General features: G+C 64.4%; 50 protein-coding genes and 2 pseudogenes (2 of these 52 running past the window's edge). 29 read left to right on the top strand and 23 right to left on the bottom strand.

The window, feature by feature from the left end; genetic code table 11:
* Positions 1–1,728, bottom strand: the 5' portion of a protein-coding gene (gene aceE / locus U5L98_RS11580) for a pyruvate dehydrogenase (acetyl-transferring), homodimeric type (protein WP_322558445.1). 936 nt of this gene lie to the left of the window's left edge; 1,728 of the gene's 2,664 nt are visible here — the first part of the coding sequence; it begins with the start codon at positions 1,726–1,728; its stop codon lies beyond the left edge, outside the window.
* 74 nt (positions 1,729–1,802) lie between these two features.
* Positions 1,803–2,126, bottom strand: coding sequence for a hypothetical protein (locus U5L98_RS11585; RefSeq protein WP_322558446.1), 324 nt, complete (start codon positions 2,124–2,126; stop codon positions 1,803–1,805).
* Positions 2,127–2,688: 562 nt separating this feature from the next.
* Here U5L98_RS11585 and U5L98_RS11590 point away from each other — a divergent pair.
* Entirely contained in the window at positions 2,689–3,102 is a 414-nt protein-coding gene (locus U5L98_RS11590) for a hypothetical protein (RefSeq protein WP_322558447.1), read from the top strand.
* A gap of 104 nt (positions 3,103–3,206) precedes the next feature.
* Here U5L98_RS11590 and U5L98_RS11595 read toward each other — a convergent pair whose 3' ends face one another.
* Positions 3,207–3,707, bottom strand: a complete 501-nt coding sequence (locus U5L98_RS11595; protein ID WP_322558448.1) for a YgjV family protein — start codon at positions 3,705–3,707, stop codon at positions 3,207–3,209.
* Positions 3,708–3,937: 230 nt separating this feature from the next.
* Between U5L98_RS11595 and U5L98_RS11600 the strand changes: the two genes are divergently transcribed.
* The 5 genes from U5L98_RS11600 (at position 3,938) to U5L98_RS11620 (ending at position 8,395) form a co-directional block, all read left to right on the top strand.
* Entirely contained in the window at positions 3,938–4,216 is a 279-nt protein-coding gene (locus U5L98_RS11600) for a peptidylprolyl isomerase (RefSeq protein WP_322558449.1), read from the top strand.
* Positions 4,217–4,344: 128 nt separating this feature from the next.
* Positions 4,345–4,551 carry a DUF6494 family protein gene (locus U5L98_RS11605; protein WP_151444125.1) on the top strand — a complete coding sequence of 69 codons (207 nt, stop codon included), beginning with the start codon at positions 4,345–4,347 and terminating at the stop codon, positions 4,549–4,551.
* Positions 4,552–4,558: 7 nt separating this feature from the next.
* Complete coding sequence (locus U5L98_RS11610) at positions 4,559–5,482, top strand: ABC transporter ATP-binding protein (protein WP_322558955.1); 924 nt, start codon at positions 4,559–4,561, stop codon at positions 5,480–5,482.
* Complete coding sequence (locus U5L98_RS11615; protein WP_322558450.1) at positions 5,479–6,240, top strand: ABC transporter permease; 762 nt, start codon at positions 5,479–5,481, stop codon at positions 6,238–6,240. The genes U5L98_RS11610 and U5L98_RS11615 overlap by 4 nt, the downstream gene beginning before the upstream one ends.
* Positions 6,241–6,388: 148 nt before the next feature.
* Positions 6,389–8,395, top strand: coding sequence for a vWA domain-containing protein (locus U5L98_RS11620; protein WP_322558451.1), 2,007 nt, complete (start codon positions 6,389–6,391; stop codon positions 8,393–8,395).
* Between the two features lie 104 nt (positions 8,396–8,499).
* Here the strand turns inward: U5L98_RS11620 and U5L98_RS11625 are convergent, their stop codons facing one another.
* The 5 genes from U5L98_RS11625 to U5L98_RS11645 form a co-directional block, all read right to left on the bottom strand.
* Positions 8,500–9,309 (bottom strand): alpha/beta hydrolase, encoded by an 810-nt coding sequence (locus tag U5L98_RS11625; RefSeq protein ID WP_322558452.1) that lies wholly within the window; start codon positions 9,307–9,309, stop codon positions 8,500–8,502.
* Between the two features lies 1 nt (position 9,310).
* Positions 9,311–11,083: a putative bifunctional diguanylate cyclase/phosphodiesterase gene (locus tag U5L98_RS11630; protein WP_322558453.1), complete on the bottom strand. Its 1,773-nt coding sequence runs from the start codon at positions 11,081–11,083 to the stop codon at positions 9,311–9,313.
* 245 nt (positions 11,084–11,328) lie between these two features.
* Positions 11,329–11,964 (bottom strand): hypothetical protein, encoded by a 636-nt coding sequence (locus U5L98_RS11635; protein ID WP_322558454.1) that lies wholly within the window; start codon positions 11,962–11,964, stop codon positions 11,329–11,331.
* 71 nt (positions 11,965–12,035) lie between these two features.
* Positions 12,036–13,031, bottom strand: a complete 996-nt coding sequence (locus U5L98_RS11640; protein WP_322558455.1) for a hypothetical protein — start codon at positions 13,029–13,031, stop codon at positions 12,036–12,038.
* A gap of 97 nt (positions 13,032–13,128) precedes the next feature.
* Positions 13,129–14,130 (bottom strand): hypothetical protein, encoded by a 1,002-nt coding sequence (locus U5L98_RS11645; protein WP_322558456.1) that lies wholly within the window; start codon positions 14,128–14,130, stop codon positions 13,129–13,131.
* A gap of 173 nt (positions 14,131–14,303) precedes the next feature.
* Between U5L98_RS11645 and U5L98_RS11650 the strand changes: the two genes are divergently transcribed.
* From U5L98_RS11650 to U5L98_RS11680, 7 genes are all read left to right on the top strand, one after another.
* Positions 14,304–14,819, top strand: a complete 516-nt coding sequence (locus tag U5L98_RS11650) for a molybdopterin-dependent oxidoreductase (protein WP_322558457.1) — start codon at positions 14,304–14,306, stop codon at positions 14,817–14,819.
* The gene (locus U5L98_RS11655) at positions 14,819–15,904 is read left to right on the top strand and encodes a hypothetical protein (RefSeq protein WP_322558458.1); all 1,086 of its coding nucleotides are present in this window, start codon (positions 14,819–14,821) and stop codon (positions 15,902–15,904) included. Before U5L98_RS11650 ends, U5L98_RS11655 begins: the two co-directional genes overlap by 1 nt.
* Complete coding sequence (locus U5L98_RS11660) at positions 15,879–16,280, top strand: sensor histidine kinase (RefSeq protein ID WP_322558459.1); 402 nt, start codon at positions 15,879–15,881, stop codon at positions 16,278–16,280. Before U5L98_RS11655 ends, U5L98_RS11660 begins: the two co-directional genes overlap by 26 nt.
* Complete coding sequence (locus U5L98_RS11665) at positions 16,267–16,668, top strand: response regulator (RefSeq protein ID WP_322558460.1); 402 nt, start codon at positions 16,267–16,269, stop codon at positions 16,666–16,668. The genes U5L98_RS11660 and U5L98_RS11665 overlap by 14 nt, the downstream gene beginning before the upstream one ends.
* A gap of 73 nt (positions 16,669–16,741) precedes the next feature.
* Positions 16,742–17,749, top strand: a complete 1,008-nt coding sequence (gene yejK / locus U5L98_RS11670; RefSeq protein ID WP_322558461.1) for a nucleoid-associated protein YejK — start codon at positions 16,742–16,744, stop codon at positions 17,747–17,749.
* Between the two features lie 131 nt (positions 17,750–17,880).
* Complete coding sequence (locus U5L98_RS11675) at positions 17,881–18,465, top strand: NAD(P)H-dependent oxidoreductase (RefSeq protein ID WP_322558462.1); 585 nt, start codon at positions 17,881–17,883, stop codon at positions 18,463–18,465.
* A 243-nt stretch (positions 18,466–18,708) separates the two neighbouring features.
* Positions 18,709–19,911, top strand: a complete 1,203-nt coding sequence (locus tag U5L98_RS11680) for a GGDEF domain-containing protein (RefSeq protein ID WP_322558463.1) — start codon at positions 18,709–18,711, stop codon at positions 19,909–19,911.
* Between the two features lie 732 nt (positions 19,912–20,643).
* On the opposite strand, the gene trxC is transcribed toward U5L98_RS11680, so the two are convergent.
* Complete coding sequence (gene trxC, locus U5L98_RS11685; protein WP_322558464.1) at positions 20,644–21,081, bottom strand: thioredoxin TrxC; 438 nt, start codon at positions 21,079–21,081, stop codon at positions 20,644–20,646.
* 198 nt (positions 21,082–21,279) lie between these two features.
* Between trxC and U5L98_RS11690 the strand changes: the two genes are divergently transcribed.
* The 5 genes and pseudogenes from U5L98_RS11690 to U5L98_RS11710 all read left to right on the top strand — a co-directional run bounded on the left by U5L98_RS11690 (position 21,280) and on the right by U5L98_RS11710 (position 28,142).
* Positions 21,280–22,788, top strand: coding sequence for a putative bifunctional diguanylate cyclase/phosphodiesterase (locus U5L98_RS11690; protein ID WP_322558465.1), 1,509 nt, complete (start codon positions 21,280–21,282; stop codon positions 22,786–22,788).
* Between the two features lie 12 nt (positions 22,789–22,800).
* A complete protein-coding gene (locus U5L98_RS11695; protein ID WP_322558466.1) occupies positions 22,801–24,585 on the top strand; it encodes an ABC transporter transmembrane domain-containing protein in 1,785 nt (594 codons plus the stop codon).
* A 394-nt stretch (positions 24,586–24,979) separates the two neighbouring features.
* Positions 24,980–25,479 (top strand): annotated as a pseudogene (locus tag U5L98_RS11700) (aconitase family protein).
* Between the two features lie 825 nt (positions 25,480–26,304).
* Positions 26,305–26,442: pseudogene (locus U5L98_RS11705) on the top strand (hypothetical protein); the annotation flags it as partial.
* Between the two features lie 815 nt (positions 26,443–27,257).
* Positions 27,258–28,142, top strand: coding sequence for an NAD(P)-dependent oxidoreductase (locus tag U5L98_RS11710; RefSeq protein ID WP_322558467.1), 885 nt, complete (start codon positions 27,258–27,260; stop codon positions 28,140–28,142).
* Here the strand turns inward: U5L98_RS11710 and U5L98_RS11715 are convergent.
* A complete protein-coding gene (locus tag U5L98_RS11715) occupies positions 28,133–28,450 on the bottom strand; it encodes a cupin domain-containing protein (protein ID WP_322558468.1) in 318 nt (105 codons plus the stop codon). The two genes, U5L98_RS11710 and U5L98_RS11715, sit on opposite strands and share 10 nt — an antisense overlap.
* Positions 28,451–28,604: 154 nt before the next feature.
* Here U5L98_RS11715 and U5L98_RS11720 point away from each other — a divergent pair, with 154 nt between their 5' ends.
* From U5L98_RS11720 to U5L98_RS11745, 6 genes are all read left to right on the top strand, one after another.
* Positions 28,605–29,459 (top strand): MoxR family ATPase, encoded by an 855-nt coding sequence (locus tag U5L98_RS11720; RefSeq protein WP_322558469.1) that lies wholly within the window; start codon positions 28,605–28,607, stop codon positions 29,457–29,459.
* Between the two features lie 3 nt (positions 29,460–29,462).
* Positions 29,463–30,653 (top strand): VWA domain-containing protein, encoded by a 1,191-nt coding sequence (locus U5L98_RS11725; protein ID WP_322558470.1) that lies wholly within the window; start codon positions 29,463–29,465, stop codon positions 30,651–30,653.
* A gap of 125 nt (positions 30,654–30,778) precedes the next feature.
* Positions 30,779–31,414: a hypothetical protein gene (locus U5L98_RS11730; RefSeq protein ID WP_322558471.1), complete on the top strand. Its 636-nt coding sequence runs from the start codon at positions 30,779–30,781 to the stop codon at positions 31,412–31,414.
* A 126-nt stretch (positions 31,415–31,540) separates the two neighbouring features.
* Positions 31,541–31,756: a hypothetical protein gene (locus U5L98_RS11735; RefSeq protein WP_322558472.1), complete on the top strand. Its 216-nt coding sequence runs from the start codon at positions 31,541–31,543 to the stop codon at positions 31,754–31,756.
* Positions 31,757–31,908: 152 nt separating this feature from the next.
* Positions 31,909–33,630, top strand: a complete 1,722-nt coding sequence (locus U5L98_RS11740) for a proline--tRNA ligase (protein WP_322558473.1) — start codon at positions 31,909–31,911, stop codon at positions 33,628–33,630.
* A 22-nt stretch (positions 33,631–33,652) separates the two neighbouring features.
* Positions 33,653–34,303 (top strand): transglycosylase SLT domain-containing protein, encoded by a 651-nt coding sequence (locus U5L98_RS11745; protein WP_322558474.1) that lies wholly within the window; start codon positions 33,653–33,655, stop codon positions 34,301–34,303.
* A gap of 100 nt (positions 34,304–34,403) precedes the next feature.
* Here U5L98_RS11745 and ccoM read toward each other — a convergent pair whose 3' ends face one another.
* The 3 genes from ccoM to rfaH all read right to left on the bottom strand — a co-directional run bounded on the left by ccoM (position 34,404) and on the right by rfaH (position 35,739).
* Complete coding sequence (gene ccoM, locus U5L98_RS11750) at positions 34,404–34,517, bottom strand: cytochrome c oxidase subunit CcoM (protein WP_322558475.1); 114 nt, start codon at positions 34,515–34,517, stop codon at positions 34,404–34,406.
* Between the two features lie 128 nt (positions 34,518–34,645).
* A complete protein-coding gene (locus U5L98_RS11755; protein WP_322558476.1) occupies positions 34,646–35,152 on the bottom strand; it encodes a peptidylprolyl isomerase in 507 nt (168 codons plus the stop codon).
* 44 nt (positions 35,153–35,196) lie between these two features.
* Entirely contained in the window at positions 35,197–35,739 is a 543-nt protein-coding gene (rfaH, locus tag U5L98_RS11760; RefSeq protein WP_322558477.1) for a transcription/translation regulatory transformer protein RfaH, read from the bottom strand.
* A gap of 195 nt (positions 35,740–35,934) precedes the next feature.
* On the opposite strand from rfaH, the gene U5L98_RS11765 reads away from it, so the two are divergent.
* On the top strand, positions 35,935–37,296 hold the full coding sequence (locus tag U5L98_RS11765; protein ID WP_322558478.1) for an AmpG family muropeptide MFS transporter: 1,362 nt from the start codon (positions 35,935–35,937) through the stop codon (positions 37,294–37,296).
* 21 nt (positions 37,297–37,317) lie between these two features.
* Here the strand turns inward: U5L98_RS11765 and U5L98_RS11770 are convergent, their stop codons facing one another.
* Together U5L98_RS11770 and U5L98_RS11775 are read right to left on the bottom strand one after the other, a co-directional pair.
* Positions 37,318–39,138 (bottom strand): SEC-C domain-containing protein, encoded by a 1,821-nt coding sequence (locus U5L98_RS11770; RefSeq protein ID WP_322558479.1) that lies wholly within the window; start codon positions 39,136–39,138, stop codon positions 37,318–37,320.
* 63 nt (positions 39,139–39,201) lie between these two features.
* On the bottom strand, positions 39,202–40,446 hold the full coding sequence (locus U5L98_RS11775; protein WP_322558480.1) for an AarF/ABC1/UbiB kinase family protein: 1,245 nt from the start codon (positions 40,444–40,446) through the stop codon (positions 39,202–39,204).
* 119 nt (positions 40,447–40,565) lie between these two features.
* On the opposite strand from U5L98_RS11775, the gene U5L98_RS11780 reads away from it, so the two are divergent.
* From U5L98_RS11780 to U5L98_RS11790, 3 genes are all read left to right on the top strand, one after another.
* Positions 40,566–42,485: a DNA topoisomerase III gene (locus U5L98_RS11780; RefSeq protein ID WP_322558481.1), complete on the top strand. Its 1,920-nt coding sequence runs from the start codon at positions 40,566–40,568 to the stop codon at positions 42,483–42,485.
* 16 nt (positions 42,486–42,501) lie between these two features.
* Positions 42,502–43,437 carry a 2-dehydropantoate 2-reductase gene (locus U5L98_RS11785; RefSeq protein WP_322558482.1) on the top strand — a complete coding sequence of 312 codons (936 nt, stop codon included), beginning with the start codon at positions 42,502–42,504 and terminating at the stop codon, positions 43,435–43,437.
* Positions 43,438–43,499: 62 nt separating this feature from the next.
* On the top strand, positions 43,500–44,072 hold the full coding sequence (locus U5L98_RS11790) for a hypothetical protein (protein ID WP_322558483.1): 573 nt from the start codon (positions 43,500–43,502) through the stop codon (positions 44,070–44,072).
* A 189-nt stretch (positions 44,073–44,261) separates the two neighbouring features.
* Here the strand turns inward: U5L98_RS11790 and ppc are convergent, their stop codons facing one another.
* The 5 genes from ppc to cysM are packed head-to-tail and all read right to left on the bottom strand — an operon-like array spanning position 44,262 to position 52,421.
* Positions 44,262–46,910 carry a phosphoenolpyruvate carboxylase gene (gene ppc / locus U5L98_RS11795; RefSeq protein ID WP_322558484.1) on the bottom strand — a complete coding sequence of 883 codons (2,649 nt, stop codon included), beginning with the start codon at positions 46,908–46,910 and terminating at the stop codon, positions 44,262–44,264.
* Complete coding sequence (gene mazG / locus U5L98_RS11800; RefSeq protein WP_322558485.1) at positions 46,907–47,803, bottom strand: nucleoside triphosphate pyrophosphohydrolase; 897 nt, start codon at positions 47,801–47,803, stop codon at positions 46,907–46,909. Before mazG ends, ppc begins: the two co-directional genes overlap by 4 nt.
* Positions 47,800–50,085: a GTP diphosphokinase gene (gene relA / locus U5L98_RS11805; RefSeq protein WP_322558486.1), complete on the bottom strand. Its 2,286-nt coding sequence runs from the start codon at positions 50,083–50,085 to the stop codon at positions 47,800–47,802. Before relA ends, mazG begins: the two co-directional genes overlap by 4 nt.
* Positions 50,078–51,523, bottom strand: coding sequence for a TRAM domain-containing protein (locus tag U5L98_RS11810; RefSeq protein WP_322558487.1), 1,446 nt, complete (start codon positions 51,521–51,523; stop codon positions 50,078–50,080). Before U5L98_RS11810 ends, relA begins: the two co-directional genes overlap by 8 nt.
* Before the next feature lies 1 nt (position 51,524).
* Positions 51,525–52,421: a cysteine synthase CysM gene (gene cysM, locus U5L98_RS11815; RefSeq protein WP_322558488.1), complete on the bottom strand. Its 897-nt coding sequence runs from the start codon at positions 52,419–52,421 to the stop codon at positions 51,525–51,527.
* Positions 52,422–52,539: 118 nt separating this feature from the next.
* On the opposite strand from cysM, the gene U5L98_RS11820 reads away from it, so the two are divergent.
* Positions 52,540–55,269 (top strand): ATP-binding protein, encoded by a 2,730-nt coding sequence (locus U5L98_RS11820; protein WP_322558489.1) that lies wholly within the window; start codon positions 52,540–52,542, stop codon positions 55,267–55,269.
* On the opposite strand, the gene acpS is transcribed toward U5L98_RS11820, so the two are convergent.
* The 3 genes from acpS to recO form a co-directional block, all read right to left on the bottom strand.
* Positions 55,209–55,586, bottom strand: a complete 378-nt coding sequence (gene acpS, locus U5L98_RS11825) for a holo-ACP synthase (protein WP_322558490.1) — start codon at positions 55,584–55,586, stop codon at positions 55,209–55,211. The genes U5L98_RS11820 and acpS overlap by 61 nt on opposite strands.
* Positions 55,583–56,389, bottom strand: coding sequence for a pyridoxine 5'-phosphate synthase (pdxJ, locus tag U5L98_RS11830; protein WP_322558491.1), 807 nt, complete (start codon positions 56,387–56,389; stop codon positions 55,583–55,585). The genes acpS and pdxJ overlap by 4 nt, the downstream gene beginning before the upstream one ends.
* Before the next feature lie 307 nt (positions 56,390–56,696).
* Positions 56,697–57,383, bottom strand: the 3' portion of a protein-coding gene (gene recO / locus U5L98_RS11835) for a DNA repair protein RecO (protein WP_322558492.1). The gene runs 24 nt beyond the window's last position; only the last 687 of its 711 coding nucleotides appear in the window; its start codon lies beyond the right edge, outside the window; it ends in the stop codon at positions 56,697–56,699.

The raw sequence follows: 57,383 nt of genomic DNA on the forward strand, positions 1-57,383 counted from the left end.
CATGGCACCGTCCTCGTTGATGCCTTCCTGGAGGATCTGGCCCTTCTGATCCTCCCGGTAGGGCATGATGTCCTCGGCGTCCATGGGCACGTACTTCTGCCCTTCGGGCGCATAGATACCGATCTGCCGGAACATGCCCTCCATGCCGAAGGTGCGTGACTCGTCGCAGACGATCGGGGTCAGCCGTGGCCCCAGGGTCTTGTCTCGGGCCAGGGAGACCATGCAGCGCACCAGGGCCATGGTGGTGGACATGGTGCGCTCACCGGTGTCTCCCAGCACCTGCTTGAACATGTCCAGGGGGGGTGCCTCGAGCATATCGCCGTTGCGCTGGCGCTGAGGCAGGTAGCCCCCTAATGCCTTGCGCCGTTCGTGCAGGAACTGCATCTCGGCGCTGTCCTCGGGGGGCTTGAAGAAGGCCGCCTTGGTGACCTGTTCGTCAGTGAAGGGCAGGTCGAAGCGATTGTGGAAGTACCTGAGGTGATCCTCGCCCAGCTTCTTCTTCTGGTGGGTGATGTTCTGGCCTTCACCGCCCTCACCCATGCCGTAGCCCTTGACGGTCTTCATCAGCAGCACGGAGGGCTTGTCGGTGGTGTTGACCGCCGCGTGATAGGCCGCGTAGACCTTCTGCGGGTCGTGACCACCACGCACCAGCTTGTAATAGATGTCGTCGTCCGACATGTGGGCGACCATTTCCTTGAGTTCCGGGTACTTGCCGAAGAAATGCTCGCGAATGTAGCCGCCACCCTTGACCTTGAAGTTCTGATACTCGCCGTCGACGCACTCCTCCATGCGCTTGCGCAACAGCCCCTTGGTGTCCTTGGCCAGTAACTCGTCCCAACCCGACCCCCAGAGGCACTTGATGACGTTCCACCCCGCGCCGCGGAAGTTGCCTTCCAGTTCCTGGACGATCTTGCTGTTGCCCCGCACCGGGCCATCCAGGCGCTGGAGGTTGCAGTTGATCACGAAGATTAGATTATCCAGTTTCTCGCGGGTGGCCAGGGAGATGGCACCCTGAGACTGGGGCTCGTCCATCTCGCCATCGCCCAGGAAGGCCCAGACCTTACGCCCCTCGGTGTCGGCCAGCCCCCGGTTATGGAGATATTTCATGAACCGCGCCTGGTAGATCGCCATGATCGGCCCCAGACCCATGGAGACAGTGGAGACCTGCCAGAAGTCCGGCATCAGATAGGGGTGGGGATAGGAAGAGATCCCCTTGCCATCCACTTCCAGACGGAAGTTCTCCAACTGCTCCTCGGTGAGCCGGCCCTCCAGAAACGCCCGTGCGTAGATACCCGGGGCGCAGTGGCCCTGCACATAGATGATGTCCCCGCAATGGTCTTCGCTGGGGGCATGCCAGAAATGGTTGAAACCCACCTCGTACATCACCGCCGAGGACGCGTAGCTGGCGATATGCCCGCCGGGCTCGGCGGGCTTCTTGTTGGCGCGCACCACCATGGCCATGGCGTTCCAGCGCAGGTAGGCGGTCAGCCGCTGGAGCAAGGCCTCATCGCCAGGCAGTTTGGCTTCCTTGTGGGGCGGTATGCTGTTCACGTAGGGCGTGCGTGTCGTGTCCGGCGCCTCGGCACCGGTCCGGAAGGCTTCTTCCACCGCCTTGTGCAGCAGGTAGGTCGCCCGTTCTGGACCCACCCGCTCCACTACCACGTCGACGGCTTCCTGCCACTCCCGGGTTTCCAGTGGATCGAAGTCGTTGTAGTTTTCGAATGCCATGGATCGTCTCTCTTGGTTGGGTCGGAATTGTTCTAGTTATCGATCGGTCTGCGCCTCGACCACGGCGAAGGCGCTCAAGCGGCCACACCGCTTTCCATGGCGGCCTTGGCCACCGCCCCCGTTTCCGGCACCGTGGTGGTCGCCATGTCGACGATGGCACCCAGCCCCAGCACTGCCGTGCTATTACTGATCACCGCCACCAGATTGCTGCGCGCGGTGTACTCGGCCGCATTCAGGGGATCGCGTTCGATCTCCTCGCAGGCCGCCACCAACCCAGGCGAATAGGCCAGCGACAGGTCCCGCTGGCTGGCCATGGGCTTGATCGCCTGAATCGCCAGCTTGCCGGGGCGGAGAAATCGATGGTACTGCAGGGCGCTGTCGCGCAAATCGTCTGCCATGTACTTGACCTCTTTCGCTTTCCAGTTGCCGCGACAACAGCGTAGATGGCCATTTTGCCGATCTCGGGCTCGAGCTGCTGCCACCCCCATTGGCCGAGCCGCACCTCCCTGCCCTCGGGCTCGGCTCGATCAGCCGGTAGACTTCAAGCTAGTCGAAAGGTGAACGGACCTGCCAGTACCTCGAGTGTCGACGACGCTTGCGTTGAAAACTGACCCGCAAGACTTGGCCCACCGGGTCTTAACACGGATGAACGCATATGCTGCCTTTGGCGCCATAGCCACTTTGGGTCGAGAGCAGCAACTCCCTCGCGCTGCAAGCAGCGCTCCCACGAAGAGCTGCTGTGAATAGAGCCACGCAGGGCAAGACCGGATAGATCGGGCAGCCTGATCTGCCTCTCCAGCACCCAGGCTCAGTAAAAAATCGATTCTCGCGAAAAAGATGTGAACCGAAACCCGACGAGCTACGACCCATAAGGGAAGCAAACGAGCTAAGCTCAAGTCTGCTGTATGGATCTACCCTCCAGGCTCTTTCACAACCAGAACCAAAAATGGGAGCAACAAAATGAACGTATTCAACCACAAGGCTCAGGCAACGGCGCTACTTTCTTCAACACTCATGCTGGGAGTGTCCATATCCAGCCATGCCCTTTCACCCCAGGCGGCTATCGAACAAGGACTGATGAAGGAGTTAACGGAGTATTCGCTGAGGTGCGGCGATGGCACCACACATTATTCTTACAATCCCTCGTCGCTACATCCCTCACTGTGTGATGGCCATGGCGGCGTATACGGCGGTGGTGGTGGCGGTGTTGGTGGAGGCAAGGGGGATGTGGGCACTGTCATCGGCGTTGATAACAACCCAGCCGGTCTTCGGACGAACAACAACCCCACCGGGGTCCACGCCGATAAAGCACGCCTTCGTGCAGCCCCTGCACAGGATTACAACTCAAGCCGTTCCAATAAACCCAGCGAGTAATCCCCCGGTCATCACGCCCCCTGCCCCGGCCACTGCGCCGGGGCTTTCAGGTCCGTCATCCAAGCCATCCTCACCTTCATGACCAGAAGGGCAGCATGCCAAGGCTATCGACTCGCAGCGGCCGCCTGGAGGCGGCGCTTCTTGTGGTCGCGGTACATCGCGCGCAGGTTGCCTGCACTCAACAGCGTCTCATTGGTGACGGCAATCCAGGAACCGACGATCATCCCGTTGAAGGCGAAGCTCGCATAGCCGGCGAGAAAGAAGCAGCGAACCCACATCACCTCTCGCATGAGGCCGCCCACGACGAAGAAGGTCGAACCGATCGCCACCACCCAGCCCGATAGGGACATCGCCATCAGGGCGCCGATCAGGTAAAGCAGCAGTGCCACGGCGGCCACCCGGCGCCGCGGACGAGCGGCGACCCCGAGGTTATAGGCAACCCCCACCAGCAGGATGGCGCTGGTCTCGTACGCCTCGAGCATGGCGAAGTGGATGGACCACAGTCCCAGGGCAACGGATATCGCCCGCAGCAGGCCGGCCCGGGTATGGGACTGCAGCGCCACGATATGGGTCAGGCATGCCACCACGCCGATTACCCAAACCATCTCTCTTGACCTCCTGCCTATCACTGGTGCCGTTTGCGATCATCGTGAGACATCCCCTGCCACGGCGATCTCGCTGGGATCTAACAAACCGAGCCGGGGACATGGCGTGCACCGTCTGACGGATCACTCGCAACGCAGGCTCAATCACCGCCGATAAGGTCCACCCGGTTGGGTCGGCATGCTATCCTTGCGCTTTTAAACCTGCATCAGATAACCCTTAAGGAGGCCTCATGGCCAAGGCAAGCGCACGTCATATTCTGGTGGACAGCGAAGCGAAGTGTAACGAACTCAAGGCGGAGATCGAGGGCGGTCGCGACTTCGCCGAGGTCGCGCGCGAGCACTCTTCCTGCCCTTCCGGCAAGCAGGGCGGCGAGCTCGGCACCTTCGGCCCGGGCCAGATGGTGCCGGAGTTCGACAAGGTGGTGTTCGAGGGCGACGTGGGCAAGGTACACGGCCCGGTGAAGACCCAGTTCGGCTACCACCTGCTGGAGATCACCGACCGCAACTGAGCGCCCCGCGCGTTCCAGTCGATGCCGTGCATGGTCGCCATGCACGGTTTTTCTTGTACAACCCCTGTATCACCCCGCCAGTCGGGTTAGACTAGTAACCCCAGCGATCACCACAGGAGGAGCCGCGAATGAACGACGAGGCCTTTCAACACAGCATCCGCAAGCTGCTGAAGAACGTGGGCGTCACCACCCAGCAAGAGATCGAGAAGGCTGTTCAGCAAGCGCTCGCCGACGGGCACCTCAAGGGTGACGAGCGGCTGCCGGCACGGGTGACCGTGGAGGTGGATGGCCTGAGCCTGGCGCTCGATTTCGACGGAGACATCACCCTTGAGTGATGCGCCGATGATCCGTGTCGAGGGGCTCTCTAAAACCTTCTCGGATGGCTTCAAGGCGCTGGTGGATGTCGATCTCACCATTCAGCGGGGCGAGATCTTCGCCCTGCTTGGCCCCAACGGCGCGGGCAAGACGACCCTGATCAGCGTGATCTGCGGTCTGGTCAACGCCAGCCGCGGCCGGGTGCTGGTCGATGGCCACGACAACGTCAACGACTACCGCGCCGCCCGGGAACTGATCGGCCTGGTGCCCCAGGAGCTGACCAACGAGGCCTTCACCACGGTGTGGGACACGGTGAGCTTCAGTCGCGGGCTGTTCGGCAAGCAGCAAGACCCTGCGCACATCGAGAAGGTGTTGCGCTCCCTGACTCTGTGGGAGAAGCGCAACAGCCGGCTGCTGGAGCTCTCCGGCGGCATGAAGCGCCGGGTGCTGATCGCCAAGGCGCTGTCCCATGAACCTCAGGTGCTGTTCCTGGACGAACCCACCGCGGGCGTGGACGTGGAACTGCGCCGCGAGATGTGGGAGGTGGTGCGCAGTCTGCGCGACCAGGGAGTGACCATCATCCTCACCACCCACTATATCGAGGAGGCCGAGGAGATGGCCGACCGCATCGGGGTGATCCGCCGCGGGGAGATCGTGCTGGTGGAGAACACCCACGCGCTGATGCGCAAGCTCGGCAGCAAGGAGCTGACCCTGCACCTGCAGGAGCCGCTGGAGGCAGTGCCGGAATCACTGGCGGGACACGGCCTGGAGCTCGCTAACGAGGGTCATGCGCTGGTCTACAGCTATGACGCGGCCCGCCAGGAAGGGGGGTCTTCGATCTCGGGGCTACTGGCCGACCTCGAAGCAGTAGGGCTGCGGGTCAAGGACCTGCACACCCGCCAGAGTTCCCTGGAGGATATCTTCGTCAGCCTGGTTCAGGAGCGCGCATGAACCTGCAATCCGTCAAGACCCTGTATCGCGCCGAGATGGCGCGCAGCCTGCGTACCGTGCTGCAGAGCATCGTCTCGCCGGTGATTTCCACCTCGCTCTACTTCGTGGTATTCGGGGCGGCCATCGGCACCCGGATCAGCGAAGTGGATGGCGTCAGCTACGGGGCCTTCATCGTGCCAGGCCTGATCATGCTGATGCTGCTGACCCAGAGCGTGGCCAACGCCTCCTTCGGCATCTTCTTTCCGCGCTTCTCGGGCTCGATCTACGAGATCCTCTCGGCGCCGATGTCCTATGTCGAGGTGGTGATTGGCTATGTCGGCGCGGCAGCCACCAAGTCGATGATCCTGGGGTTGATCGTGCTGGCCACGGCCCGGCTCTTCGTGCCCTATTCCATCGAGCATCCCCTGATGATGCTGGTCTTCCTGGTGCTAACGGCCACCACCTTCAGCATGCTGGGCTTCATCATCGGCATCTGGGCCGACGGCTTCGAGAAACTGCAGCTGGTGCCGCTGCTGGTGATCACCCCGCTGACCTTCCTCGGCGGCACCTTCTACTCCATCGACATGCTGCCGCCCTTCTGGCAGACGGTGACCCTGGCCAACCCGGTGGTCTACCTGATCAGCGGCTTCCGCTGGAGCTTCTACGGCATCAGTGACGTCAGCCCGGTGGTCAGCCTGCTGGTGATCCTGCTGTTCCTGGGGGCGGCGCTGGCGGTGCTGCGCTGGATCTTCAAGAGCGGCTACCGGCTCAAGCCGTAAAAGCCACCTCGACTTCGGAAATGCTGACGCGATCCTGCTCGGCACGTCCGCTAAAGCCCTCCCTCTGCCCCCATCGAAATGAAGGGGGCACGCCAACACCACCCTTGGCTATGCTGTGCGTTGATGCTTAGCAAACTGGAGGTGCTGCATGGCCCGCTTGAGCCGATCCGTTTCCCTGCTTCCCGCAATATTGCTGCTGAGCGCCACTCCTGCCATGGCCGAACGCGTGGGGGTCATGGTGCTCGATGCCTCGGGCTCCATGTGGAATCGCATGGAAGGCGACATCACGCGCATCGAGGTTGCCCGCGACGTAATCGACGAATATCTCCAGGATCGCGACCCCGAGGTTCCCCTGAGTGTCCTGGCCTATGGCCACAACCGCCGAGGCGATTGCGGGGATATCGAGGTCATCGCCGCCATGGAGCTGCAGGATGCCGATACCCTGGCGGACCAGATACGCGCCCTGAATCCCCAGGGCATGACACCGATCGCCGACAGCCTGCGTCTCGCCGCCGAGCAGATTCCCCGCACCGCCGAGGCCGCCGACATCATCCTGGTAACCGACGGGCTGGAGACCTGCGACGGCGACCCCTGCGCCGAAGCGGCACGGCTGGCGGAGCAAGGGCTGGCGATTCGCGCCCATGTGGTGGGCTTCGGCCTCACCGATAGCGAGATTCAGCAGCTTTCCTGTGTGACAGAGCAAACCGGCGGGGAGCTCTTTCAGACCAACTCCGGTGCCGAGTTGGCAAGCGCCCTGAGCCAGGTGGAACAGGCCGCGGCCGAACCCGTCCCTGAACCAGAGCCAGAACCCGAACCAGAGCCGGCACCGCCGCCCGCCGCCGAACTGACCGCACCCGATGAAGCCCCGGCGGGCTCGGTGATCGAGGTATCCTGGACGGGGCCGGACGACGACAAGGACTACGTCACCATCGTCGAGGCCGGCGCTCCAGAGGGCAGCTACACCGACTATACCCGTACCAGCCGTGGCTCACCGCTGACGATTACCGCCCAGGATGCCCTTGGCAATTTCGAGATCCGCTACGTGCATCAGCAAAGTGGCGAAACCCTGGCCAGCCACCCCATCACCCTGACACCGGTGGAAGCCAGCCTTTCCGCCCCCGAGGAAACCGTGACGGGCTCGGTGGTCGAGGTGGAGTGGGAGGGCCCCGACAATCCCAAGGACTACATCACCATCGTCGAGGCCGGGGCGCCCGAGGGCAGCTACCTCGACTACACCCGCACCAGCCGGGGGTCTCCGCTGACGATTACCGCGCCGGATGCCCTGGGCAACCACGAAATCCGCTACGTGCTCCAGCAGTCCGGACGCACCCTGGCCAGTCACCCCATCAGCCTGATCCCGGCATCCGCCAGTGTCACGGCTCCCGAGGAGGCCGTAGGGGGCTCGGTAGTCGAAGTGGAATGGGAAGGTCCCGACAATCCCAAGGATTACATCACCATCGTCGAGGCCGGGGCTCCTGAGGGCAGCTACCTCGACTACACCCGCACCAGCCGGGGGTCGCCGCTGACGATCACCGCTCCGGATGCTCTGGGCAACTTCGAGATCCGCTACGTGCTCCAGCAGTCCGGGCGTACCCTAGCCAATCAGCCGATCAGCCTGATCCCCGCCACGGCGCAATTAATGGTCAACGAACCCATCGTGCCGAGCGGCGAATTCCAGGTGGAGTGGACCGGCCCCGACAACCCCAAGGACTACATCACCATCGTCGAGGCCGGCGCCCCCGAGGGCAGCTATACCGACTATGTGCGTACCAGCAGAGGCTCGCCGGTCACTCTGGATGCCCCGGAAGTGCCGGGTGACTACGAGGTCCGCTACGTGATCCAGCAATCGGGAAGGACCCTGGCCAGCGAGCCGGTCAGCGTGGGGGCCGGTGAGATCAGCCTGGCCATCGAGGGCACCCCCGAGGCCGGCGGCGTGGTCACGGTGAACTGGCAGGGGCCGGGACGCTACGAGGACTTCATCCAGATCGTCGAGGCGGGCAGTGCCCCGGATGCTTCCGCCATCCGCGAGGCCCGTGCCAGCCAGGGCAGCCCCTTGCAACTCTTCGCACCCAGCGCAGCGGGCGACTACGAGGTCCGCTACAAGGCCTCGGACAGCGGCGAGGTGCTGGAAAGCTTGCCTTTCACCCTCGAATAAGGCTCAACACTCACAGCAGTGCTACTTGACGAATAAGGCCAGGGAAGGCCTGCATGGCAAGCTTAAGAATTGAAGACCCTCTACGTGATGCGTATTGCTTGGCATCAAGGGTTCATCCAAGCCCTGATCTCCCCCAGGACCAACGCCGGGTGCGTCATGTGAATGCAATGTCCTTCCGTCGGCAGTACCCGCAAGGTGCTCTGCGGCATACGGGCGTGCATGTACTTCCCAACGCCCTCGTTGGCCAATGAATCCGTCTTGCTCTGCAGCAGCAGCGAGGGATGTCTAGCCTGAGGAAGCAGGTGCCGGTAGTCGGAAAAGAAGGTGGCCTGGGCGAATGTCTTGCCCACCAGCGGATCGGTGGAGCAGAGACTTGCCGTCATCTCCCCGATCAGCACCTCGGAGCTATTGGTGCCCATCACCAGGGGCGCGAGATAAGTGGCCCAGCCGATGTAGTTCCTGTCCATCAGGCTGATCAATTCTTCCAGATCTACACGCTCAAAACCGCCGTGATAGTCCGGCGGATCATTCAGAAAACAGGGCGAAGGGCACACCATGATATGGCTGGCGAAACGCCCGGGTTCGGCGATGGATGCCATCAGGCCGAGAGTGCAACTGATCGAATGGCCGACGAAGTGAACATCGGCAAGTTCGAGCGCGTCGCAGATTTCGTTGATGTCTTGGGTATAGCCTTCCAGCGAGCCATAGCGTGAGCGGCTGAACGCGGACAACTGAGACTGGCCGGAGCCCACGTAATCAAACATCACCAGAGTGTAGTGAGACCTCAGCTCCGGGGTGAGGTAATGCCACATCGTCTGGTCGCAGCCAAAACCGTGAGCGAGCATCAGCGTCTGTGGCCCGGAACCGATGACATTGACGTTGTTGCGAGCAATGATTTTCTCTTTCGTCAACACGTTACGTATCCTCCTTCCACTTGGCATCGTCCTGGTCACCAGCGGCAAGGAACTTGTGGTGAAACCCATCCTGGCGCCAGTCATGGACCCAGGACTCGAGAGCCTGGGCAGGCATCGGCCTGGCAATGTAATACCCCTGGCCCCACTCGCAACCGAGATCGATAAGACGCTGGCCATGCTGCCGGGTCTCGACACCCTCGGCGATGACATCGCACTGGAAAGCGCGGGCGAAGCCAATGACGCCCTTGATGATGGCCAGATCGCCAGCGTTTATCAGCATATTCTGGACGAAACTGCGATCGATCTTGAGAGTATCCATCGACAGATCCCGCAAATGCCCAAGGGTCGAATAGCCTGTGCCAAAGTCATCGAGCGAGACCCCTATGCCGAGCGACTTGCAGTCGTTGAGCACCGAGGATATGTGATCAATGTCTTCAATCGTGCTGGTTTCAAGCACTTCAAATTCCAGTTTGTGCTTTGGCAACCCCGGAGCGTCAGCGAGCATCTGCCCGAGATCGTAGAGGAAGTCCGGGTATTGCAGGTGGTATCCGGCGATGTTGACACTGACATGCAGATCCAGACCCTGCCTTTGCCAGTTCTGAAGCTGCACCATTGCTTTTGCGATGACCCATCGCCCAAGCACCAGCCCTACCGGAGTATCACTGACGGTGGGCAGGAAGGTCGCAGGCCCCATCAGGCCATGAACAGGATGATTCCAACGCAGCAGTGCTTCGACACCCAGCACCTGCCCGGTCCGCATGTTGACCTTGGGCTGGTAATAGAGTTCGAACTGGCCGGCGTCCATGGCGACACGGATGGCTGAGAGTTCCTCGTTCCTGTCCCTCAGGAATCTTTCCTGATCTACATTGAACAGGCAAAGCTGATTTCCTCCCGCGATCTTTGCCTGGTACATGGCCTGGTCGGCCTGACGCATGAGCTGGTCGGGGTCGATCTCTTTCGTTTGTGGATACAGGGTCACACCTACACTTGCCGAGATCTGCAGGGACAGGGAATCCACCTCGAAGGGCTCAGCGAGTTGCTGAATCAGCCGGTTGAGGGACTCTTCCGCCGTATTGGTGTTGAAATTACCGTGCATCAAGACGACAAATTCATCGCCGCCGAAACGGGCAATCGAGTCGTCATTCCTGAGGTTTTTGGCCATCCGTTTGGCCACCAGACGCAGCAGCTTGTCACCCGTGTGGTGACCGTTGCGGTCGTTGATCTCCTTGAAACCGTCCAGATCGACAAAAGCCAGGGCAAACGCCAGCTCACCGGCTTTCGCGCTCCCGATCTGCTGGTTCAGATGGCGTGTCATCGCGGTTCGGTTGGGCAAACCCGTCAGTTGGTCGGTATCCGATAGGGTATGGAGCTGGGAAACCTTCTGCTGGAGAAGATCCCTGGCTTCGGCAATCTCCCCGAACATCTTCTCTCCCTGGCTGGCACTGGTCAGGCTCCAGAAGATACGTTCACTGCCGGCCTCGTCGCGCCGTACATTGACCACCACGGGCAAGGCATCCCCAGAACGGGTCACCAGGTTGAGCCGGATTTCGTCGCAATGGCCTTCGCGCATCAGCAGGGGTATGAGGTAACTGTCGTAGATGATCTGGGAAGCCCGACTGAACAAGGTGAACAGGTCTGCTCCGGCCAGGTACTCGGCGGGATAGCCAAAATGCGTCTCGACGAACGCATTGCTATATAGAATCTGACGCTTCAGGTCAGACACCAGGCAGCCGACGGGAAAGTCGTCGAGCGAGAACACGTTCTGCGTATTCATGAACAGTTCCCGAATGATAGCAGCATGGGTGCGGAGCTCCGGGATGAATGGGGCATAATAAAACACTGTGGCCGAAATCGGCTTGCAGGTCGATTATCGAATTTTAATTAATTTTTTTAACCCAAAGCGAAGACATGGGCATCGATCAATCAAAAAGGCTGCGGCGAGGCATTAGCCTCGCCGCCTTTCGCTTGTAACACGTCCGTAAAAAACCGCCAAGGTCGGGAAAACGTTGCGAGCAGACCTCAGCGCGCAGCCTGCTCCCGGACGGCCTCCATATCCCATGCCTTTAGCAGTTCCACGGCGGGTTCCTGCGAGTCCAGCTCCTGGCCGTTGACCTGCATCAGGATACGGCCATCCATCAGGAAGGAGACTTCGGCGCTGCCCCGCTCGGGTTGCCACTTGAGCAGCGCGGACTCACGCCCGATGCGGATACGCTCCATGTTGGGCTGGGCGGCGATCATCGCCGGATTGCTGAACATGGCCGACATCGCCTGAATCATGGGGTTGTCGATCATCAATTTCGCGGTCATCCGACCGCTACCCGATTCCTGACGATATTCGCGCTCCAGCATGCTGCCACCCCCGCCGAACATGGCTGCCGCCCCACCGCCACCGGCGGACTCCACCGTACCGGCACTCCACCCCTCGGGCGCCTCGGGGAAGGTCTCGGCGATGCGCTCCGACACCAGCTTGCGAATATCGTTGATGGCGAACTCGAGCTCGGTGATGGCCGCGCCATACTCCTGTTCCTGATAAAGCTCCAGACCCAGCTCAATCTGCTCGACGACTTCATCGGTTTGCGCCTGTGCCTGCGCAGAGACCAGGCCCAGTGAGGCGACCAGCGCTCCCGACGTCAACAACCCTATGCCCCGCTTCATGTCGTACTCCTTTCTTCGTATTGGGGTTATCACTGCACGAAACCCCGCCATGGGTGGCGGGATGGAATCCCTCAGGTTCGAGAATCGGCCGCTGAGGCACCGGCTTCGCCGGACGAGGGGCGCTCAGTGGATTCGGCCGCCTTCTGCTTGAGCTTGCGAAACTTCTTCGACATACCGTCGAGTTTAGCATCCCATTCGGGATCGGGTTGCTGCCCCTCGATGGTCTTGAAATAGGCCTGCATCATGCAGGTAATAGCGAAGGGTTCCAGCAGCGCCACCTTGACGCTCCAGGCGAAAAGCAGCGCCACGATAACCCCCGTGGCGGACCAGCCGCCGGGAATCATGTAAGCCACCAGGGCCGCCGGAGCCAGCATGATCAGGAACACCAGGAACGAGAGACCGTAGACGATCAGCGCCAGCCAGGCAGCGTTCTTGAGCATCGGCTTGGCATTCTGGCCGTAGAGCACGAGGGCATCACGGGAGGAGGCCCAGGCATTGTCGGAACGCGTCTTGATGCAGTAGGCCAGGATCACCTCATCGATGAACCCTACGGCTATCTTCAGGAAAGCTTCGATGATGCGAATGAACTGGCGCGCACCGGGAATCGGCAAGAACCCGAAGATTCCGCGCATGAGGCCTGTAATGGCACGCAGCACCCCCTTGATCAGCTGGTCGATGCCGAACAGCAGGCTGGCCTGGCCGAAACGCTCCTTGATTACCGTCTGTGCATGGTCGATCTGACCGCGCCCTTCAGGCAAGGTCTGGCCGTCGAGCAGTTCCACTAGTACGGCGATATGGCCCGCCTTGACGACGTAGAGCAAATACTCGCGCAGCACATACATCACCGCTCCAACGATCCCGAACCCGATCGCACCGCCCCAGAAGGTGCTGGCGGCGCGGAAACCCTCGTCACCGAAGCCGCCGATGCCCCAGCCGACGCCGGCTCCTACACCGGTCATCAGTACATAGGCCAGCGCCGCACCGAAATAGACGACCAGCCGAAAGAGGATGAAGGGCAGCGTGCGCAGCATGAGCCCCAGTGCCTGTCCAATACGAAAATCCCACATCGCCTTGCTCCTTTTCGTGGGAAGGTGCCAAAAGATCCGCAATGCCCTGGATGGCACTCTCCCCCTCAATTATGAGTTATCGATTACCCGTTTGCAGTTACCCGTTCTGGGTTCCGGGTGCCGCCACCGGATCAGGATCACTGGCTTCCATGCGCAGATAGGCCTCCAGTTCACCGCGAATATCCTCGAGGATGTCGTCGGCGTGGGTAATACGCATATAGAAGATAGAGAAATAGATCACCTTCACCGAGGTGGTCATGCGTTCCAGCACTACGCTCAGCAGCTTGGAGATCCATACCGCGACAAGAATCGGCAGCACCGAGATGGGCAGTGTTTCCGGAAGCGGGCCGGAACCGGCCAGGGCGGTACCCGCCAGAGGGTCGCCCAGAAGATAGCTGGGCAGGCTATCGCCCACCCAGATGCCGATGACAAGCCCCATCAGCAGCGTCAGGGCATAGACGGGAAACATGATGGTCCCCACGGCCCGAGAGGCCACATCGATCCCGAACACACCCACCAGCGTCTCGGGCACGCTCTCCCTGAGTCGACCCATGCGTGACACGCTTTCACGGATTCCATGGCCATCGACCACCACCGAGGGCAACAGGTAGTGGTTGACCAGATCCCACACCTCACGCAGGCCCTTCAACAGCAGCGACATCAGTACGCCGACGGGACCGGAACGTAGCGTCCAACTGAGCATGCCGCTGAGCAACATATCGAGCAGGGCAATTCCTCTCGCGCTCCCCTTCAACGTCTTGACCTTGGCCTTGGCGTCCGCGGCGGATCGACGCTGGCCCTGCAATGCCTCGGTGACAAGCCAGCTCTGCCGCAACTCCTGGCGTGTGTAATAGAAATACTTATAGATGAACATCCCCAGACTCAACAGCAGGGGCAAGGTGCCGCCATTGTTCCCCCAGATACTGATCACGCTGTAAAAGAACAAGCTGACCATCACCACGGCGTAGAGGGACATGCGAATCCAGGGCCGCAGAATGCCCGGGTCGCGCCCCACGAGGCTGAAGGTATGCTTGAGCAGATAGCCGAGTTGCTCGACGCGTTCCTTGATGCCGGGTTGGCGCAATGTGCCGGTTGTCATGGCGTGTACTCCCCATGTCCTTGACTGAATGCCTGCCCGACAACATAGCGCCTTGCCCTGATGCCGGCCCCCTTCATTTGAAGGGGGTAGGCGCGCAAGCTGGAGGCTAGGATCAATAGCCACCGGCATGGCCTGGGCGAAGACACCTCAACATTGTGAATAGCGGGAGAAACATGATGCTGATCAGGCACTGCCTTATCGTGGCCACGTTGCTCCTGGCGGGGCCGGGACTGGCCCAGAACCCTGCAGGGCCACTTGCCTCCCCAGAAGGAGAGGTCAAGCTGGTTGTCAGCGGGCGGATAACAGCCACTAACCAGGGTGGCGAGGCTCATCTCGATCTCGATTTGCTCCAGACGCTGCCGCGTCGTGAACTGACCACTTCCACGTCCGTTACCGACGGCGTGAACCAGTTCGAAGGCTTTCTGGTTCGTGATCTACTGGAGTGGCTCGGTACCAGCGGCGAGACCGCCGTCGCCATCGCGCTCAACGACTACATCGTCGAGATCCCCGTAGAGGACTTTTACGACTACGACGTCATCCTGGCTACGCATATGGACGACCAACGACTGACCCGTCGCGACAAGGGCCCGCTGTGGATCATCTATCCCCGCGACGACCATGCCGAGCTCCAGGACATCCGCTACGACTACCGCTGGGTATGGCAGCTCCACCGTCTCGAGATCGAGTAATGCCCAGGCTGCGCCCCTTTCCCATCTATCTGGTCGCCAGCCTGGCCATCCTGGCGTTCTCTGCCTTCCTGGCCTTTGCGCTCATTCGGCTGTTCCAGGTCGAGAACGACATGCGCGACAACGTCGACGAGAACATGCTGTGGGTGGTCACTCAGGCACAGGTCGCCAGTCACCGGCTGGACCAGGCGGTGAGCCGACGCGCGCTGGGGCACCGCGACGAGGACCCCGAACTGCGTCTGGACATCCTCTCCAGTCGACTGACGCTGATGGACGACGGACCCCAGCGCCGCTACCTCGCTTCTCAAGGACTTGAGGCCCCGCTAAATGCGGCACTTGATGATCTCCAGGCCCTGCTGACAACCGTTGACGACATCAAAGGCGAGGCGCGCTTTCGTCCCGACACCCTGATGCCGCACCTCGATAACCTCATGGCCCGCCTCAATCGCATCGCCAATGCCGTCATGATGGCCGAGTGGGAAAGCACCGGTGCCCGTCTGGATACCTACCGCAGCAGCCTGTTGCAGGTCATCGGTTCCGTCGTCGGCATCACGCTGAGCGGACTCGCCCTGGTGCTGTTGCTGGTCCATGCCCTTCGCCAGCGACGCCTCGCCCAGCGGGCACTGACGGCACACCGCGACCAGTTGGAGGGAGAAGTCGCCAGACACATCAGCCGCTACAAGGAAACCGCCGATGCCCTGGCCCGCGCCTTGAATCGTGAACGCGGGGTCAGCGAGTTCTACCGCAGCTTCGCGGCTATGGTTTCGCACCAGTTCCGCACCCCGCTGGCAGTGATCGATTCCGGGCTGCAGCGCCTGCTTCGCCGCAATCGACACTTCACCGCCGAGCAACGCAAATCGACACTTCACCGCCGAGCAACGCAGCGAGCGCTATCAGCGGCTGCGCGAAGCGGTGGAACAGATGACTCGCCTGGTAGAGTCGTCGCTGACCGCGGCGCGACTCGATGGCCAGCAAGTCGAGGCCCTGCCGACCCGCCATTCGCTGGTGTCCATCGTCGATCACCTCTGCCGCCTTCAGGAAGAGGCGAAAGGCGTCGAACGGTTGACCACGACGCATGGCAGCCCTGAGGCCTTCGCCTGGTGTGACCGCGCCCTCACCGAGCAGGTGCTGGCCAATCTGGTCTCCAATGCCCTCAAATATTCCCCCGCCGGGCAACCCGTGCGCATCACCACGGCGCAAGAAGAGGGACAGGCAGTGTGCCGAGTAGCGGATGGGGGCCCGGGCATTCCCAGCGCCGAGCAGGCCCGACTCTTCGAACGCTTCTTTCGTGGCAGCAATGCGGCAGGTACCGATGGCATCGGCCTGGGGCTGAACATCGCTCGCCACCTGGCGCGCATCCAGCAGGGCGACCTGGAGGTGAGATCCGCCCCCGGTGAAGGGTCCGTGTTCATTCTACGGCTGCCCGCCGCCAACCAGGAGGAATGGCCCGATGTCACAGCCTGAACGCGCCCACCAGCGAGCGCTGATCCTCTGCGCAGAGGACCAGGAGGACCTGCGCACCGACATCTGCGAGGAACTCAGGGAGGCCGGCTACGCGGTACTCGAGGCCGCAGATGGCGAGGCGACGCTGCAGCAGATAGATGCCAGCGCACCTGATCTCATCCTCTGCGATATCAACATGCCCGGCCTCAATGGCTACGACGTACTGGAAGAAGTGCGCGAGCGTCGCCCTCATCTGGCCGACACCCCCTTCATTTTCCTGACCGCGCTTTCCGATCCATGCGATATCGTCGATGGCAAGCGCAGCGGCGCCGATGACTACCTGGTCAAGCCCATCGACTTCGACCTGCTGCTGGCCGGGTCGATGACCGCCTATCTGGAAGGGCGCTGACAGCAGCGCGCCTATCGGCGGCGCCTTCCTGCGGGTATCATTTTGGCCCTCGTCCATCACCGCGGGAGGCGCCATGCCGATCCTCAACGCCATCGTTCATCGCATCGAGAAGACCGCCGGCGAGACGCCGATGAGCCTGGTACCCGCCACATCGCCGTTGCCCGCCTCCCCGGCCCTGGACGACCTGCTGGCCGGCTTCAACGATGCCTTCAATGCCAAGCCCAAGGCCTGGGGCCACTTCGCCGAGACGACCCCTGAGGGCGAGGTGAGTTCGCCCTTCGCCAGCGAACTGACGGGCTACCTCGAGGGGAGCCGTGACTTCACAGTGCTCTCCCGCGACCTGGCGCAGCGCATCGCCACGCTGGTCGGCGCCCACCTCTCGCTCTCTGGCGACCTGCTGGTGCTCCACCACCAGGTCGGCGATGCCCGCTTTCTGAGCTTCGCACTGCTGCACCACCGGGAGGGCTTCGCCATCGATGAGGCATTGCAGGTGGTACCGGCGCGCCAGCTCAACCTGACCCAAATGAGCCTGGCCGCGCTCCTCAACCTCAACCAGTGGCAAGCCGGCAACTCGAAACAGTACCTCTCCTGGACCCGCGACCGCGGTGGCAAGAAGCTCGCCGAGGGCTTCGCCGCTCTGCTCGGCGCCGAGGAGGGCGTGGATGCCAGCGGCGAGACCCGGACCCTGCTCAAGGCCTTCAGCGACTACGTCGAACAGGAGGACCTGCCCGAGGAGGCCAGCCGCGAAAAGACCGACGCGCTGATCGACTACGCCAGCGACCAGGCACGCCGCGGCGAGCCGATGACCGTTGAAGCGCTTTCGGAAGTGCTCGACGAGCAACAGCCGAAGGCTTTCTATGACCATATCCGCAACGCCGACTACGGGCTCTCCCCGGAGATTCCGCCGGACAGGCGCACCCTCAACCAGTTCCGCCGCTTCACCGGTCGCGCCGGCGGGGTATCGATCAGCTTCGACTCCCACCTGCTCGGCTCCGGCGTGGAGTACGACGAGGACCGCGACCGGCTGATCATCAAGCAGGTGCCCAAGCAGCTGCGCGAACAACTCAAGCGTCAGGGCTGATCCGAGGAAGGCACTGCCTGCCAGGAACTGACAACGAGGCAAACAGCTGCAGATGGCCGCTGTGCCGTGATCCGCGGGCATCCGTTCCACTATGCTATGGCACTGACCCACGCCGCCACGAGAGAGACGCCATGCGCCGCATCCTGATCCTCCAAGGCCACCCCGATGCCAGGCTCGCTCACCTGCTGCATGTTCTGGCCGAGCACTATCGCCTGGGCGAAGAGGCGGCGGGGCACGACGTGCGCACCGTGCAGATCGCCGACCTGGATTTCCCGCTGCTGCGCAGCCAGCAAGCCTGGAGCGAAGAGCGCATGCCGCCCTCCCTCGACGAAGCAGCCGACGCCATCCGCTGGTGCGAGCACCTGGTGCTGTTCTTCCCGCTGTGGCTCGGTGACATGCCCGCTCTGGTAAAGGGATTTCTCGAGCAGGTGATGCGACCCCACTTCGCCTTCGAGTACCAGGAAGGCAACCCTATGGGTCGCAAGGGGCTGAAGGGACGCTCGGCGCGTGTCGTGGTGACCATGGGCATGCCGGCCGCGATCTACCGCCATCTCTATCGCGCCCACAGCGTGAAGTCGCTGGAACGCAATATCCTGGGGTTCGTGGGCTTCGCACCGGTACGCGAGACGCTTATCGGGTCGGTTGAGACGCTCGATTCAAGCGACTGCCGCAAGTGGTTCACCCGCCTGGAGAAGCTGGGTGCCAAGGCAGAATAACGACTGAATTTGTTCTAATCCATAGCTAATACTTGCTGCGTAAGTGATCGCTTACACTGGATGTGAGCCTCTTTTGACAATTACTCGAGATAGCTGGCGAGAAACAAAAATTCTCGCCATGCTCCCCTCTAAGGTTGCCTCAAAGCGCAGGCATCGACGGCAGGAGTTCATAAAGAAATTTGCTGAGGGGAGCGCGGTCGGCCTTCACATGTACGACACGTACCGGCCCTCGAGGAAGTGCGAATGGGCACCACCACAAGGAATAGTAACCAACTCGACTGGCGGGGCGAATTTCGGGACTCCGCAAAGGAGGCCCTTTTCCGACGAACCATGCAGGCCCACGACGCCTGCCAACTACGTCACGCTCTCGTGGTGGCCACCGGTCTGTTCCTCGCTTTCGGCCTGACGGACTATAGTCTGCTGGGCTTGAGCGATGCTTTCTTGATGTTACTGACCATGCGCAGCGTGGTCGCCGCCAGCTTCCTGTTGCTGGCTTTAGCGGTATGGCGGCGACCCTCCTTGGCCCAATCTCCACTTCCGATCAACCTGGCCTGCCTGCTGGCCATCAGTGGTTTGCTATTCACCATTCCCCTGCGGACGGATGGTGTCATGACAAATCTTGCTTCGATCGTAGCCGCCAGCATGGCTCTCTACCTCTTCATACCCAACCGTATACCCTGGATGCTAGCCGGCAACAGCTACCTGCTCGGCGGCTTCCTCATCTCAATGGTTGTTTGGTCACCACTGCCGGGCGGGGTCTTGGTGAACTACGTGCTACTACTGAGCTTCGTCAATCTACTGTGCTTGCTGACGGTATCCAGGATTCATCGGCTACAACGCGCCCAGTTCGACAACCTGCTGGAAGAACGCTCGATCAACCGTCAACTGAAGGAAGAGATCGAGCATCGCAACAAGATGGAACAGCGATTGCGCCATATCGCCAGAACTGACGAATTGACGGGAATCACCAACCGCCGACATTTCTTCAAGCTGGCCGAGCAGGAGCGCCGCCGAGCCCGCCGCGACGGTACCCCCCTCTCGCTGTGCATGGTGGATATCGACTACTTCAAGTCCATCAACGATGTACATGGTCATGCCATCGGCGACCTGGCACTGACGGTGGTCTCCGCCCGCTGCCAGTCGGTACTGCGCGACAGCGACATAATCGGCCGCTACGGAGGTGAGGAGTTTGTCATCGCTCTCCCGTTGGCCAACCTGACCACGGCTCGGGAAATCGCCGAACGGCTGCGTGAGGCCATATGCCTGACCCCCCTAGAGGTCGAGGGCATGTTACTAGACCTGTCAGTGACAGTCGGCATCAGTCGGGTCGGTGATGGTGAGACCAGCATCGACCCTGGCCTGCTGCGCGCCGACCGTGCCCTTTATAAGGGCAAGAAGAGCGGTCGCAACTGCGTGGTGGTGCCCCGGAAGATCACGAGCCATTGATACTGAAGAGCATACCGATGACACACGAACCCGGTGCGATTCCAGTCACTTCTCCAGCTGCAGCACCTGCCGCCGTCGATGCCGACGGGAGATTTACCAGCGATTCATAAAGATGGTCAAGGTAGGCACGCAGCGGATATCCGTATCCAGCGGTATAAGGCTGCCTTCTTTCCCGCCGCCGCCATGCAGGGGCCTCCATAAGCGGCTATCGTAGCGGCAACGCCTGTGAACAAGAACTCCATGGCCTCACCACCCGATTCCCGCGTGCTGCTGCGTCTGCTCGGCCTGCTGCGCTCCTATCGCTGGCAGCCTTTGCTCTCGAGCGTCGCCATGCTGCTGGAGGCATCCAGTAGGCTGGTCATCGACCCCGGGGTTTCTGGCGGCGGCCCGGAACCAGGCTCAACCAGACACTGGCGACGCAGTCCCTGTTCGGCTCTTCCTTGTCGCTGGCGGTTCGCAACCTCGTGATGCTGGTGAGCACGGTGAACCTGATGCTGGTGAATCAGCCCTGGCTCTCGGCAATCGTGCTGCTGAGAAATCCCCGCCACGGTGCTGCCGACCCTTTGGTTCAGGCGCCAAGTGCGCCGCCTCTCGCGCCTCGGCCAGGAGCTGGCAACGGCGCGAAGGGGAGCGATAGCCGCTCCCCTTTCCAGTGCGTGGCTGATACTCACCCTGCAAGCAATCGCCTGTGGCCTTCCGCACCAACCCTGCCGCCTAAAATGCCGATGGCCTTCACGCCAGGTGCGGTTCGAGCCACTGCCTCAACTGCGGCCCCTGCAGCACTCCTGGCTGGCGGGCGACTTCCCTGCCGTTCCTGAAGACGATCAGGGTAGGAATGCTGCGGATGCCGAAACGTGCCGCCAGCGCCTGTTCGGCCTCGGTATCGAGCTTGGCGAAGCGCAGGCGGGGCTCAAGCTCGCGGGCGGTCTCAGCGAAGATCGGTGCCATCATCTTGCAGGGCCCGCACCAGCTGGCCCAGAAATCCACTACCACCGGTAACTCGCTACGCTCCACCAGGGGGTGAAAGTTGTCGCTGGTGAGTGGCACCGGCTCTCCAGTGAAGAGATGCTGCTTGCATTTGCCGCAGGTCGGGCCATCGTCGAGACGATTACGGCTGACGCGGTTGATGGCGCTGCAACGGGGGCAGCCGAGGATCACGGAATCTGACACGGGACGTCCTTTCAAGGAGGTGTGTAAATCGCAATATGATTCCGACCACTGTCCGCTTCAAGGGGGTTGGGTTGCGTCGATCACGAACATGCACACACTTCGCTAAGATGAGACACTCGACGCATCGCTTGCGGCGGCTTGCCGAAAAGCCGAAAACCGCTTTGCCTCCATCCTGGACCCGCCAGGGGACCGACCCATATGACGACTGATATCGATGTTGCCCATGCCAAGATTCATCGACTCAGTCGACTCTACCTGACCCTAAGCCGCTACGACGGGGAGCGCTTCCCGGCTGAGCTGTCTACATCGGTCTTCCAGATGCAAAGCGGTGAAGTGCGCACCAGCATGCTCATCCGTGACATCACCGAGCGCAAACGCAATGAAGCCCAGCTGGCCTATCTCGCCCAGCACGACGCCCTGACCGGCCTGCCGAACCGTCTGCTGCTGACTGATCGACTCGACCTGGCCGTTGCCCAGGCCAGGCGTTCCGGTACCTTACTGGCCCTGATGTTCCTGGATCTCGACCGCTTCAAGCAGGTGAATGACCTCATGGGGCATGAACTCGGTGACCAGGTATTACACCAGGCGGCGCAGCGCCTGAAAGCTTGCGTCCGCGCCTCGGATACCCTGAGTCGTCAGGGGGGAGACGAATTTCTCCTCGTACTGCCGGATATCGGTTCACCCGAAGCGGCCGTTCCGGTGGCCAGGAAATTGCTGGACGCCCTGGTCATGCCCTTCTACCTGGGCGACAGCGAGCTGGTATTGAGCGGCAGCATCGGCATCGCCTGCTATCCCGAGGATGGTACGGATGCCGATTCATTGTTGCGCAATGCCGATGCGGCCATGTACGTGGCCAAGGACCTGGGACGTAATTGCTACCAGTTCTACTCCCCGGCCATGAACGAGCGAATACGCGAACGCTTGATGCTGGAGATAGACCTGCGCCGTGCCATCGAGGGCGACCAGCTGTTCCTGGCCTATCAGCCGCAGTTCGATTTCGCTATCCAGGGTGTCATCGGCCTGGAGGCTTTGGCCCGCTGGCAGCATCCGACCCTGGGGCTGATTCCGCCCGATCAGTTCATCCCCATGGCGGAAAACAGCGGGTTGATCGTGCCGATCGGTGCCTGGGTCCTCGAGACCGCCTGCCGGCAGCAGGCCGCCTGGATGGCCGAGGGCCTCGTCGATGGCCCCATGGCGGTGAACGTCTCCATGTGCCAGTTCCGGCAGCCGGATTTCATCGAAAAAGTCACCGACGCCTTATCTAGAACCGGACTGCCGGCGTGTCATCTCGAACTCGAAGTGACCGAGAGCGTGTTCATGCAAGACCTCGACAGGGCGATGCAGACCCTGGAAGCCCTGCGCTCGCTGGGTGTCAAACTGTCCATCGATGACTTTGGTACCGGCTACTCGAGTTTGAGTCATCTCAAGAAGCTTCCCATCTACCGCCTGAAGATCGATAAATCCTTTATACAGGGGCTGCCTCTCGATCAGGAAAATGCCGCCATCGCCGATGCCATCATCAGCATGAGCAAGAGCTTGGGACTCGAGGTAGTGGCCGAGGGGGTCGAGACTCAGGAGCAGGCCCGCTACCTGCACTCCCTGGAATGCGACGCCGGGCAGGGCTATCTCTTCGCCAGGCCGATGGCGGCCCGGGAATGTACCGACTTCCTGCGTGACTGTGCCGGGGCGACTCCTGTGCCTTACTGATACGAGACCCGAATGACCCAACGCCCCGACCCGCGAATCCTGCTGCGACTTCTCGGCCTGCTGCGCCCCTATCGTTGGCGACTGGTGCTCGCAGGCGTCGCGCTGCTACTGGCGGCGTCCAGCGTCCTGATCCTGGGCCAGGGCCTGCGGCTGGTCATCGACCAGGGGTTTCTGGCGGCGGACCGAGCCAGGCTCAACCAGGCACTGGGGATGCTGCTCGTGGTGGTCAGTGTCCTGGCGATGGCCTCGGCGCTGCGCTATTACCTGGTCACCTGGATTGGCGAGCGGCTGGCCGGAGACTTGCGACGCCGGGTCTTCGACCACTTGCTGGATCTCGAGCCCGGCTTCTTCGAGGCCAGCGACGGGGAAGGCGGCGGGGCCGGTGAGATCACCTCGCGCTTGACGGCGGACACCAGCGTCCTGCAGACACTCTTCGGTTCCTCGCTGTCGCTGGCGTTACGTAACTTGCTGATGCTGGTGGGCTCGGTGATCCTGATGCTGGTGACCCAGCCCTGGCTCTCGGCTATCGTGCTGCTGGGCATTCCCGCCACGGTGCTGCCGATTCTCTGGTACGGCCGGCGGGTACGCCGCCTGTCTCGCTTCAGCCAGGACCGGGTGGCGGAATTGGGCCGCTATGCCGGCGAGGCACTGGCGGGAATTCGCACCGTCCAGGCCTTTCATCACGAAGATATCGAGCGCCACGACTATGGCCGGCGGGTGGAAGAGGCCTTCGCCAGTGCTGTGCAACGCACACGCCAGCGCGCCTGGCTGACCGGCATCGCCATGCTGGTGGTCTTCGCCGCCGTGGGGGTGATGCTGTGGCAGGGGGGCCAGGCGGTGCTCGCCGGTACCATGACCGCTGGCGAACTCTCCGCCTTCGTCTTCTATGCGGTGCTGGCGGCCGGGGCCGTGGCCACCCTGGCCGAGGTCGCCGGGGACGTCCAGCGCGCCGCCGGCGCAGCCGAGCGACTGCTTGAGCTGCTGGACACCCGGCCGACCATCCATGCACCGATCAATCCCAGGCCTTTGCCCGAGCCGGTACGGGGAGATATTCGCTTGGAAGGCGTGGACTTCACCTATTCGGGCCGCACACAAGCCGCCCTGGCAGGGCTCGACCTGCATGTCCGCCCCGGCGAGCGGGTGGCGCTGGTGGGGCCGTCGGGCGCCGGCAAGAGCACCCTGCTCGCGCTGCTGTTGCGATTTCACGATCCGGACAGCGGCATCGTTCGCCTCGACGGGATCGACCTGCGCGACCTGAACCCCCAGGACCTGCGCCGCCACCTAGGCCTGGTCGCCCAGCAGCCCACGCTGTTCACCGGCAGCGCCGCCGAGAACCTGCGTTATGGCAAACCCGGTGCCAGCCTGGAGGAACTCCGAACGGCGGCCCGAGATGCCAACGCCCTGGACTTCCTCGAGGCCCTGCCGCTGGGCCTGGATACCCCGCTCGGTCCCGGTGGCGTCCAGCTCTCCGGTGGCCAACGCCAGCGCCTGGCCATCGCCCGGGCACTGCTCAAGGCCCCCAGGGTGCTGTTGCTCGATGAGGCGACCAGCGCCCTGGACGCCGAAAGTGAACAGCTGGTGCAGCAGGCTCTCGACCGCCTGATGCATGGCCGCACGAGCCTGGTGATCGCTCACCGGCTAGCCACCGTAGTCGCTGCCGATCGCCTACTGGTGCTGGATCAGGGCCGGCTAGTGGCGAGCGGTCGCCACGATGAACTGCTCGAATCGAGCCCGCTGTACCGTCGTCTCGCCGAGCTGCAGTTTGGCCAGACCCCGCGTTCGCAGAGCACGGCTTAGCCAGGGTAAGTCATTGTCCCTCCAGCGCCACTGCATTTCCGGCGACTGCTAGACTGAGACATACATCCTGGCAGGAGCGCACCATGTCTGGCCTCAATGTGACCCGCAAGCTGATCGATGCCCATCTGGTCTCCGGCCGCATGACCCCGGGTGAAGAGATTGCCCTGACCATCGACCAGACGCTCACCCAGGACGCCACCGGCACCCTGGTGATGCTGGAGCTCGAGGCGATGGGGCTCGACCGGGTCAAGACCGAGCTGTCGGCGCAGTACGTCGACCACAACCTCATCCAGGAAGACTACAAGAACCCCGACGACCACCTGTTCCTGCAGCAGCGCCTGCGCAACGGTTCGGCGTCTGGTACAGCCGGCCGGGCAACGGCGTCAGCCATCCGGTGCACCAGGAGCGCTTCGGCAAGCCCGGGCAAGACGCTGGTCGGCTCGGACAGCCACACGCCGGCGGCCGGCGCGCATCGGGATGCTCGCCATCGGCGCCGGGCGGCTGGAGGTCGCGCATGGCCGATGGCCGGCGAGCCGCTGCGATCACGATGCCCGAGGTCTGGGGCGTCGAGCTCGCCGGCGAGCTGCCCGACTGGGTCAGCGCCAAGGACGTGATCCTGGAGATGCTGCGCCGCCACGGCGTCGACGGCGGCGTCAGGCGATCATCGAATACTACGGACCAGGGCTGGCGGGTCTGTCGGCCATGGACCGCCACGTGATCGCCAACATGGGCACCGAGCTCGGCGCGACGACGACCGTGTTTCCGTCCGACGACGAGGTGCGGCGCTTCCTGCAGCGCCAGGAGCGCGAGGACGATTGGCGCGAGCTCCTGGCCGACGAGGACGCGACTACGACGTGCACGAAGCGATCGACCTGTCCGAGCTGGAGCCGCTGATCGCCATGCCCATCGAGTCCGGGCAACGTCGTGCCGGTACGCGAGGTCGCCGGCGAGCCCTTCTACCAGGCCTACGTCGGCTCGTCGGCCAATCCCGGCTATCGCGACTTCGCCGTCGTCGCCGAGATCGTCGAGCGGCAAGCAGGTCGCGCATCCAGCGTGTCGCTTCGACGTCAACCCCACCTCGCCGGTCAGATCCTGGAGAACCTGATGCGCGACGGCCACCTGCCGACGCTGCATCCAGGCCGGCGCGCGGATCCACCAGGCCGGCTGCAACGGCTGCATCGGCATGGGCCAGGCGCCCGCCACCGAGCCGCAACAGCCTGCGCACGGTGCCGCGCAACTTCCCCGGCCGCTCCGGCACCACGGAGGACCAGGTCTACCTTGTCAGCCCGGAGACCGCGGCGGCGTCGGCGCTGACCGGCGAGATCACCGACCCGCGCACGCTGGACATGGACTACCCACGCGTCGAGCGAGCCCGACGACGATCACGATCAACGCGCGAGATGCTCGCGCCGCCGCCGCGCCGAGGACAGAGGCCGAGGTGGAGCTGGTCAAGGGCCCGAACATCGCGTCGCTGCCGGACCTCGACGAGCTGCCCGACCGCCTCGAGCTGCCCGTCCTGCTGAAGGTCGGCGACGACGTCTCGACCGACGAGATCCTGCCGGCCGGCGCCGAGGTGCTGCCGCTACCGCAGCAACATCCCCGCGATCAGCGAGTTCTGTCTTCGACGTCGTCGACGAGACCTACCCCGAGCGCGCGCACGGAAGTGCGACGACGGCGACGGCCACGTCGTCGTCGGCGGGGCACAACTACGGCCAGGGTTCGAGCCGCGAACATGCCGCCTTGCGCCCCGCTACCTCGGCCTGCGCGCTGTCGTCGCCAAGATCTTCGCGCGCATCCACTGGCAGAACCTGGGCCAACTTCTGGCGTCGTACCGCTTACTTTTACCAATCCCGATGACCTCGATGCCATCGAGGTCGGGGATGAGCTAGCGTTGGACGACGTCATCGGCGCCCTCGTGGCGGGGGAGGAGATCCACCTCCACAACCGCACCAAGGACGAGGAGTACGCCATGCAGCATGACCTCTCGTCTCGCCAGGTCGACATGATCCGCCACGGCAGCCTGATCAACCTGGTGCGTCAGGAGACATGAGGACCGCAGCGGGTTCCATCGGATGACAGGGACACATGAATACGCGGTCACTTGCCAGTTATCTCTTACGCTTTATCTGATGAAGCATACTGCCGGTGGTTGCTCTCGCCACCTGGCTGGCCTTATTAGATGTGAGAGTTGGTCATTCAAGGTCGCGAAATCGTCGCCGGTCATACGGCTCAGCGGCACTCTATTGATGTCCGGTTCACGCTGAACAGCGGCCTTCGATAAAAAAGGTCCCCCGAAGGGGACCAATTGGAGCACGCCAGCTCACTCGGTGATTCGCCACTCTGGCTCGGCGATCATGTTTATACCTTGCGAGAATCGCGCCAGAATCATTAGTTATTCAATTAATACAGTTGGTTAAAGAAAAAATGAGGTTCGGCCCCTGGCCCGGAGCAACCGATATCATGCGGCACTGCACCATACGAGCGCTTTTCAGCGCCCGGATGCGTCATGGCGAGGCAGTACCCCCGGGTCATGCCGGGGAGCTGCCTGGTTCTCTCGCTTACTTCCTCATCCTGCCTCAGCGCTCTCCCTGACTCAACGGACATGCCGAGTTGCTGAAGAACCCTTCAACCCCGCATGCTGCCTCTCCAACCCCGTTCAGCAGGAGACCCTTATGACCCAGCCTCGCCTCGGCTTCATCGGCATCGGCCTGATGGGCAATCCCATGACGCATCGCCTGCTGGAGGCCGGCTTCGAGGTGACCGTGTGGAATCGCACATCCGCCAAGGCGGCCCCCTTGGGCAAGGCCGGCGCCCGGGTGGCCGGCTCCATCGCCGAGCTGATGGAGGCGGTGGATGTGGTGCTGCTTTGTCTGGCCAACACCGCCGTGGTGGAAGGTGTGGTGTTCGGCGAGGGGGGCGTGGCTCAGCACGGTCATGCCGGCCAGCGGCTGGTCGACCTCTCCAGCAGCGATCCCGCCGCGACGCGCGACTTTGCCGACTGGCTCGAGAGCGAAGCCGGCATGCGCTGGGTAGATGCGCCGGTTTCCGGTGGTGTTGCTGGTGCCGAGTCGGGCAGCCTGGCCATCATGTGCGGCGGCGACGCCGAGGATATCGAGGCGATTCGGCCCTTGCTGGCTCCCCTCTCTGCCCGAGTGACTCATATGGGCCCGGTGGGTAGTGGCCAGGTGACCAAGGTATGCAACCAGATGGTCGTCGGCTGCCAGGCAGCGGTACTCGCCGAGATGGTGGCCTTGGCCGAGGCCAGCGGCGTGGATGCCAGTCGGCTGACCGAGGCGCTGGCCGGCGGCTTCGCCGACTCTACCCCTTTCAGGATTCTCGCACCGCGCATGGCGGCGAGCGATTTCACCGACCCGCCCTGGCACCTGCGCACCCTACTCAAGGACCTCGACATGGCGGTGGCCCAGAGCCAGCGCACCAACAGCGCCACGCCCATGAGCGGACTGGCCGCCCAGCTGATGCGCGCCCATGCCGGTCGTGGCCACGCGGAGCACGACCCGGCGATTCTGGTGGAGGCCTATCGCTCAGATCAGGAGTAGTGCACCGCCAGCCAAACGGTGGCCTGCTGCGGGTCCGTCCACTTGACGCGATGCCGGCAGTGGGACGGGATAGTGAGGTGATCGCCGGGCGCGAGCTCTACATCCTCACCCTGCTCGAAGGCGAGCACCGCCCGGCCCTGTAACACCACCACCCATTCGTGTTGCGGCTGGTCGTACCACCCTTCCTCCGGCGAGCTGTGGCCGCGCGAGACGATGCGCTCGATGCTCACGTCCTTGCCGCCCGCCAGCTCCTCGAACTGCTCTTCCTTCAGGGAAAAAGGCATCGATGTGAAGAGGTTTTTCTGCACACGCTTTCTCCTTCCAGCCATCACGTCGACATCTGTACGCTCTGCGGATAGTGTACCCGTGCACGTGCCGGCCGACCGAATTTGTCCCCTCCGCCGCCCTTCCGTACACTCGTTTGACTCCTGACCCTTCGACGAACCAGCCGAGGCATGACCCATGGCGTTTGATTCCACTTCCACCTACGTGGCCACCGAGGCCCTCAAGCAGGCGGTGAACGCCGCCGTGATCCTGGAGCGCCCGCTGCTGATCAAGGGCGAGCCAGGCACCGGCAAGACGCTGCTGGCCGAGGAACTGGCCGGCTCGCTCGGCACCCGGCTGATCACCTGGCACATCAAGTCTTCCACCAAGGCAGCCCAGGGACTCTACGAGTACGATGCAGTGAGCCGCCTGCGCGATTCCCAGCTCGGCATCGAGGGCGTGGAGAACGTCGCCAACTACATCGAGCCCGGCAAGCTGTGGGAGGCCTTCACCGCGGATGAGCGGGTGGTGCTCTTGATCGACGAGATCGACAAGGCGGACATCGAATTCCCCAACGATCTGCTCCAGGAGCTGGATCGCATGGAATTCCATGTCTACGAGACCGGCGAGACCGTTCGTGCCCATCATCGGCCGATCATCGTGATCACCTCCAACAATGAGAAGGAGCTGCCCGACGCCTTCCTGCGCCGCTGCTTCTTCCACTACATCGAGTTCCCCGACCGCAAAACCATGCAGGCCATCGTCGATGTGCACTTTCCGGACATCGCGCCCAAGCTCGTTGCCGAGGCCCTGGAGGTATTCTTCGACCTGCGCCAGGCCCCGGGCCTCAAGAAGAAGCCCTCCACCTCTGAGCTGGTGGACTGGCTTAAGCTGCTGATGGCCGATGAGCTGGCCCGTGAGTCTCTCTACCAGCGCGACCCGGTGAAGGCGATCCCGCCGCTGGCAGGTGCACTGGTCAAGAACGAGCAGGACACAGCGCTGCTCGAACGGCTGGCGTTCATGATGCGTCGCCAGGGCAACCAGAGGCGCTGAGGCATGTTCATCAGCCTGTTCGAGACCCTGAAGCGCCATGGCGTACCGGTATCGCTGCGCGAGCTGCTCGACCTCCACGCAGTGGTGGAGCGCGGTGTGGTGTTCGCCGACATGGAGGCCTTTTACCAGCTCGCGCGCACCGTGATGGTCAAGGACGAGCGCCACTTCGATCGCTTCGATCGCGCTTTCGCCGCCTGGTTCGAAGGGCTGGAGAACCTCGACGCCGCCATAGAGGCGATGATTCCCGATGACTGGCTACGCCGCGAGTTCGAGAAGCAGCTCAGCGAGGAGGAGAAGGCCCAGATCGAATCCCTGGGGGGCCTCGAGAAGCTGATCGAGACCTTCAAGCAGCGCCTGGAAGAGCAGGGAGAGCGCCACGCCGGCGGCAACAAGTGGATCGGCACCGGCGGCACCAGCCCCTTCGGCGCCTATGGCTACAACCCCGAGGGCATCCGCATCGGCCAGGACGGCTCGCGCCACCGCCGCGCGGTCAAGGTATGGGACGAACGCCGCTTCCGCGACTACGACGACAGCCTCGAGCTGGGCACGCGCAATATCAAGATGGCGCTGCGCCGGCTTCGCAAGTTCGCCCGCCAGGGAGCGGCGGAGGAGTTCGATGTCGACGCGACCATCCGTGAAACGGCTCGCGACGCCGGCCTGCTCAATGTGCAGATGCGCCCCGAACGCCACAACGCGGTGAAGGTACTGCTGCTGCTCGACGTGGGCGGTTCCATGGATGATCACATCCGCACCTGCGAGGAACTCTTCTCGGCAGCACGCTCGGAGTTCAAGCACCTGGAGGCCTACTACTTCCATAACTGCGTCTATGAGGGACTATGGCGCAGCAATGCCGGAAACCAGGCCCGGCGCCATGGGGCGCGCATCCCGACAATGGACGTACTGCGCACCTATGGCGACGACTACCAGGTGGTCATCGTCGGTGATGCCGCCATGTCGCCCTATGAAATCACCCACCCTGGCGGCAGCGTTGAGCACTTCAACAACGAGACCGGTGCGGCCTGGCTCAAGCGCCTGGTCGACCACTTCCCGCGCCTGATCTGGCTCAACCCCATGCCGCAACGCGCCTGGGACTTTACCCAATCCACTCAGCTGATCCGCGAGTTGATCGACGATCGCATGTATCCCATGACCCTTGAGGGACTGGAGGGCGCCATGAGGGAGCTGGCTCGGTAGTCTTCTATAGCCCTTTTGGGCTATTTATCGCTCTTATAACCTTCAAGGGCTATTAAATTGATAAATAGCCCTTGAAGGGTATGCTTGAGGAGAGTACCGGAGGGGAGTACCCAGGAGGACCTGCCATGCCACAGCGAATGGCCGTGCTGACCGGCGATGTGATCGACTCGCGCAAGGTCGACGACCGACCTCGCCTCTACCGGCTGCTGGATGACAGCCTGGCCGAGCTGGCCGCCCGGCATGGCGGTCACGGCGAGCGCTTCCGCGGCGACGGCTTCCAGCTCACTCTACCCCGGGCGGCGATGGCCATGGAGGCGGCCGTGGCGCTGCGGGCCGCACTGATAGAGCACTCTGAACCCGACCAACGTTGGGATGCGCGTATCGCCGTGGCGGTCGGCCCGGCGGAGGGGGACATCGCGGAGGCCGATGGGCCCACCTTCGTGGCCTCGGGTCGTGCCCTGGATGCCCTGGCCGACACCACGACCAACCTGGCGTTGACCCGGCTGGACGCACCCGAGGATCCCGGCCTCGTGCTGCTGGTCCGCTTCATCGACGACATGCTCGATGGCTGGTCGGCCTACTCCGCCGAAGTCGTCGGCCTGAGCCTGCGCTACGACGCCTCTCAGCAGGCCCTGGCCGAGCGCCTCGGCATCCGCCAACCCAGCGTGCACAAGCGCCTGCGTGCCGCCCGCTGGGCACTGCTCTCCGATACCCTCGCCTACCTGAGCCAGCGCCTCGCCGACGTGGAAGCCTCAACATAAGCCCCGACGCCCTCTCGCTATTCAGGGGCCTGATATTGGGCCACTTGATCGGCGACTTCCTGCTGCAACCGCGCACCTGGGTGGAGGAACGCTATCGGCTGCGCCAGCGCCGGAGCGCGCATCGGCGTGCTGGAACGGCTGCTGGTGCTGACCCTGGTCCTACTGGACCAGCTCACCGCAGTCGGCTTCCTGCTCGCCGCCAAGTCGGTACTGCGCTTCGGTGACCTGCGCGACTCCCGCGACCGCAAGCTTACAGAGTACGTACTGCTGGGTACCCTGCTCAGCGTCTCCACCACCCTGGTGCTGGGCATGCTGGTGCGCCTGATGCTGCTGGAGGGCTGAACGGGCCGACAGCCCCTCGGCCCGCCGCACCGGGAAGACACAAGCTTTTGCCGCCCCGGGCGGCGGGCCGTACAATGCTCGATCATTGCCGCCGATCTACGCGGCACCGCTTCCGCCACCCGTACGAACACGCTCGAGGAACCGCCGGACCCATGCGCGCTAGCCAACTGTTGATCGCCACCCTCAAGGAAACCCCCGCCGACGCCGAGGTCGTCAGCCATCAGCTGATGCTGCGTTCGGGGATGATCCGTCGCCTCACCTCCGGCCTCTACACCTGGCTGCCGCTGGGCATCAAGACCCTGCGCAAGGTCGAGCGCATCGTGCGCGAGGAGATGGATCGTGCCGGCGCCCAGGAAGTGCTGATGCCGGCGGTGCAACCCGCCGAGCTGTGGCAGGAGTCGGGCCGCTGGGAGCAGTACGGCCCAGAACTCTTGCGCCTCAAGGATCGGCACGAGCGCGACTACTGCGTCGGCCCCACCCACGAGGAAGTGATCACCGATCTGGTGCGCAAGGAGATCGCCAGCTACAAGCAGCTGCCGGTCAACTTCTACCAGATCCAGACCAAGTTCCGCGACGAGATCCGGCCGCGCTTCGGGGTGATGCGCTCCCGCGAGTTCATCATGAAGGACGCCTACTCCTTCCACATCGATGAGGCCTCGCTGAAGGAGACCTACCAGGCGATGTACGACGCCTACACGCGCATCTTCACCCGCCTGGGACTCGACTTTCGCCCGGTGATCGCCGACAACGGCGCCATCGGCGGCACGGGCTCCCACGAGTTCCATGTGCTGGCCGACTCCGGCGAGGACGACATCGTCTTCTCCACCGCGTCCGACTACGCCGCCAACATGGAGAAAGCCGAGGCACTGCCAGCGCCGCTGGGAAGCGATACCCAGCGCCCCGCCCCCAGTGAGGAGCTGCATCTGGTCGACACCCCGAATGCCAAGACCATCGCCGCCCTGGTGGAACAGCACGGCCTGCCCATCGAGAAGACCATCAAGACCCTGATGGTCCACGACGTCGAGGGTGGCCTGATCGCCCTGCTGGTGCGCGGCGACCACGAGCTCAACGAGGTCAAGGCCGAGAACCTCGCCGAGGTGGCCGCGCCGCTGACCATGGCAACCGAGGATGAGATTCGCGCTGCCGTGGGAGCCGGCCCAGGCTCGCTCGGCCCGGTGAACCTCGAGATGCCGATCATCATCGACCGCTCGGTTGCGCTGATGAGCGATTTCGGCGCCGGGGCCAACGTCGACGGCAAGCACTACTTCGGCATCAACTGGGAGCGCGACGCGGCGCTGCCGAAGGTCGCGGACATCCGCAACGTGGTCGAGGGCGACCCTTCGCCGGATGGCAAGGGCACGCTCGCCATCAAGCGCGGCATCGAGGTCGGCCACGTCTTCCAGCTGGGGCGCAAGTACAGCGAAGCGATGAACGCCACCGTGCTCGGCGACGAAGGTCGTGCCGTGCACCCCTGGATGGGCTGCTATGGTATTGGGGTAACCCGCGTCGTGGCCGCCGCCATCGAGCAGAACCACGACGACGCCGGCATCATCTGGCCCGAGGCCATCGCCCCCTTCCAGATCGCGATGGTACCGATGAACGCCCACAAGTCGCAGCGGGTGCGCGAGGAGTCCGAGCGGCTGTATCAGGCCCTCACCGCCGCCGGCTTCGAAGTGCTGCTGGATGACCGCGACCTGCGTCCCGGCGTGCGGTTCGCCGACCACGAGCTGATGGGCATTCCCCACCGCCTGGTCGTAGGCGACCGCGGCCTGGACAAGGGGGAACTGGAGTACAAGGGACGCCGTGACAGTGACGCTACCATGGTACCGGCCGAGCAGATCCTCGATTTCCTGGGCGAGAAGCTCGCTCGCTGAGTGCTGCCGGCCCGCCGCCCTGATGGCGGCCTGCCTCTTTTTCGCCAACACAGCGCTGGCCCAGGGCGACGGTGACTTCATCGCCGCCCTGCCGGACTCGCTTTCGCCCGACCAACCTGCACCCTTCGTGCGGGCCCTGCCCGAGACACCCGCCAGCCTGCGCGGCACTCTCGACAGCATCCGCTCCTCTCGCGTGGCACCCGCCGAAATATGGGCCGCCCGCCAGTGGCTCAACGACATGGAGCCGCGTCTTGCCCGCTACCTGCCGGAACCGGCAAGGCGTCGCGAACTGCTAGGCCGCATCCACCATGAGGCGCGGCTGGCTGGCCTCGCGCCGGAGCTGGTGCTGGCGGTGATACAGGTGGAGAGCGCCTTCAAGGCCGAGGCCGTTTCCTCGGCTGGCGCCGTGGGGCTGATGCAGATCATGCCGTTCTGGATCCGCGAGCTTGGCCTGCCGGCCGACGACCTCAAGGACCCGCGTCGTAACCTGCGTTATGGCTGCACGATACTGGCCCATTACCTGGCCGTGGAAAGCGGCGACCTGACCCGGGCACTGGCACGCTACAACGGCAGCCTGGGCAAGACCTGGTACCCCGAGCGAGTGATGCGTGCCCTGGCCAGACACTGGTCACCGGCGAGCTCTGTCCCGGTGCGCACCACCGCCGAGCGCTGAGTTCAGGGCTGGAACAACAATCGAAAAAAAGCCGACCCAAGCGGGTCGGCTAGTGGGGGGAAAGCTCCCCCCTCCCCTGACGACTCTTGAAACGGCTGGATCAGTGCTTCTTCTTGCGATGGTCGCGGACGATGAACGCGACCCAGCCTCCCATGAAAGCGACCATCATCGTGACGGTTACGAGCCCGAAGATTACGGTGTCATCTAGATACATGGTGGTTTCCTCCCGTCCCGATGTGTTGAAAGAACTTTAGTCCCTCGGGTGGGGAGAAATGCTGACCTGTATCAAGTTTCTCCACGACCTCTTCGAGTCGCGGGAAATCCGTTGATCCAGGTCAGTTTTCACGGCATCTTCTTGTCCTCGATCTCGCCGGGATCGGTGCCCGGGGGCAGCGGATGGCCCTTGGCGAGCTCGGCACGGGTGGCGTCGCGCACCGCCAGCACCTCGAGACGGTAGCGCAGGACCTGGCCGGCCAGCGGATGGTTGGTGTCGATGACCACGGCGTCATTGCGGATCTCGAGCACGGTAACGATCTCGGGGCCATCGTCACCCGGGGTCTGGAAACGCATGCCCGGCGCGATGTCCTCCACGGGGAAGGCATGACGGCCAACCTCGCGCACTAACGCCTCGTCGCGCAGGCCATAGGCCTCGGCCGGCATCAGGGTAGCGGAGAGCTGAGCACCGGCCTCCTGGCCTTCCAGCGTGCGCTCCAGGCCGGCCATGATGTTGCCGTGACCGTGCAGGTATTCGAGAGGCTGTTGGCGAATGCGGGAATCGTCGAGGACACTGCCGTCCTGGTCGCTGAGCACATAATGCAGGGTCACGACCCGTTGGGGAGCGATGGTCATGGGATCTCCTGACGCGAGAGGGTGAAAGAAAGGAAGAATGTCGCCTAGTCGCGGCGGCGTAGCTGGTCGACGGGCATCTCCAGGCGCTGCTGCTTGTGGAGCATATTGAGCATCACGATGGCGCGGTCTTCGCCCTTGTGGCTGGCAAACACGGCTTGCAGGTCCTTGAAGGGCCCCTCGGTGATATCCACCGTCTCACCGGCACGGAAATAGACGTTCGAGCTAGCGTCTTCCTCCCCGCTGCCATGCGCGAGCAGCGTCTCGATCAGCTCATCACTGACCGGCACCGGCATGTCCAGGCCGAAGGTGACGATCTTCAGCACGCCACGAGTGGAGCGAATGGGCCGCCAGTTGCTGGCCAGGCGGTCGAGCCGGATGAAAAGGTAGTAGGGGAACAAGGGCTCGCTGACCCACTCGAGTTTGCCGCGGCGCTTGTTCTGGACCTGAAGCACGGGATGGAAGATTTCGAAGCCCTGATTGGCCAGATGCTCGGAGGCGCGGAAGGACTCTCCGCCCTTGCATTGGATCACGTACCAGCGGGGCACGACGCCCTCGGCCTCGGCCTGACGAATCTCAGAATCGCTCATGTCGCTCCTGATCGGGTTCCTGCTGGTGTCATTGCCGGGGCTCTGCAACAATCTCACCGCATGCCAGCCCGGCTAAAACCGCTCGGTGACAGAGGTCGGACGCTGTCCGGCGCGGCTGCCGACGCAGGATTTTATCATCGATGGTCGAGGCCTGCGTGGCCTCCGTCGAGTCCAACGCAAGGAGTGCTGACCGACATGCCGAACCCCACCGTCCAACGCAGCTGGCGCGACGCCCTGGCCATCTACCTGCGCGCGCCGGTCATCACCATGCTGTTCCTGGGCTTCTCCGCCGGCCTGCCCTTCCTGCTGGTGTTCTCGACCCTCTCGGCCTGGCTGCGCAGCACCGGGGTCGAGGTGGCGGCCATCGGCTTTTTCGCCTGGATCGGCATGCTCTACTCGATCAAGTTCTTCTGGGCCCCGGTGGTGGACCGGCTCGCCCTGCCGCTGCTGACCCGCGCCCTGGGCCAGCGTCGCGGCTGGATGCTGCTGGCCCAGGCGATGATTGCCAGCGGCCTGGTGGGTCTGGCCGGGGTCGATCCGGTGGGCCACCTGCCCCTGGTGGCCGCCTTTGCCCTGCTGGTGGCCTTCGGCAGCGCGACCCAGGACATTGCCATCGACGCTTTCCGCATCGAGTCCGCGCCAGACGATATGCAGGCCGCCATGGCCTCGACCTACATCATCGGCTATCGCGGCGGTCTGCTGGCAGCCGGGGCTGGCGCCCTTTACGTGGCCTCGCTGGCCTCCTGGGAGGCGGCTTACCTGACCATGGCGGCACTGGTGGGCATCGGCGTGATCACGGTGCTGCTACGCCCGGAACCCGAGCGACTCTCGCTGACCACCCAACTGATCCACGAACCCCGGGTCCGCGCCTTCCTGCGGGCCTCCCGCGGCCGGCCGAAGCCCCTGCGGCGGATGGGCGCCTGGGTAATCGGCGCAATCGTCTGCCCTTTTACCGACTTCTTCGTGCGCCACCGACGCAAGGCGCTGTGGCTGCTGCTGTTCGTGGCGGTATTCCGGATCAGCGACTTGGCCATGGCCTCCATGGCCAATCCGCTCTACATCGACCTCGGCTTCACACTCGCTACCATCGCTAACGTCACCAACATCTTCGGCATCGCCATGAGCATCGGCGGCGGAATCCTCGGGGGGCTGCTGGTGGCTCGCTACGGCATCGGGCCGATCCTGATACTCGGCGCAGTGGCAGCGGCGCTGACCAACCTGCTGTTCACGGCGCTGGCACTGGCCGGCCAGAGTCTGCCGATGCTGGTAATGGCGATCATCGGCGACAACCTGGCCAACGGCCTGGCCAGCGCGGTCTTCATCGCCTTCCTGTCGAGCCTCACCTCGCGGGCCTATACGGCCACCCAGTACGCGCTGTTCTCGTCGCTGATGACCCTGCCGGGCAAGTTCCTCAGCGGTTTCGGCGGCCTGGTGGTGGAAATCGAGGGCTACGCGACCTTCTTCCTGGTCTCCACTCTGCTGGGGCTGCCGGCCGTGCTGCTGGCGATCTGGATCAGCCGCGACCCCGAGCTGGTACCGGCACCCCGGGCAGCCTGATCGCATGGGGCAGGCACTCGGTCAGTTGGTCGGCCCCGCCTGTAACCAGGCCAGGGCACCCGGGGTGGTCCGCCACTGGTCGCGCATCAGGGTACGGTATTGCCAGGCCTCGGCACGGGAACCAAGCTCGGCGACGCCCTCGCCGCCGACCGGGCGCGGATTCTCGGCACACAGCATGGCCACGGCGTGGGGATTGTGTCGGGCCACCTCCGCCAGCGCTTCGGCAGCCTCGTCACGGCGCTCCAGGCGGTAAAGCGCCAACACCCGGCCCATCAGCAGCCCCAGCGGCGGGGTCTCTTCGTCAGCGCCCTCGAGCTCCCGCTCGCTCAAGGCCAGGGCCGCGCGGTCGTGGCCTTCCCGAAGCAGTTGGTCGAGCACCAGCTCGCGTAGGCCCAGGCTGTCCTGGTCGTCCAGGGTGAGCAGCCGTTCAGCGAGCTGGCGAGAACGCGCTCGGGCACCGCGCTCCATGCCCACCACCAGCGCCAGGCCCGTGCGCAGCAGCACGGCGTTGTCGGCGCTGTCCCACAGGAAGGGCCCCTCGCCCTCGGCACGCACCTGCTCGAGCCAGCGCTCCAGCCGGGTCGCCAGGGGCTCGAACAGGCTCGGCGCCATCCACGGCAGGCTGCCGAAACGGTTGGCCAATGCCAGAGCCAAGGATTGCACCACCGCAGGTGCGTCCAGCCACTCGGGGTGGGCGCAGAGGGCCGGTAACCACTCCCCAGCATGCGGCCAGGGATCCTCGTCGAAGCCCATCGGGGCATCACTCTCGACCTGGGAGCGGAAGACCTTCTGCCAGGCGGCGAACAGGGTGTCCTCACGGGCGGTGGTGTGGTACTCGAGGCCGTCGTCGCCGCGGCGGATCTCCGGACGCGGGGCCACGGGCAGCGATTCCAGCAGCGCCTGCAGGGCCACCAGCGGCTCGGCCAAATCCTCCTCGGCACTGAGCAGCTGATCGGCGAGCGTCGCCCCGGGGTTCTCGGCCAGGTCGGCCAGGAACTGCAGCTGGTCGGCGTCCAGATCCCCTTGGCGGGCCAGGCGCCGGAACCAGAAGCGTGACCGCTCGGCGGCCTCCTGTTCATGGCCCTCGTGTAAAAGCAGCATGGCCTCGATATAGGCCAGGGTCGGTGAGTCGGGCAGGGCCTGCTGGGCGCGCACGAAGGCCGCCCGGGCGCTATCCAGGTCGTCGTTATCCAGGTGCATCAGGCAGAGCCGTTCCAGGGCCACACCGCGCAGGAACAGCGGCCCACGATCGAGCACTGCATCGAGGAGCGCTTCGCGCTTGCGGTGGAAGCCGCGCTCCTGATAGAGGTCGATGAGGATCTCGAAGGCGGGCTCGGCTTGCTCGGGGAGCATCAGCCAGTCGGAGAGCTCGAACAGCGACTCGAGGATCTGTTGGGCGCGCCCGCGCTGGCCGGACTCGGCGGCGATCAGACCCGCCTCCAGCAGCGCCTGGGCCGGAGCGCGGCCGCTGGCGAGGGCGGCCTTGAGGGTATCGCCCTTCCAGTCGCGCAGCGAGAGCATCCACATCAGGTGCGGCGGCACGTGGCCGGGTAGACTGACCGCCCCACAGCAGTGCTTGGTCTTGCGCCCGGAATCACACCAGCAGGGCTCGTTGCGCCCGGGTCGGGCCAGGGGCTCGGCGGCAAAGTCGAGTCGCGCCAGCGGCGTCTGCGACCAAAGCTCCGGCGCCAGCGCCTGGGCCAGTGCCAGGTCGCCACCGACCAGGGCCGGCCCCTCGTCGCGGGCCCAGGCCATCAGCGTGGGGTAGCGCTCGTCCTGACGAATGGCCTTGAGCGCCCCCGAGGCAAAGCCCAGCAGCTGTTCCACCCATACTGCCAGCATTGCGCACTCCAACGATTGGAAAGCGACATAGTCTACCAGTCTGCCCGGGGGCTTGGCAGCCGTTCATCCCTTCGCCCACTCCAGTAGCGGTCGGGTGCGCGCCTGCATGTCCAGCCGGGCGCCGAGGCGTACCAGGTTCCAGTAGTGGCCGTTGAGGGTACGTGAAAGCAGCAGCGTATCCGCCGGGGGCTGAAGACGGTCCATTGCCGCCCAGACCTTGGGTGAGAGCTCACGCAGGCGACGATGCACCCGCACGTCACCGAAGTCCTGCTCACCGGGGCGAAACAGCGGCTCCACGGCCTCGGCGGACTCTCGATAAAGCGAGAGCGGTGCCCCCTGGCCCTGGCGACCACCCAGCTTGAGAACCGCCTCGTCCATGGCCATGGGGTCCTTTGCCAAGGTTGCCTCCAGCAACCGCAGCATCGCCCGCAAGCGCGACTCGGGCACCGGGATCACCGCCCCCAGGTCATAGATAACCAGCTGCCCCTCTTCGTTGACGGCGAAGTTGCCGGCGTGGGGGTCGGCGTGGAGTTCACCATGGGTGAAAAGCTCCTCCGTGATCCAGTCGGCCAACGTTTTTGCCACCCCCTGGCGCAGGGCGTCGTCACTCGACTCCAGCTCACGCAGTGGCGTTCCGGGCTCGTAGCGCATGGCCAGCACCCGCGGGCCAGAGAGCTCCGGCAGCGGCTCGGGGATCACCAGGCTGTCAAGGTGGGCGTAGCGCCTGCGATAGCGAGCAAGCGCTTCTGCTTCGGCGTGGTAGTCCAGCTCGCCGCGCAGGCTGACCGACAGTTCCTCGAAGAGCGCATCGAGGCGCGCCTGAGGGACCTTGAGCCAGCGTCCCAGGCGCATCAGGCGTCGCACTTGCGCCAGGTCGCTCTCCAGCACCTCGGCAAGACCCGGATACTGCACCTTGAGCACCAGGGTCTCGCCATCCAGGGTCGTGGCGCGGTGCACCTGCCCCATGGAGGCGCTGGCGAAGGGCCGCTGCTCGATCTCGGAGAACACCTCGTCCAGGTCACCGTACTCCTCGACCAGGGTGCGTCGGATACCCTCCCAGGGCATCGGTTCGGCCTGGCGTTGCAGGCGGGAGAGCTCCTCGGCGAGATCCGGCGGCAGCAGGTCGTCCCACTGCGACATGATCTGGGCCAGCTTCATCGCCGGCCCCTTGAGCTCGGAAAGCCCTTCGAAGAGGGCTTCTCCCAGGGCCCGCCAGTCGGCCTGCCCGCCCATGCGGGTACGCATCAGCGCCCCACCGGTGCGAGCGCCGAGTCCCAGCAGGCGCCGAGTACGGCCGCGTTCGCGCATGACCTTTCTCCTCCGATCAATATTGTACAATCATTGTACATATATCAACGCAGCTTACACCTGGCGAGGCGTGGAGAATACTGGAAGAATGTCCATGCCATTCACTGCGACGAGCCATCATGCGAGTGATCATCGCTGAGAAACCGAGCCTGGCCCGGGCCATCGCCGAGGCCCTGCCTGGCGCCTCCCGTCGCGACGACGGGGCCCTGGTGGTAGGCGAGACCACCGTCACCTGGTGCCTGGGCCACCTGCTGGAGCAGGCACCGCCCGATGCCTACGACCCGGCCCTGAAACAATGGCGCCTCGATCATCTGCCGATCCTGCCGAGCCGCTGGAAGCTGATGCCTCGCCCCAAGGCCCGTGGCCAGTTGGCGGTGATCCGTCGACTGCTCAAGTCCGCCTGCGAGGTGGTGCATGCCGGCGACCCTGACCGCGAGGGCCAGCTACTGGTACAGGAGGTAATCGAGTACCTGGGCTGGAAGGGACCGGTGACACGGCTACTGGTCAGCGACCTCAATCGCCCGGCGGTTCAGCGCGCGCTCGCTCGGCTCAAGGACAATAGTCGCTTCGAGCCCTTGTACCGAGCGGCCCAGTGCCGCGCCCGGGCCGACTGGCTCTACGGCATCAACCTGACCCGGGCCTGGACGCTCATCGGCCGCCAGGCCGGCCACGACGGGGTGCTCTCGGTGGGACGAGTCCAGACCCCGGTATTGGGACTGGTGGTGCGCCGCGATGCCGAAATCCGCGACTTCAGTCCAAAACCCTTCTTCGTGCTGTGGGCCGACCTCGCCGTCGCCCAGGGGCAACTGCGGGCCTGGTGGGTGCCCGGTGAACCTCACCACCTCGACGACCAGGGACGGCTGCTGGCTCGGGAGCCTGCCGCCGCACTGGCCGAGCGTCTGCCCGGCGCCGAGGGACGGCTCACGGCACTCGAGAGCCATGACAAGCGCCAGGCCGCCCCCCTGCCCTACTCGCTCTCCGCGCTGCAAGTGGATGCAGCGCGGCGCCATGGGCTCTCCGCCAAGGCGACCCTGGATATCTGCCAACGCCTCTACGAGCGCCATCAACTGATCACCTACCCGCGCTCTGACTGTCGCTACCTGCCCGAGGAGCATTTCGCCGCGGCACGGGCCAGTCTGCAGAGTGCCTGCGGCGCGGACGACACTCTCGGCCAATGGCTGGTCGGGGCGGATTTCACGCGGCGCTCCAGAGCCTGGGACGATCGCAAGGTGGGCGCCCACCATGCCCTGGCGCCCACCGGCAAACCCGCCGACCTCTCGCGGCTTGAGAAGACCGAGGCCGATGTCTTCCGGCTGATCGCCCGCAACGTCCTGGCCCAGTTCTATCCGCCGCTGGCCACCCGCGAGGTCAAGGCAGAGTTCCGCCTTCTCGGCGAGACCTTCCGCGCCCGCGGCCAGGAGATCCTCGACCCGGGCTGGAAGCCGCTGTTCACCACCCGTGACGAATCGCCGCCGCTGCCCCCACTCACCGAGGGCGAGAGCTGCCGGGTCCAGGAAGTCGGTGTCGAGGACCGTGAGACTCGCCCGCCCGAGCCCTTCACCGACGCCAGCCTGATCAAGGCGATGATGAACATCGCCCGCTATGTCGAGGACCCGACCGTGCGTCGCACCCTGCGCGAGCACGATGGCCTGGGCACCGAGGCGACCCGAGCAGGGATCATCGAGACCCTGGTGGAGCGCGGGTATCTGGTGCGCCAGGCCAAGGCGCTGCGGGCAACGCGGCTCGGCAGCGCGCTGATCGCCTCGCTGCCCGAGGCGGTAGGCCGCCCCGAGCGCACTGCGCTCTGGGAGCAGCGCCTGGGCGGCATCGTCGAGCAGGGCGATGCATCGGCCCCCTTCCTCGCGGCCTTGATCGAGGATCTGCAGGGTCTGCTCGCAGCCGCCGATGCGAGCCGGATGCGCGAGGCCTTGCACAGCGCCCGGGGCGAGCAGCCCCTTGCGGCCCGCCCAACTCGCGGCAAGCGACGCGGAGGTTCACCAGGCAAGGCGGGCACGGCACGCCGACCCCGCCGCTCATGACCGCGGGAGACACGCCATGAGCCCATCGACACATTGGATCGTCGGTCCCGGTGCCCTGGGACGACTGATCACCCACCGGCTGGTCGGGCGGGTCCCGGTGAGGCTGCTCGGCCGCCGCCTGCTTCCCGCTCGTCAGACCCTGGTCACGCCGGCGGGCGACCCCCTGGTTCAGACGCTTGCCATGGCGCGAATCGACGTCCTCCCCCAGGAAACGCCCGCCGTTGTGCACCTGACGACCAAGGCCCACGCCGCCGAAGCGGCCCACGCCGCCATCGCCGAACACCTGCCCGCAGGGGTACCGCTGGTGCTGTGGCAGAACGGCTTCGCCTGTCAGCCACGGCTCACCGAACGCCATCACGGCCCGGTGCTCTGCGCCACCACCACCGAAGGCGCCCATGTGCAGTCCGAGGATCGAGTGACCCATGCCGGCCATGGCCATACCTTTCTGGGTGCCCTTAACGGTGACCACACCGACCTGGCCAGGACGCTGGCGCGGACCCTGAGCGAGGCCGGGCTGCCGGCCGAGGCGGCCGACGATATCCGCCTGCGGCTGTGGCGCAAGCTGGCCGTCAATGCCGCCATCAACCCCCTGGTCGCCCGCTACACGATCCGCAACGGCCAGCTGCGCGACCGCCCCTTCCGCCCAATGGTCGAGAGGCTGATCGTCGAGGTGTCGGCCATCCTCGACGCCGAGGGCGTCACTCCACCCGGTGGGGGCGGCGTGGAAGACTGGCGGCGGCTGGTCTGGCAGGTCATCGAGGCAACGGCCAACAATCGTGCCTCCATGCTGCAGGACGTGCTGGCCAGCCGACCCACCGAACACGAGGCAATTCTCGCGCCGCTGCTGGCGGCCGCCTCACGACACCAGCTTCCGGCCCCCTGCCTGGCTCAGCATCTACATGATTTGCGCTTCCGGGCGGAGAAATTGGCGGTACCACCGACGCTTTGCTAGTCTGAGGTGACAATAATTCAGGCTCGGCAGTCTTCGAACCTGTCGACTCAAGGGCAGGGAACATGCAACTAAGTTCACGTCTCGCCATCGCACTGACCAGCATCCTGGCGCTGATAGCTATTCCCTCGCAGGCCGACTCGACCATGCCTGCCTATGGGGGCATGGCCAAGAAGCTGGTCCACCTGGAAAACGGCATGATCGTCCAGGGAACCGGCGTCGACACGCCCGACGGCTATACATCGGGTTTCCGTCTCACCGCCGGTTTCACGCCCCAATACCTGCCACGCCTCGACCTCGGTGCCGAATTCAGCTACCGCGAAAGCGATGACGTGCCGGTGTCCTTCGCCGATGGCCAGCAGCTTCTCGACACCACCAGCCTGGGAGGCAGCCTGGTGGCTGGCGTGCGTTTCGGGCCGCTCGGCCTCTACGCCAAGTCAGGCCTCGCGGAGTGGCAAGGGGATCCCGTAGGAGACGACGAGCAGCTGCAAAGGGGCGGCGGCACGACCAGGGTGCAGGGTTTCGGTGCTCGCCTGAAGTTGCGCCACCTGGTCAGCCGCCTGGAATTCGAGGAAATCGAAGACCCGACCATGAACCATCTCAACCTGATGACCGCCTCGGTGCATATTCCTTTCTAGCTGCAAGCTGCAAGCTGCAAGCTGCAAGCTGCAAGCTGCAAGCTGCAAGCTGCAAGCTGCAAGCTGCAAGCTGCAAGCTGCAAGCTGCAAGCTGCAAGCTGCAAGGCAGGATGATGGTGTCCACTTAGGCACAAGCCACAAGGGGTTTCCTTGTCGCTTGTGCCTTGTCGCTTGAGGCTGCCCGAAGGCCTAACCCGTATTACGCAGCCCGGCAGCGATTCCCGCCATGGTCACCATCAGCGCCCGGGAGAGGTCCGCGCTGATCGCCCCATCGGCATCGCGGTTACGCTGCAGGAGTTCGGCCTGCAGACCGTGCAGGGGATCGATGTAGGGGTTGCGCACCTCGATGGCCTGGCGAATCAGCGGCGTCTTCTCCAGCAGCTCCTGCTGGTCGAGCACCTGCAGCAGCGCCTCCTGGAGTCGACCGAAACGGTTGCGTAGCCGCTCGCCGAGTGCCTTGAGGGACGGCTCGTCGACCAGCCGGTGCTCGTAGTAGGCGGCGATTCCCACGTCGGCCTTGGCCAGCAGCATCTCCAGCATGTCCAGGTAAGTACCAAAGAAAGGCCAGTGGTCGCGCATTTCGCGGAGCACCTCGAGGCCTCCCTCCTCTTCCAGCCGCTGGCTGAAGGCCTCGCCACTGCCCAGCCAGGCCGGCAGCATCAGACGAATCTGGGTCCAGGCGAAGATCCAGGGGATCGCCCGCAGGGTCTCCACGCCGCCATCCTGGCGACGCTTGGTGGGTCGCGAACCCAGCGGAAGGCGCCCGAGCGCGCCTTCCGGCGTCACCGACCGGAAATAGGGAACGAAATCAGGATCCTCTCGCACCACCCCCACGTAGGCGCCGTGGGCCACCTCGGCCAGGCGGTCCATCTCCTCGCGCCACTCCTCCTTGGGTGCCGGCGGTGGCAGCAGACTCGCCTCGAGGACCGCACAGGCATAGATCTCCATGGAACGCAGGGCGATCTCCGGCTGGCCGAACTTGAAGCGAATCATCTCGCCCTGCTCGGTCACCCGCAGGCTGCCGTTCACCGAGCCCGGCGGCTGAGAGAGGATAGCCGCGTGGGCGGGCCCGCCTCCCCGGCCCACGGTACCGCCGCGGCCGTGGAAGAGCGTGAGGTCGACGCCATGACGCTGGCAGACCTCCACCAGCGTCTCCTGGGCCCGGTACTGCGCCCAGGCCGCGGCCAGCTGGCCGGCGTCCTTGGCGGAGTCCGAATAGCCGATCATCACCTCCTGGCTGTCACCGGCCAGGGCACGATACCCCGGCAGCGACAGCAGATGGTCGATGACCTCGCCGGCATGATCGAGGTCATCGAGGGTCTCGAACAGCGGCGCGATAGGCAGACTGACCGTGCCGCCCACCTCCTTCATCAGCAGCGCCACGGCGAGCACGTCAGAGGGCTGGGCGGCCATGGAGATGATGTAGGTTCCCAGCGCCTCACGGTGCTCGGAGGCAATGACCCGAAAGGTGTCGATGACCTCTCGGGATTCTGCGGAGCACTCCCAGCGCCGCGGAATCAGCGGACGACGCGAGGCGAGCTCGGAGAGCAGGAACTCCTGGCGCTGCGCCTCACCCCAGTCACGGTAGTGGCCGAGCGCCAGGCCCTGGGTGAGCTCCTCCATCACCTGGGCGTGGCGACTGGCCTCCTGGCGCAGGTCGAGCTTGGTCAGGGTCACCCCGAACACCGCCACACGGCGCAGGGTGTCGAGCAGCACGCCGTTGGCGATGGTGTCGAGCCCCACATCACACAGCGAACGATAGCAGGCCAGCAGCGGGGCATAGAGCTGGTCACGGGTCTCGATGATGGGGCCACCCTCGTAGCTGCGCCCGTCGAGCTCGTCCTTGGCCCAGTCGCGCGTTGCCTCGACGCGATTCGAAAGGCGCTTGAGCAGTTCGCGGTAAGGCTCGGCGACCTCGCCCACCTCGGCCTTGAGCGCGCTGTTGGCCTTCCACATGGAGAGCTCGGCCCTGAGCTGCTCCAGATCGCGCAGGTAAAGGTCAGCCGCCATCCAGCGCCCCAGCAGCAGCACCTCGCGGGTCACCTTCGCCGTGACGTTGGGATTGCCGTCGCGATCACCCCCCATCCAGGAGGCGAAGCGGATCGGCGCGGCATCCAGCGGCAGACGCTCCCCGGCGGTTTCCAACAGCAGATTGTCGAGGTCGCGATGAAAATCGGGGACCGCCTCCCATAGGGAGTTCTCGATCACCGCGAAGCCCCATTTGGCTTCGTCCACCGGGGTCGGTCGCTCGTGGCGGATCTCGTCGGTGTGCCAGGCCTGGCTGATCAGCTCCTCCAGCCGGCCCTGGGCACGCGCCACGCGCTCCGGGTAGTCGCCGGAAGACTCGATGGCGCTGAGACAGTCGTCGATGGCGTCATACTTCTGGATCAGGGTGCGGCGAATGACCTCGGTGGGGTGCGCGGTCAACACCAGCTCGACGCGCATGCCGGCCAGGGTCTCCACCAGCTTGCGCGGCGAGTGACCGGCACCGCGGGCCCGCTCGAGCAGCTCGGACAATACCGGCTGAAAACCAGGCTTGTAGTCCTCGACCCGACGAAAGCGCGCTCGATAGTGTTGCTCGGCGATGTTGGCCAGGTTGAGGAACTGGTTGAAGGCCCGGGTCACCGGCAGCAGGTCTCGGTCGGGCAGCTTGCGAAGGTATTCGATCAGCGCACGCTGGCTGCCATCCTCGCCATGTCGCCCGTGCTTGGCAAAGCCTCGGATGGTCTCGATTCGATCGACGAAGCCCGGACCCAGATCATCGGCGATGGTGCGGCCCAGGCTGTCGCCCAGGATACGGACATTGTCACGCAGCGATTCGTGCAGGTCATGGCTCATGATCGAGACTCTCCTTGCGGCAATTCCTGAACGGGGGTGTCGAGGTGCTTGGCCGCCTGCCAGTGGCGCTCCATGGCCGCCAGGCCAGCCTCCTGCAACGGCACCTCGGCGGCGGCCAGAGCCGCCTCCACATGGCGGAAACGCCGCTCGAACTTGGCATTGGTGGCGCGCAGACACTGCTCGGGATCGGCCTTGAGCGTGCGCGCCAGGTTGGTCACGGCAAACAGCAGGTCGCCCACTTCTTCCGCCGCATGTGCCCGATCTCCCTCCGCCAGGGCCTCTTCCACCTCGTCCAGCTCCTCGCGGATCTTGGCCAGCACGCCGCGGGCATCGGGCCAGTCGAAGCCGACCCGGGCGGCGCGCTTGGAAAGCTTGGCGGCCCGAGAGAGCGCCGGCAGGGCACGGGGTACGTCATCCAGCACCGACGCCGCGGCACTGTCGCGGGACGTTCCGGGAATATCGCGGGCCCGCTCGGCCCGCTCCTCGGCCTTCAGCGACTCCCAACGGGAGTGGACCTGCCGGGTCTCGATTTCCTCGGCACTCATCCCCGGCGGGCGGCGCGAGGCCAGAGTGCCGTCGGGGAAGACATGAGGGTGGCGGCGCAACATCTTCGCCGTCAGCACATGGACGACATCATGGAAGCTGAAGCGACCCTCCTCGGCACCGAACTGGCTGTAGTAGACCACCTGAAAGAGCAGGTCACCGAGCTCGCCGGGAAGCTCGTCCCAAGCCTGCCGCTCGATGGCGTCGGCGACCTCGTAGGCTTCCTCCAGGGTATGCGGCACGATGGAATCCCAGTCCTGCTTCACGTCCCAGGGGCAGCCCTGTTCCGGGTCGCGCAGCACGGCCATCAGCTCGAGCAGGTCGTCGAGGTCATAGCGAGGCTCATTCATGTCGTTCTCCTCTTGCGCTTGCCGGACTTGCCTTCTCCGCCCCCGCCGCGCAGGCGACGCACCTCGATGACGTTGGGCAGTTGCTGAATGCGCGAGAAGAGACGCCCCAGGGTCTCCAGGCCGTCGACCTCGACGGTGATCGACAGGCGCGCGATACCGTCGTCGGTGTCGGTCAGGGTGTTCACCGAGAGCACGTTGACGCGGTCATTGCTGAGCACACCGGTGACGTCGCGCAGCAGGCCCGAGCGATCCCAGGCCTCGATCTCGATGTCTACCGGATACTGGGTGCGGGCGCGCTCGCCCCACTCTACCTCGATGATGCGCTGGGGTTCGTCCAGACGCAGCTGCAGTATATTGGGGCAGTCCTGGCGATGCACGGTGACGCCACGCCCCTGGGTGATGAAGCCGACGATGGCGTCACCGGGTACCGGATGGCAGCAGTTGGCCATGCTGGTCTTGAGATTACCCACCCCGAGCACTGTGATGTCGCTGCCGCCAGCCTTGCCCGGTGCCTTGCGGGGCTTGGCCAGCAGGCGGTCGAGCTGTTCCTGGTCGTCGCTCTCGCCGAACAGCTGCTGGGCCTGGTGCAGCACTTGGCCGATGCGCAGGTCGCCGGCGCCCAGGGCGGCGTACATGTCATCCGGGGACGGATAGTTGACCTTGTTGGCCAGAGTGGTCAGGTCCATGCCCTCAATGTCGAGACGCTTCATCTCGCGCTCGAACAGCGCCCGGCCCTCCTCGAGGTTACGATCGCGGTCCTGCAGCTTGAACCATGACTGGATCTTGGCCCGTGCCCGGGAGGTCCGCACATAGCCCAGGTTGGGGTTGAGCCAGTCGCGGCTCGGTCCGCCCTTGCTGGCGGTAAGAATCTCCACCTGCTGGCCGGTCTTGAGACGGTAGGTGAGCGGTACGATGCGGCCGTTGACCTTGGCCCCCCGGCAGCGGTGACCCACCTCGGTATGCACGCGGTAGGCGAAATCGATCGGTGTGGCGACACGAGGCAGGTCGATGACGTGGCCATCCGGGGTGAATACATAGATACGGTCCGGGGCCACGTCGCTGGTCAACCCCTCGCGCAGGTCGCCGAAGTCGCCCACCTCCTCGTGCCACTCAAGCACCTGGCGCAGCCAGGCGATCTTCTCCTCATAGCTGGCGCTGCGTGCGCTGGTATCGTGCCCCTTGTAGCGCCAGTGGGCACAGACCCCGAGCTCGGCCTCCTCGTGCATGGCGAAGGTGCGGATCTGGATCTCGAGCACCTTGTTCTCGGGGCCGAGTACCGCGGTGTGAAGCGACTGGTAGCCATTCTTCTTGGGGTTGGCGATGTAGTCGTCGAACTCGTTGGGAACGTGATGCCAGCACGAATGGACGATACCCAGCACCGTGTAGCAGTCGCTCACTTCGGGAACCAGAATGCGCACCGCCCGGATATCATGGACCTGGGAGAAGCCGATGCACTTGCGCTTCATCTTCCGCCAGATCGAGTAGATGTGCTTGGCGCGCCCGTCGACCTGATAGCGGCTGATGCCCTGGGCCGACATCAGCGACTTGAGAGTCTCGACCACCTCGCTGATGTAGCGATCACGGTCCAGACGCTTCTCGGCGAGCTGCCGGGCGATGGTCTTGTACTCTTCCTCGTGCAGGTAGCGAAAGGAGAGATCCTCGAGCTCCCACTTGAGATGGCCGACCCCCAGGCGGTGGGCAAGAGGCGCATAGATGTCGAAGACCTCGCGAGCGACCTGCAGACGCTTCTCGCGCGGGGCGTCACGCACCTGGCGCAGGGCGCAGGTGCGCTCGGCAATCTTGATCAGGGCGACGCGAACATCGTCGATCAGGTTGACCAGCATCTTGCGCAGGTTGTCCTGCTGGTCATGCTGACTCAGGCCCTGGCTGGGTGCCTGGAAGGTGCTGATGGCGGCCATCTGCAGCACGCCGTCGATGAGCCCGGCGACCTCGTGGCCGAAGCGCTTGTCGACCTCCTCGAGGCCGATCAGCTCCTCGCGGACGGCGCGGTAGAGCACGGCGGCCTCCAGCGCCGTCTGATCGAGCTTGAGTTCGCTCAGGATATCCGCCATTTCCAGGCCCGTACGAAAGCTCGAGCCATCTTTCAGCCAGGCCTTGTGGGGGCGGTCGGCGGCCAGTTCCAGTTGCCATGCCAGCTCGCAGACACGCTGCATCTCGTCGACGTTGCGCAGCTTCATGTCGTCCTGCAGGCGAGTAAGCCACTGCTCGATATCGACCTTCCCTTCTCGAGTCAGCGGTTGCTCTTCACGCACTTTAACCATCGCTTGACCCTCCTTGGATATGCCCCGCCGAGCCGTGATGCTCGAACAGCAGCATGGATTCCAGATGTGAGGTGTGCACGAACATGTCGGCCACGGCCACGCACAGGATGCGATAGCCACCATGCACGAGGTGTGCCGCATCCCTGGCCAAGGTGGCCGGGTCACAGGAGATGTAGAGCAACCGCGCCACCGGATGTTCCACAAGTGCCCGACTCACCGCCTCGGCCCCTTCTCGGGGCGGGTCCAGCACCACCACATCGGGGAGGGTGTCCTGGAGCAGGGCGCGCACGGCCGGCAGGTCGGCAAGATCCGCCTGGCGCGCCTCGACGTCCAGGCCCCGCCCTTGTGAATTGGCACGGGCATTGTCGCCAAGTCGTGCGACCATCGCCGGGTTGCCCTCTGCTGCTGTCACCCGGGTGCCGGCGGCAGCCAGCGGCAGGCTGAAGTTGCCTACGCCGGCGAACAGATCCAGCACTCGCTCTCCAGCAGCCAGCGGCGCCAGCCAGGAAAGAGCCGTGCTGACCATCAGGCGATTTACCTCGGCGTTGGCCTGAAGGAAGTCCCCGGGGGCGACGCCCAGGACGATGTCCTCGACAGGGCCGGGCACCCGACAGTGGAGTGCCGGCGCGGGCGTCAACCACTCGAATTCGGGCGTCTCGCGGCCCAGCCAGTGCGCCAGGTGAACGCCTTGCGCACTGGCGAACGCCTGCCAGCGGCCGGCGTCACCGCCATGGCCACGCAGCTGACGCACGACGACAACCACGGCCTGCTCGCTCTCGACCAGCTCGATGTGTCCCACCTGACGCGGGGCCTCGAGCTCTGCCAGCAGCTGGTGCAGTGGAACCAGCAGTGCCTCCAGGGCCGGCACCAGCACGGTGCAGGCATCGATATCGACCAGGCGATGGGTGTGGCGCGCACGAAAGCCCAAGTGAACGCCGCCTTGGGCGTCAACCTTGACGCCCAGGCGGGCGCGACGACGGTAGTCCTCGCCCGAACCGGAAAGCAACTCTGGAGAGGCGGCGAGCGTGATGCCCTGGCGCCCCAGCAACTCCTCCAGCACGGCCTGCTTATGGCGGCGCTGCGCCGGCAGGGCGAGGTGCTGCAGGTCGCAGCCGCCACAGCGATCGAAGTGGGGACAGGGCGGTGCGACGCGCTCCGGCGAGGCCAGCAGCAGCTCCCGCACATGGGCCTCATCGAAGCGCTTGCGGGTGCGATGAACGGCAACTTTTACGTTCTCGCCCGGGAGCGCGCCTTCGATGAAGACCGTCTTGCCCTGAGCCGTGCGTGCCACGCCACGCCCGTCATGGGCCAACCCCCGGACGTACAGAATGTCCTGACCTTCGACTACGGAGGCCTCACGGCTCTCCTCTTGGTACCCCTGCAACCCCGAGACACCCGACGGCGCGCGCCTCGGGCGACGCTTGCCCAGCATGGCCATTTCAGGCCTCCGGGGCGAACAGGCCGGTGGAGAGATAGCGGTCGCCGCGGTCACAGACGATGAAGACGATCACCGCATTCTCGACCTCGGCGGCGATACGCAGCGCCCCGGCGAGTGCACCGCCGGACGACACGCCGGACAGGATACCCTCTTCTCGAGCCAGGCGACGCATGTACTCCTCGGCCTCTTGCTGGCCGATGTCCAGCACCCGATCGACGCGGCTAGCGTCGAAGATACTCGGCAAATACTCCGCCGGCCAGCGGCGAATCCCGGCAATGCTGGCGCCATCTTCGGGCTGCAGGCCGATGATCTGAATCTCGGGATTGCGCTCCTTGAGGTAGCGGGACACGCCCATGATGGTGCCAGTGGTGCCCATGGAACTGATGAAGTGCGTGATGGTACCGCCGGTCTGCTCCCAGAGCTCCGGGCCAGTAGTGCGATAGTGCGACAGGGGATTGTCCGGGTTGGCGAACTGATTCAGCGGCTTCCCCTCATGGCGGGCGATCATCGCCTCGGCCACATCGCGGGCTTCTTCCATGCCGCCGTCCTTGCTGACCTCGATCAGCTCGGCACCGTAGGCGGCCATGGCCTGCTTGCGCTCGGCGGAGGCACTCTCTGGCATGATCAGCACCATGCGATAGCCCATGATGGCGGCCGCCATGGCCAGGGCGATGCCGGTGTTGCCGGACGTCGCCTCGACCAGGGTGTCACCGGGTGCGATCTCGCCGCGGGCCTCTGCCTGCTCGAGCATGGAGAGGGCCGGACGGTCCTTAACCGATCCCGCAGGATTGTTGCCCTCCAGCTTGGCCAGCAGCGTATTGCCGCGCCCGGCAGTGATGCGCTTGAGACGGACCAGCGGCGTATGGCCGACGGTCTCCTCGAGAGTGGGAAAATGCATGTAACCTTCCTGATGGAAACGCCTTTTCGGCATTATATCCCTGCGGCTGCACACTGGACAGGCATCTGCCCGCCCTGTGGCATACTGGAGGCCGATTCACAGTCCGACGAGCCTGCCGATGTCCCTCAAGACCCGACTGATGCTGATGATCTTCGGTCTGCCCCTGCTGCTGTTGACCCTGCTGGTCGGCGTGGCCCTGGTGCTAGAGGACCGCCAGCGCTATGCGGCACTTCACGATCAACTGACCCGGGATGCACAGCTGATCGCACCGGCTCTGGACACAGCCCTGGCGAGCGGCGACGACCGAGCGCTATCACGCCTGACCGATGGCCTGCTGGCGCTTCCGCATGTTCAGGCGCTGAGCCTTCAAAATGATCGGGGTGAACCCCTGCTGCTGCATGGCCGGCCCGGAGACCTGTCGGCGCCGCGCGACCTCGCCGCCTCTCGGTTGCTGGAACGCGATCGCCAGTGGCTGCTGCAAGTCCCCCTGTCCGATACCACATCATCGGCGACCCGGCTGGTGCTGCACGTCGATACCACCCCACTACTGCTCAGCTTTTATCGCTACCTGGCCAGTGCCGGCCTGGTCCTGATGCTCGCCGGACTGCTGCTGTTCCTGGCGGCCTACGTCACCCTGCGACGCGTGAGCCAGCCACTGGAGGATACTGGCCGAGCTCTGGATCGCCTGGCCTTGGGGGTGGTTCCCGAGCGGCTGGCCATTCCCCCATCACCGGAACTGGCAGGATTGGCGCGATGCGTCAATGACCTGGCCGATCGTCTCGAGATGGCCCGGGAGGAGATGCAGGCACAGATCGAGCAGGCCACCGACGATCTGAAGGAATCCATGGAGACCATCGAGGTCCAGAATATCGAGTTGGACCTGGCCCACCGTCGGGCCCTGGAGGCCAACCGCGTCAAGTCAGAGTTCCTGGCCAACATGAGCCATGAAATTCGCACCCCCCTCAACGGCATTGTGGGCTTCTGCCGACTACTGGGACGTTCGCGCATGGAGCCGCGCCAACGCGAATGGCTGGACCACGTACAACGGGCCTGTGACAACCTGCTGATGCTGGTCAACGACGTCCTGGACTTCTCCAAGCTGGAGGCTGGCCGGGTGGAGCTCGAGACGCTGCCGCTGGACATGGTCAGTCTGGTCGACGAGGTACTCGGCCTGCAGGCCCCGCTGGCCCATCAGAAGGGGCTGCAACTGCTCGGCCTGGTCTACGATGACGTGCCGGCCGACCTCAAGGGCGACCCGCTGCGGACTCGCCAGGTCATCACCAACCTGGTCAATAACGCCCTCAAGTTTACCGACCAGGGGGACGTTACCGTGCGCGTCATGCTGGAACAGGCCGAGGGTAGCCGGGTGATCCTGCGCGTCAGCGTCAGCGACACCGGCATCGGCTTGACCGACGAGGCCCGACAACGCCTCTTCCGGGCCTTCCACCAGGCCGACATCAGCCATCCGAGGGAATTCGGCGGCACCGGCCTGGGGCTGGCCATCTGCCGGCAACTGGTCGAGCAGATGGGCGGGGAGATCGACGCCGAGAGCGAGCCAGGCAATGGTTCGACCTTCTCCTTTACCCTGCCACTACTGGGTAGCACGGAGACCGAACGCGTCCCGGAGCTAAGCCTGGACGGTGAAAGCATCGTGCTCGAGGAACCCCATCCACCCACGCGCCGAGCCCTGCGACACCTGATGACCCGCTGGGGTGCCCGTGTCATCACCCAGTCAACTGCCGGAACCGCGCCCCCCGCCTCGCTGGTCGTGGCGGGGTTGGGCAACGGGGACCTCGACGAGGCGCACCTGACTGCATGGCGGAACCGACTGGACGGCCTGGGCTGCCCTGCCCTGCTGCTGGTCAACGCCAGTCCCCCCGACCTACCGGCCCTGCCGCTGCCACACGGGGGCGAAGTCCTTGCCAAGCCGGTTTCCCGCTCGGCCCTGGCCGATGCAGTTGTCCGCCATCTGACGGGGTCACCTCGAACCCTGCCACCGGCCACGCAACGCCGGCAGGCAGCATCGCCGGTTCGGCTTCTGATCGTCGATGACACCGAGTCCAACCGGTTGCTGCTGGGAGAGTTGCTGGCCGGGCCCGACCTCACGATCATCCAGGCGGCAAGCGGAGAAGAAGCCCTGGCGCTCGCACATGAGCGGGACTTCGACCTGGTATTGATGGACATCCGCATGCCCGGCATGGATGGCGTAGAGACGACCCGGGCACTGAGGCGGCTCGACGGTAGCTGGAAGCGAGTACCGATCATCGCCGTTACCGCCCATGTACAGGGCGAGCAGCACCGGGATCTACGCGAGGCTGGACTCGACGATGTTCTGATCAAGCCGCTGCAACCGCATCGCCTCAACCAGCTGCTGGAAGAGCATCTGGGCGTCGTGCTGGCGCCGCGATCCACGACGAGCGAACCGTTAGCCCAGGGCGAGGTGCAAGAGGAAAAGGATCAGGAACTGGCAGTGGTCGACCTGGAACTGGGCGCCCGCCTGGCCGGTGGACGCGAGACCCTCGCCAGGGAGCTGCTGGAGAAACTGGCCGACTCCCTGGAAGACAGCGAGCGAGCCATCCGTGACGCCGTCGACCATGCCGACGAGGAGGCCCTGCTCGACGCCCTGCATGCCTTGAATGGTGCCTGCCGCTATTGCGGTACACCACGCCTGGGGTTGCTGGCGGAAACCCTGGAGACCCGCCTGCGCTCCCGCGGCATGACCGCCGTGTTGCCGCTGCTGTCCGACCTTTACGCCGCCATGGCCGAGCTGCGGGCCTGGCAGGCGAATCAGCCCTCAAGCACCACGAAGGCCACGGTCAGGGCCTCTTCGTCGGATAGTGACAGGTGAACCGATCTGACGCCGGCCGCCTCGGCAATTTCGAGAGCCTTGCCGGAGAGCACCAGTGACGGACGTCCCAGCGCATCGTTGACCACCTGGATCTCAGTCCAGCGCATGCCTCGACGCAGACCGGTACCCAGCGCCTTGACGAAGGCCTCCTTGGCGGCGAACCGCTTGGCCAGGAAGGCCGCGGGCAGGCCATGGTCACGGAAGCGTTGCTGTTCCCATTCGCCGAGCAGACGCAGCGCGAAGCGCTGGCCGTGGCGTCCCATGGCATGCTCGAAACGGGCTACCCGGGTGATATCGGTGCCGATCCCGATGATCATCGGCAGCAATCTGCCTCCTCGTCGTGATCGTGATCGTGGTCGTGCTCTTCGAGCGAAGCAACGAAGCCCGCCTCCTGGCCGGCGATAACCAGTCGTTTCATTTCGGCCACGGCCTCCTTGAGACCCACGAAGAGTGCCCGAGCAATGATCGCATGACCGATGTTGAGCTCGTGGATACCCGGCAGCGCGGCGATGGCCTCGACATTATGATAATTCAGACCATGACCGGCGTTGACCGTGAGCCCCAGCTCGAGGGCCATCTCGACGGCGGCCGATAGCCGGGCATGCTCACGGCGAGCGGCCTCGCCCATGACCTCGGCATAGGCACCGGTATGCAATTCGATCACCGGCGCGCCGGCCCTGGCGGCCGCCTCGATCTGGGCAGGCTCGGGGTCGATGAACAGCGACACCTCGCAGCCGGCCGCAGCGAGCCGACGACAGGCCCCAGCGATGGCCTCGAATCCCCCGGCCACGTCGAGACCGCCTTCAGTGGTCAGCTCCTCGCGCTTCTCGGGTACCAGGCAGACATGGGCCGGGCGCAGCTCCTCTGCCAGGCAGAGCATCTCCTCGGTGACTGCCATCTCCAGGTTCATGCGGGTGTTGAGCACATCAACCAGCAAGCGCACATCGCGCTCCTGAATGTGGCGACGATCCTCGCGCAGGTGCACGGTGATGCCGTCGGCACCGGCCTCCTCGGCAAGCAACGCCGCCTGGACCGGGTCCGGATAGCGGGTGCCACGGGCCTGGCGCAGGGTGGCAATATGGTCGATGTTGACGCCGAGCAGAATACGCGGGGGGTGCATGGGTTATCTCCTTCGGTAAGCTGGAAGCTGGAGCAGCATAAGCTCATCTAAGCCAACATCAAACACCCCCGCAACACGACTACGGAGGTGTTTTTTTCGGTTCTTCGCAAACTAGCGTGAAAGCGATCGGGAACATGTAGGCCGGATAAGCCGAAGGCGCATCCGGCGACTTTGTGGCGCCCCACCACGCCCGGTGCGCTATCGCTTACCAGGCCTACAGACCGGCTTCCGGTCAGGCTGGCTCTGTCAAACAGGTTAACGCCAAAATGCGATGAACCTTTTTTTCTTCCAGGTTCAAGCTTATGGCTTACAGCTCCGGGCGAAGCTCGGCCCGCCGACGCTGGGCAAGCTGTCGCATCAGCTCGCGGGAGCGCAGCGGACGGCTGCCGAGCAGTGGAGCCAGCGCCGCTCGGGTGACCGCCTTGGCGGGGCCGGCCAGCCCGGGTTCGGACCAGTCACCGCGGGCCAGCAGCCGCAGGGTGCGCCCATCGATTCCGCCCTCGCCCGCCACGAAGGCCCGTGAGGCCGGATCGAGCACATAGCGTCCCTGGGGGTCCAGCTCGCCCCCCTCGGGGTCGGTGAAGCGTGGCCAGGCGTCCAGTGCCTCGAGCGCCGCCATTTCGAGCCGACGCAGGGCACCGGCACGCCCCTCGGGTCTTGGCAGCACCTCGAGCATCGCGGTGTAGAAGGCAAAGACCTCTGCGACCGGCAGCTCCACCGGCAGCACCCGCGTCAGCAGTTCGTTGGCATAGAGGCCACACAGCAACCCCTCGCCAGCGAGTAGGGCGGCACTGCCGTGACCCTCCATCAAGCGCAGGCGCTTGAGCTCGCCCTCCCCGACCCAGGTGACGTGCAGCGGGGCGAAGGGCTGCAGACGGGCCCGCGAACGCGACCCGGGGCGCTGGACGCCCTGGGCCACGGCCCGGACGCGCCCGTGGTGAAGTGTCAGCAACTCCACCAGGGCACTGGTCTCGCGATAGGGCCGCTTATGCAG

This window comes from Halomonas sp., assembly GCF_034520545.1.
Taxonomy (GTDB): Bacteria; Pseudomonadota; Gammaproteobacteria; order Pseudomonadales; family Halomonadaceae; genus Halomonas.

Coding starts and splice junctions, on each gene's coding strand:
- U5L98_RS11585 (WP_322558446.1), bottom strand. CDS start 2,126: ATGGCAGACGATTTGCGCGACAGCGCCCTGCAGTACCATCGATTTCTC.
- U5L98_RS11590 (WP_322558447.1), top strand. CDS start 2,689: ATGAACGTATTCAACCACAAGGCTCAGGCAACGGCGCTACTTTCTTCA.
- U5L98_RS11595 (WP_322558448.1), bottom strand. CDS start 3,707: ATGGTTTGGGTAATCGGCGTGGTGGCATGCCTGACCCATATCGTGGCG.
- U5L98_RS11600 (WP_322558449.1), top strand. CDS start 3,938: ATGGCCAAGGCAAGCGCACGTCATATTCTGGTGGACAGCGAAGCGAAG.
- U5L98_RS11605 (WP_151444125.1), top strand. CDS start 4,345: ATGAACGACGAGGCCTTTCAACACAGCATCCGCAAGCTGCTGAAGAAC.
- U5L98_RS11610 (WP_322558955.1), top strand. CDS start 4,559: ATGATCCGTGTCGAGGGGCTCTCTAAAACCTTCTCGGATGGCTTCAAG.
- U5L98_RS11615 (WP_322558450.1), top strand. CDS start 5,479: ATGAACCTGCAATCCGTCAAGACCCTGTATCGCGCCGAGATGGCGCGC.
- U5L98_RS11620 (WP_322558451.1), top strand. CDS start 6,389: ATGGCCCGCTTGAGCCGATCCGTTTCCCTGCTTCCCGCAATATTGCTG.
- U5L98_RS11630 (WP_322558453.1), bottom strand. CDS start 11,083: ATGAATACGCAGAACGTGTTCTCGCTCGACGACTTTCCCGTCGGCTGC.
- U5L98_RS11635 (WP_322558454.1), bottom strand. CDS start 11,964: ATGAAGCGGGGCATAGGGTTGTTGACGTCGGGAGCGCTGGTCGCCTCA.
- U5L98_RS11640 (WP_322558455.1), bottom strand. CDS start 13,031: ATGTGGGATTTTCGTATTGGACAGGCACTGGGGCTCATGCTGCGCACG.
- U5L98_RS11645 (WP_322558456.1), bottom strand. CDS start 14,130: ATGACAACCGGCACATTGCGCCAACCCGGCATCAAGGAACGCGTCGAG.
- U5L98_RS11650 (WP_322558457.1), top strand. CDS start 14,304: ATGATGCTGATCAGGCACTGCCTTATCGTGGCCACGTTGCTCCTGGCG.
- U5L98_RS11655 (WP_322558458.1), top strand. CDS start 14,819: ATGCCCAGGCTGCGCCCCTTTCCCATCTATCTGGTCGCCAGCCTGGCC.
- U5L98_RS11665 (WP_322558460.1), top strand. CDS start 16,267: ATGTCACAGCCTGAACGCGCCCACCAGCGAGCGCTGATCCTCTGCGCA.
- yejK (WP_322558461.1), top strand. CDS start 16,742: ATGCCGATCCTCAACGCCATCGTTCATCGCATCGAGAAGACCGCCGGC.
- U5L98_RS11675 (WP_322558462.1), top strand. CDS start 17,881: ATGCGCCGCATCCTGATCCTCCAAGGCCACCCCGATGCCAGGCTCGCT.
- U5L98_RS11680 (WP_322558463.1), top strand. CDS start 18,709: ATGGGCACCACCACAAGGAATAGTAACCAACTCGACTGGCGGGGCGAA.
- U5L98_RS11690 (WP_322558465.1), top strand. CDS start 21,280: ATGACGACTGATATCGATGTTGCCCATGCCAAGATTCATCGACTCAGT.
- U5L98_RS11695 (WP_322558466.1), top strand. CDS start 22,801: ATGACCCAACGCCCCGACCCGCGAATCCTGCTGCGACTTCTCGGCCTG.
- U5L98_RS11710 (WP_322558467.1), top strand. CDS start 27,258: ATGACCCAGCCTCGCCTCGGCTTCATCGGCATCGGCCTGATGGGCAAT.
- U5L98_RS11720 (WP_322558469.1), top strand. CDS start 28,605: ATGGCGTTTGATTCCACTTCCACCTACGTGGCCACCGAGGCCCTCAAG.
- U5L98_RS11725 (WP_322558470.1), top strand. CDS start 29,463: ATGTTCATCAGCCTGTTCGAGACCCTGAAGCGCCATGGCGTACCGGTA.
- U5L98_RS11730 (WP_322558471.1), top strand. CDS start 30,779: ATGCCACAGCGAATGGCCGTGCTGACCGGCGATGTGATCGACTCGCGC.
- U5L98_RS11740 (WP_322558473.1), top strand. CDS start 31,909: ATGCGCGCTAGCCAACTGTTGATCGCCACCCTCAAGGAAACCCCCGCC.
- U5L98_RS11745 (WP_322558474.1), top strand. CDS start 33,653: ATGGCGGCCTGCCTCTTTTTCGCCAACACAGCGCTGGCCCAGGGCGAC.
- ccoM (WP_322558475.1), bottom strand. CDS start 34,517: ATGTATCTAGATGACACCGTAATCTTCGGGCTCGTAACCGTCACGATG.
- U5L98_RS11755 (WP_322558476.1), bottom strand. CDS start 35,152: ATGACCATCGCTCCCCAACGGGTCGTGACCCTGCATTATGTGCTCAGC.
- rfaH (WP_322558477.1), bottom strand. CDS start 35,739: ATGAGCGATTCTGAGATTCGTCAGGCCGAGGCCGAGGGCGTCGTGCCC.
- U5L98_RS11765 (WP_322558478.1), top strand. CDS start 35,935: ATGCCGAACCCCACCGTCCAACGCAGCTGGCGCGACGCCCTGGCCATC.
- U5L98_RS11770 (WP_322558479.1), bottom strand. CDS start 39,138: ATGCTGGCAGTATGGGTGGAACAGCTGCTGGGCTTTGCCTCGGGGGCG.
- U5L98_RS11775 (WP_322558480.1), bottom strand. CDS start 40,446: ATGCGCGAACGCGGCCGTACTCGGCGCCTGCTGGGACTCGGCGCTCGC.
- U5L98_RS11780 (WP_322558481.1), top strand. CDS start 40,566: ATGCGAGTGATCATCGCTGAGAAACCGAGCCTGGCCCGGGCCATCGCC.
- U5L98_RS11785 (WP_322558482.1), top strand. CDS start 42,502: ATGAGCCCATCGACACATTGGATCGTCGGTCCCGGTGCCCTGGGACGA.
- U5L98_RS11790 (WP_322558483.1), top strand. CDS start 43,500: ATGCAACTAAGTTCACGTCTCGCCATCGCACTGACCAGCATCCTGGCG.
- ppc (WP_322558484.1), bottom strand. CDS start 46,910: ATGAGCCATGACCTGCACGAATCGCTGCGTGACAATGTCCGTATCCTG.
- mazG (WP_322558485.1), bottom strand. CDS start 47,803: ATGAATGAGCCTCGCTATGACCTCGACGACCTGCTCGAGCTGATGGCC.
- relA (WP_322558486.1), bottom strand. CDS start 50,085: ATGGTTAAAGTGCGTGAAGAGCAACCGCTGACTCGAGAAGGGAAGGTC.
- U5L98_RS11810 (WP_322558487.1), bottom strand. CDS start 51,523: ATGGCCATGCTGGGCAAGCGTCGCCCGAGGCGCGCGCCGTCGGGTGTC.
- cysM (WP_322558488.1), bottom strand. CDS start 52,421: ATGCATTTTCCCACTCTCGAGGAGACCGTCGGCCATACGCCGCTGGTC.
- U5L98_RS11820 (WP_322558489.1), top strand. CDS start 52,540: ATGTCCCTCAAGACCCGACTGATGCTGATGATCTTCGGTCTGCCCCTG.
- acpS (WP_322558490.1), bottom strand. CDS start 55,586: ATGATCATCGGGATCGGCACCGATATCACCCGGGTAGCCCGTTTCGAG.
- pdxJ (WP_322558491.1), bottom strand. CDS start 56,389: ATGCACCCCCCGCGTATTCTGCTCGGCGTCAACATCGACCATATTGCC.